This is a genomic window from Isoptericola sp. NPDC019482, from assembly GCF_040632295.1.
Classification (GTDB): Bacteria; Actinomycetota; Actinomycetes; order Actinomycetales; family Cellulomonadaceae; genus Isoptericola.
The window spans coordinates 112,489-153,116 of record NZ_JBEYBQ010000007.1; the positions used below are offsets into that span (position 1 = coordinate 112,489).

38 protein-coding genes and 4 tRNA genes (1 of these 42 running past the window's edge) are annotated in these 40,628 nt (G+C 73.1%); 20 read left to right on the forward strand and 22 right to left on the reverse strand.

What is annotated here, in order from left to right; genetic code table 11:
• From ABZ493_RS07595 to ABZ493_RS07610, 4 genes are all read left to right on the forward strand, one after another.
• Positions 1-438: the 3' portion of a cellulase family glycosylhydrolase gene (locus ABZ493_RS07595; RefSeq protein ID WP_430581569.1), read on the forward strand. Its footprint begins 945 nt before the window's first position; only the last 438 of its 1,383 coding nucleotides appear in the window; the start codon falls outside the window, past its left edge; its stop codon occupies positions 436-438.
• A 110-nt stretch (positions 439-548) separates the two neighbouring features.
• Complete coding sequence (gene mshD, locus ABZ493_RS07600) at positions 549-1,532, forward strand: mycothiol synthase (protein ID WP_430581570.1); 984 nt, start codon at positions 549-551, stop codon at positions 1,530-1,532.
• A 49-nt stretch (positions 1,533-1,581) separates the two neighbouring features.
• A complete protein-coding gene (locus ABZ493_RS07605; protein WP_430581571.1) occupies positions 1,582-3,963 on the forward strand; it encodes an RNA degradosome polyphosphate kinase in 2,382 nt (793 codons plus the stop codon).
• Positions 3,964-4,021: 58 nt separating this feature from the next.
• Positions 4,022-5,017 (forward strand): NUDIX hydrolase, encoded by a 996-nt coding sequence (locus ABZ493_RS07610; protein WP_430581603.1) that lies wholly within the window; start codon positions 4,022-4,024, stop codon positions 5,015-5,017.
• A gap of 16 nt (positions 5,018-5,033) precedes the next feature.
• Here the strand turns inward: ABZ493_RS07610 and ABZ493_RS07615 are convergent, their stop codons facing one another.
• From ABZ493_RS07615 to ABZ493_RS07625, 3 genes are all read right to left on the reverse strand, one after another.
• Entirely contained in the window at positions 5,034-6,038 is a 1,005-nt protein-coding gene (locus ABZ493_RS07615) for an inorganic phosphate transporter (protein ID WP_430581572.1), read from the reverse strand.
• A 2-nt stretch (positions 6,039-6,040) separates the two neighbouring features.
• Entirely contained in the window at positions 6,041-6,661 is a 621-nt protein-coding gene (locus ABZ493_RS07620) for a DUF47 domain-containing protein (protein WP_429736427.1), read from the reverse strand.
• A 281-nt stretch (positions 6,662-6,942) separates the two neighbouring features.
• Positions 6,943-7,542, reverse strand: a complete 600-nt coding sequence (locus tag ABZ493_RS07625) for a hypothetical protein (protein WP_430581604.1) — start codon at positions 7,540-7,542, stop codon at positions 6,943-6,945.
• Between the two features lie 184 nt (positions 7,543-7,726).
• On the opposite strand from ABZ493_RS07625, the gene ABZ493_RS07630 reads away from it, so the two are divergent.
• From ABZ493_RS07630 to ABZ493_RS07645, 4 genes are all read left to right on the forward strand, one after another.
• Positions 7,727-9,163 carry a sugar porter family MFS transporter gene (locus ABZ493_RS07630; protein WP_430581573.1) on the forward strand — a complete coding sequence of 479 codons (1,437 nt, stop codon included), beginning with the start codon at positions 7,727-7,729 and terminating at the stop codon, positions 9,161-9,163.
• Positions 9,164-9,378: 215 nt separating this feature from the next.
• A complete protein-coding gene (locus ABZ493_RS07635; protein ID WP_430581574.1) occupies positions 9,379-9,855 on the forward strand; it encodes a MarR family transcriptional regulator in 477 nt (158 codons plus the stop codon).
• Positions 9,852-11,474, forward strand: a complete 1,623-nt coding sequence (locus ABZ493_RS07640) for an MDR family MFS transporter (protein ID WP_430581575.1) — start codon at positions 9,852-9,854, stop codon at positions 11,472-11,474. The genes ABZ493_RS07635 and ABZ493_RS07640 overlap by 4 nt, the downstream gene beginning before the upstream one ends.
• 112 nt (positions 11,475-11,586) lie before the next feature.
• Positions 11,587-12,072: a MarR family transcriptional regulator gene (locus tag ABZ493_RS07645; protein ID WP_430581576.1), complete on the forward strand. Its 486-nt coding sequence runs from the start codon at positions 11,587-11,589 to the stop codon at positions 12,070-12,072.
• A 79-nt stretch (positions 12,073-12,151) separates the two neighbouring features.
• On the opposite strand, the gene ABZ493_RS07650 is transcribed toward ABZ493_RS07645, so the two are convergent.
• The 3 genes from ABZ493_RS07650 to ABZ493_RS07660 form a co-directional block, all read right to left on the reverse strand.
• Positions 12,152-12,928: a tyrosine-protein phosphatase gene (locus ABZ493_RS07650; RefSeq protein WP_430581577.1), complete on the reverse strand. Its 777-nt coding sequence runs from the start codon at positions 12,926-12,928 to the stop codon at positions 12,152-12,154.
• A 45-nt stretch (positions 12,929-12,973) separates the two neighbouring features.
• Positions 12,974-13,378 carry a peptide-methionine (R)-S-oxide reductase MsrB gene (msrB, locus tag ABZ493_RS07655; RefSeq protein WP_430581578.1) on the reverse strand — a complete coding sequence of 135 codons (405 nt, stop codon included), beginning with the start codon at positions 13,376-13,378 and terminating at the stop codon, positions 12,974-12,976.
• Between the two features lie 130 nt (positions 13,379-13,508).
• Complete coding sequence (locus ABZ493_RS07660) at positions 13,509-14,960, reverse strand: DEAD/DEAH box helicase (RefSeq protein ID WP_430581579.1); 1,452 nt, start codon at positions 14,958-14,960, stop codon at positions 13,509-13,511.
• A gap of 272 nt (positions 14,961-15,232) precedes the next feature.
• Between ABZ493_RS07660 and ABZ493_RS07665 the strand changes: the two genes are divergently transcribed.
• Positions 15,233-15,979, forward strand: coding sequence for a M50 family metallopeptidase (locus ABZ493_RS07665; protein ID WP_430581580.1), 747 nt, complete (start codon positions 15,233-15,235; stop codon positions 15,977-15,979).
• Positions 15,980-16,000: 21 nt separating this feature from the next.
• Here the strand turns inward: ABZ493_RS07665 and ABZ493_RS07670 are convergent, their stop codons facing one another.
• Together ABZ493_RS07670 and ABZ493_RS07675 are read right to left on the reverse strand one after the other, a co-directional pair.
• Positions 16,001-16,816, reverse strand: coding sequence for a DUF1206 domain-containing protein (locus ABZ493_RS07670; RefSeq protein WP_430581581.1), 816 nt, complete (start codon positions 16,814-16,816; stop codon positions 16,001-16,003).
• Positions 16,817-17,014: 198 nt separating this feature from the next.
• Entirely contained in the window at positions 17,015-17,299 is a 285-nt protein-coding gene (locus tag ABZ493_RS07675) for an iron-sulfur cluster biosynthesis family protein (protein WP_429765986.1), read from the reverse strand.
• 272 nt (positions 17,300-17,571) lie between these two features.
• Between ABZ493_RS07675 and ABZ493_RS07680 the strand changes: the two genes are divergently transcribed.
• Positions 17,572-17,644, forward strand: a tRNA-Lys gene (locus ABZ493_RS07680).
• Between the two features lies 1 nt (position 17,645).
• Positions 17,646-18,401 (forward strand): glycerophosphodiester phosphodiesterase family protein, encoded by a 756-nt coding sequence (locus ABZ493_RS07685; protein ID WP_430581582.1) that lies wholly within the window; start codon positions 17,646-17,648, stop codon positions 18,399-18,401.
• A 21-nt stretch (positions 18,402-18,422) separates the two neighbouring features.
• Here the strand turns inward: ABZ493_RS07685 and ABZ493_RS07690 are convergent, their stop codons facing one another.
• Entirely contained in the window at positions 18,423-18,998 is a 576-nt protein-coding gene (locus ABZ493_RS07690; RefSeq protein WP_430581583.1) for an antibiotic biosynthesis monooxygenase, read from the reverse strand.
• 273 nt (positions 18,999-19,271) lie between these two features.
• Between ABZ493_RS07690 and ABZ493_RS07695 the strand changes: the two genes are divergently transcribed.
• Positions 19,272-20,501 carry a M15 family metallopeptidase gene (locus tag ABZ493_RS07695; protein WP_430581584.1) on the forward strand — a complete coding sequence of 410 codons (1,230 nt, stop codon included), beginning with the start codon at positions 19,272-19,274 and terminating at the stop codon, positions 20,499-20,501.
• A 33-nt stretch (positions 20,502-20,534) separates the two neighbouring features.
• On the opposite strand, the gene ABZ493_RS07700 is transcribed toward ABZ493_RS07695, so the two are convergent.
• Entirely contained in the window at positions 20,535-20,897 is a 363-nt protein-coding gene (locus ABZ493_RS07700) for a metallopeptidase family protein (RefSeq protein WP_430581585.1), read from the reverse strand.
• 68 nt (positions 20,898-20,965) lie between these two features.
• On the opposite strand from ABZ493_RS07700, the gene ABZ493_RS07705 reads away from it, so the two are divergent.
• The 5 genes from ABZ493_RS07705 to ABZ493_RS07725 all read left to right on the forward strand — a co-directional run bounded on the left by ABZ493_RS07705 (position 20,966) and on the right by ABZ493_RS07725 (position 22,254).
• Positions 20,966-21,038: transfer RNA gene (locus tag ABZ493_RS07705), tRNA-Glu, on the forward strand.
• A gap of 149 nt (positions 21,039-21,187) precedes the next feature.
• Positions 21,188-21,261, forward strand: a tRNA-Asp gene (locus tag ABZ493_RS07710).
• A gap of 51 nt (positions 21,262-21,312) precedes the next feature.
• A tRNA-Phe gene (locus ABZ493_RS07715) sits at positions 21,313-21,388 on the forward strand.
• 135 nt (positions 21,389-21,523) lie between these two features.
• Entirely contained in the window at positions 21,524-21,940 is a 417-nt protein-coding gene (locus tag ABZ493_RS07720) for a phage holin family protein (RefSeq protein WP_430581586.1), read from the forward strand.
• Positions 21,937-22,254 carry a DUF3618 domain-containing protein gene (locus ABZ493_RS07725; protein WP_430581587.1) on the forward strand — a complete coding sequence of 106 codons (318 nt, stop codon included), beginning with the start codon at positions 21,937-21,939 and terminating at the stop codon, positions 22,252-22,254. Before ABZ493_RS07720 ends, ABZ493_RS07725 begins: the two co-directional genes overlap by 4 nt.
• 41 nt (positions 22,255-22,295) lie before the next feature.
• Here the strand turns inward: ABZ493_RS07725 and ABZ493_RS07730 are convergent, their stop codons facing one another.
• Positions 22,296-22,502: a BldC family transcriptional regulator gene (locus tag ABZ493_RS07730; RefSeq protein ID WP_079575713.1), complete on the reverse strand. Its 207-nt coding sequence runs from the start codon at positions 22,500-22,502 to the stop codon at positions 22,296-22,298.
• Positions 22,503-22,899: 397 nt separating this feature from the next.
• Here ABZ493_RS07730 and ABZ493_RS07735 point away from each other — a divergent pair, with 397 nt between their 5' ends.
• Positions 22,900-23,100 (forward strand): DUF3073 domain-containing protein, encoded by a 201-nt coding sequence (locus ABZ493_RS07735; protein ID WP_430581588.1) that lies wholly within the window; start codon positions 22,900-22,902, stop codon positions 23,098-23,100.
• Positions 23,101-23,232: 132 nt separating this feature from the next.
• Here the strand turns inward: ABZ493_RS07735 and purM are convergent, their stop codons facing one another.
• The 10 genes from purM to ABZ493_RS07785 form a co-directional block, all read right to left on the reverse strand.
• Complete coding sequence (gene purM, locus ABZ493_RS07740) at positions 23,233-24,339, reverse strand: phosphoribosylformylglycinamidine cyclo-ligase (RefSeq protein ID WP_430581589.1); 1,107 nt, start codon at positions 24,337-24,339, stop codon at positions 23,233-23,235.
• Positions 24,340-24,412: 73 nt separating this feature from the next.
• Positions 24,413-25,960: an amidophosphoribosyltransferase gene (gene purF, locus ABZ493_RS07745; protein WP_430581590.1), complete on the reverse strand. Its 1,548-nt coding sequence runs from the start codon at positions 25,958-25,960 to the stop codon at positions 24,413-24,415.
• 48 nt (positions 25,961-26,008) lie between these two features.
• Positions 26,009-26,410: a hypothetical protein gene (locus tag ABZ493_RS07750; protein WP_430581591.1), complete on the reverse strand. Its 402-nt coding sequence runs from the start codon at positions 26,408-26,410 to the stop codon at positions 26,009-26,011.
• A 43-nt stretch (positions 26,411-26,453) separates the two neighbouring features.
• Positions 26,454-29,264 (reverse strand): ExeM/NucH family extracellular endonuclease, encoded by a 2,811-nt coding sequence (locus tag ABZ493_RS07755; RefSeq protein WP_430581592.1) that lies wholly within the window; start codon positions 29,262-29,264, stop codon positions 26,454-26,456.
• 276 nt (positions 29,265-29,540) lie between these two features.
• Complete coding sequence (locus tag ABZ493_RS07760; protein ID WP_430556428.1) at positions 29,541-29,915, reverse strand: sterol carrier family protein; 375 nt, start codon at positions 29,913-29,915, stop codon at positions 29,541-29,543.
• Positions 29,916-30,198: 283 nt separating this feature from the next.
• Complete coding sequence (locus ABZ493_RS07765) at positions 30,199-31,026, reverse strand: ATP-binding cassette domain-containing protein (protein ID WP_430581593.1); 828 nt, start codon at positions 31,024-31,026, stop codon at positions 30,199-30,201.
• Positions 31,023-31,943 carry an ABC transporter ATP-binding protein gene (locus tag ABZ493_RS07770; protein WP_430581594.1) on the reverse strand — a complete coding sequence of 307 codons (921 nt, stop codon included), beginning with the start codon at positions 31,941-31,943 and terminating at the stop codon, positions 31,023-31,025. Before ABZ493_RS07770 ends, ABZ493_RS07765 begins: the two co-directional genes overlap by 4 nt.
• Positions 31,940-32,965, reverse strand: coding sequence for an ABC transporter permease (locus ABZ493_RS07775; protein ID WP_430581595.1), 1,026 nt, complete (start codon positions 32,963-32,965; stop codon positions 31,940-31,942). Before ABZ493_RS07775 ends, ABZ493_RS07770 begins: the two co-directional genes overlap by 4 nt.
• Complete coding sequence (locus ABZ493_RS07780; protein ID WP_430581596.1) at positions 32,958-33,950, reverse strand: ABC transporter permease; 993 nt, start codon at positions 33,948-33,950, stop codon at positions 32,958-32,960. Before ABZ493_RS07780 ends, ABZ493_RS07775 begins: the two co-directional genes overlap by 8 nt.
• Before the next feature lie 130 nt (positions 33,951-34,080).
• The gene (locus ABZ493_RS07785) at positions 34,081-35,829 is read right to left on the reverse strand and encodes an ABC transporter substrate-binding protein (protein ID WP_430581597.1); all 1,749 of its coding nucleotides are present in this window, start codon (positions 35,827-35,829) and stop codon (positions 34,081-34,083) included.
• Between the two features lie 302 nt (positions 35,830-36,131).
• Here ABZ493_RS07785 and ABZ493_RS07790 point away from each other — a divergent pair, with 302 nt between their 5' ends.
• Complete coding sequence (locus ABZ493_RS07790) at positions 36,132-36,569, forward strand: nuclear transport factor 2 family protein (protein WP_430581598.1); 438 nt, start codon at positions 36,132-36,134, stop codon at positions 36,567-36,569.
• A 33-nt stretch (positions 36,570-36,602) separates the two neighbouring features.
• Here ABZ493_RS07790 and ABZ493_RS07795 read toward each other — a convergent pair whose 3' ends face one another.
• Positions 36,603-38,126 carry an RNB domain-containing ribonuclease gene (locus ABZ493_RS07795; protein WP_430581599.1) on the reverse strand — a complete coding sequence of 508 codons (1,524 nt, stop codon included), beginning with the start codon at positions 38,124-38,126 and terminating at the stop codon, positions 36,603-36,605.
• A 168-nt stretch (positions 38,127-38,294) separates the two neighbouring features.
• On the opposite strand from ABZ493_RS07795, the gene ABZ493_RS07800 reads away from it, so the two are divergent.
• Positions 38,295-40,526, forward strand: coding sequence for an NADP-dependent isocitrate dehydrogenase (locus tag ABZ493_RS07800; protein WP_430581600.1), 2,232 nt, complete (start codon positions 38,295-38,297; stop codon positions 40,524-40,526).
• Positions 40,527-40,628 lie beyond the last annotated feature (102 nt).

Genomic DNA, 40,628 nt, shown 5'->3' on the forward strand with positions numbered 1-40,628 from the left:
TGGGGCACCCGGATCATCGACGGGCCGGACGGCCTGCGCGAGACCGCCGTCGAGGCGTCGTGGTTCGGCGGCGGCACCGAGCCGACCGACCCGCCCACGGACCCGCCGACCGACCCGCCGACGGACCCGCCCACCGACGACGCGTGCACCGCCGTGGTGCGGGTGACCAACTCGTGGCCGGGCGGCTGGCAGGGCGAGGTGGCCGTGACCGCCGGCGACGCCGCCGTCGACGGCTGGGGCGTCACGTTCGCCCTGCCCGCCGGCAGCACGATCTCCCAGGTCTGGGGCGGCGAGGCGACGTCGGACGCCGACGGCGTGCACGTGACCCCCGCCGCGTGGAACGGCATCCTCGCCGCGGGCGCCTCCACCACGGCCGGGTTCATCGGGACGGGCAGCGCGCCGTCCGCGGCCCCGACCGCCACCTGCACCGCGGGCTGACCACCCGCCGAGGTAGTCCGGGTCTCCGCGAGGTAGTCCGGGTCTCCGCGAGGTAGTGGTCCAGTCCACTACCTCGCGGAGATTCGGACTACCTCGGCGAGAATGGGGTCGTGCCCACCACGCCCGCCCAGCCCGCCCTGTCCTTCGATCCCCTCGACGCGCCCACCCAGGACGCCGTGCGCGCGCTCGCCGCGGCGGCCACGGCCCAGGACGGCGTCGCCCCGCTCTCGGAGCAGCCGCTGCTGCGCCTGGGCACGGACGCCGACTGGCTGACGCACGTCGTGGCCCGCGGCGACGACGGCGCCGTCGTCGGCTACCTGCAGGTGGACCGCGGGGGCGACGACGCGAGCGCCGAGCTCGTGGTGCACCCGGCCCATCGCCGGCAGGGCGTCGGCTCCGTGCTGCTGCGCACGGCCGAGCGCGACGCGCGCCTGCCCATGTTCTCGGGCGCGCCGGGCCAGCGCGGCAAGCCGTTGCGGGTGTGGGCGCACGGCGACCTGCCCGCGGCGCGGGCGTTCGCCGCGGCCCGGGGCTACGAGGTGGCGCGCGAGCTGCTCGTGCTCGCGCGTCCGCTCGGGCCCGACGACGCGGCCCGCGACGTGCCGGACCTGCCCGGCCTCGCCCTGCGGACCTTCCGGCCCGGGGCCGACGACGAGGCGTGGGTGCGGCTCAACGCGCGCGCGTTCGCCGACCACCCGGAGCAGGGCCGCCTCACCGTGGACGACCTGCGCGACCGGCAGCGCGAGCCCTGGTTCGACGCCGCCGGCTTCTTCCTCGTCGTGCCCGGCGACGACGGCGGCGAGGGAGCGGGAGGCGAGCCGCTCGGCTTCCTGTGGACCAAGGTGGAGCCCGGGCAACCGGACGGCTCCCGGGACGGCGAGATCTACGCGGTCGGCGTCTCCCCCGACGCGCAGGGCCGCGGCCTGGGCCGCGCGCTCACCGCCGTCGGGCTGGGCCACCTGGCGCGCGCGGGCTGCGCCCGCGCGGTGCTCTACGTGGACGGGGACAACGCGGCGGCGCTGGCCACGTATGCGGGCGCGGGCTTCGAGCGCGCCGCCGGGGACGTCCAGTTCGCGCGACCTCAGAGCGCGTAGCGACCGGCGGGCGACCCTCGTCACCCGCCGTTCACCTATCGGTGCCACGATGGGGGGCATGACAGCGTCGCGCCCCCGAACGTCCCGGTCCCGCGACGGACGCGGCCGGTACGCTCCCGCCGCACCGGGAAACGCCGTGGCGGCCGCCGAGGTGACGGACAGCCGCCCGCGCTCCACGGCCGTCACGCCCGCCCGTTCCCTGGACCCGCAGCTCGCGGCCCACATCGCCGAGCACATCGCGGAGGAGCCCGGCTCGCCGGACGGCACGGTCCGCGCCGAGCCCGAGCCCCTGCCCGACGACCGGTTCGCGGAGCGGGAGCTCAGCTGGCTCGCCTTCAACCAGCGGGTGCTGGAGCTCGCGGAGGACCCGAGCCTGCCGCTGCTGGAGCGCACCCGTTTCCTCGCGATCTTCGCGTCCAACCTGGACGAGTTCTTCATGGTGCGGGTGGCGGGCCTGAAGCGGCGCATCGCCACCGGTATCGCGGTCACCGCGGCGTCGGGCATGAGCCCGCGCCAGGTGCTCGAGGCGATCGGCGAGCGCGCGCACGAGCTCATGACCCGGCACGCCGAGGTGTTCCGCTCCGACGTGCAGCCGGCGCTCGACGCCGAGGGCATCACGATCGTGCACTGGGACCAGCTCGAGGCCCGCGAGCAGGAGCGCCTGCACAAGTTCTTCCGCAAGCAGATCTTCCCCGTCCTCACGCCGCTGGCGGTGGACCCCGCGCACCCGTTCCCGTACATCTCGGGGCTGTCGCTCAACCTGGCGGTCGTCGTCGCGAACCCGCTGACCGGCAAGGAGCACTTCGCCCGGGTCAAGGTGCCGCCGCTGCTGCCGCGCTTCATCGCCGTCGACGATCGCGGCCGCCCGTCCGCCCCCACGCCCACGCAGGGCGGCGGCACCCAGACGTCGTTCGTGCCGCTGGAGGAGGTCATCGCGCAGCACCTCGACCACCTGTTCCCGGGCATGGAGGTGCGCGAGAGCCACACCTTCCGCGTCACCCGGAACGAGGACGTGGAGGTCGAGGAGGACGACGCCGAGAACCTGCTGCAGGCGATGGAGAAGGAGCTGCTGCGCCGCCGCTTCGGCCCGCCCGTGCGGCTCGAGCTGGCGCACGGCATCTCCACGCGCATCCGCGAGCTCCTGGTGCGCGAGCTCGGCGTGGCCGAGGAGGAGGTGTACGAGCTGCCGGCGCCGCTCGACCTCACCGGCCTCAACGTCATCGCCGACATCGAGCGCGCGTCGCTGCACTACCCGCCGTTCGTCCCGACGACGCACCGCCAGCTCGCCGAGGTCGAGTCCGCGACGCCGCGCGACGTCTTCGCCGCGATCCGCGAGCGGGACGTCCTGCTGCACCACCCGTACGACTCGTTCTCCACGTCGGTGCAGACGTTCCTCGAGCAGGCCGCCGCCGACCCGGCGGTGCTCGCGATCAAGCAGACGCTCTACCGCACGTCGGGCGACTCCCCCATCGTCGACGCCCTGATCGACGCCGCGGAGGCGGGCAAGCAGGTGCTCGCGCTCGTGGAGATCAAGGCCCGGTTCGACGAGCAGGCCAACATCTCCTGGGCCCGCAAGCTCGAGGAGGCGGGCGTGCACGTCGTCTACGGGATCGTCGGTCTCAAGACGCACGCCAAGCTGTCGCTCGTGGTGCGCCAGGAGGCGGACGGCCTGCGCCGGTACTGCCACGTCGGCACGGGCAACTACCACCCGAAGACGGCCCGCCTGTACACCGACCACGGCCTGCTCACGTGCGACCGCGACGTCGGCCAGGACCTCACGCGCCTGTTCAACCAGCTCTCCGGGTACGCGCCGCAGTCGCGCTTCCACCGACTGCTCGTCGCGCCCCGCGCCGTGCGGACGGGCCTCATCGAGCGCATCGAGCGGGAGGCCGACGCCGCCCGCGCCGGGCACGAGGCATGGGTGCGCATCAAGGTGAACTCCGCCGTGGACGAGGCCACGATCGACGCCCTGTACCGCGCCTCGCAGGCCGGGGTGAAGGTCGACCTCGTGGTCCGCGGCATCTGCGCGCTGCGCCCCGGCGTGCCAGGGCTGAGCGAGAACGTCCGCGTGCGCTCCATCCTCGGGCGGTTCCTGGAGCACTCCCGGATCTACGCGTTCGCGAACTCCGCCGGCCCGGCCATCGGCGAGGGTCCGGAGTCGGGGCCCGAGGTGTACATCGGGTCGGCCGACCTCATGCACCGCAACCTCGACCGGCGTGTCGAGTCGCTCGTGCGGATCTCCGACGAGGGTCAGGTGGCGGAGCTGCTGGAGCTCATCGACGCGTCCATGTCGGACGAGACCGCCACGTGGCACCTGCAGCCGGACGACACCTGGGTGCGCCACGCCGTCGGGCCGGACGGCGCACCGCTCGCCGACCTGCAGGCGCAGCTCGTCGACCGCCACCGCCGCCGTCCCGAGCGCGCTCGGTGAGGGCGCAGTGAGGACGCCGCGGGTGCGTCGCGCGGCGGGGGCGACGGCGTCGCCGCTCGTGGACAGGCTGGGGGCGACGTCGGTCGAGCACGCCCCGGTCATCGAGTCGGCGGGCGGGCTGGTGTGGCGCGAGCGCGACGGGCGGCTGCAAGTGCAGCTCGTCCACCGGCCCCGCTACGACGACTGGTCCTGGCCCAAGGGGAAGCTCGAGCCCGGCGAGTCGCTGAACACGGCCGCCGCGCGCGAGGTGGCGGAGGAGACGGGCAGGCCCGTCGTCCTCGGCGTCCCGCTGCCCGGACTCCAGTACCTCACGCCCGAGGGCCGCGTGAAGCGCGTGCACTACTGGGCGGCCCGGCGCGCCTCGCGCGACGGCGACGCCGCGGCCCTCGCCGCGCGGTTCCCCGTGCAGCCGCCGTCGAAGGACGAGGTCGACAAGAAGACGTGGCTCGACGTCGACGACGCCGCCGCGCGCCTGACCCGTCGCGCCGACCGCGGGCCGCTCGAGGCCCTCGTCGAGGCGCACGGCCAGGGCCGGCTCGCCACGCACGCCGTCGTCATCGTGCGCCACGGCAAGGCGGTGACCCGCCCGGCCTGGCACGGCGCGGAGCACGACCGCCCGCTGACCCCGGTGGGGCACGCCCAGGGCGCGGCCCTCGTGCCGGTCCTCGCGGCCTACGGCGTGACGTCGGTGGTCTCGAGCCGATGGGAGCGGTGCGCGGCGACGATCGAGCCGTACGTGCGGGCCGCGCACGCCCGCCCCGAGCTCAGCGACCAGCTGGGCGAGGCGGAGCACGAGCGCTCGCCGTCCCGCGTCGCCGCGACGGTGCGCGACCTGCTCGAGTCGGGGCGGTCGTCGGTGCTGTGCACGCACCGGCCGGTGCTCCCGACGGTGCTGGACGTGCTCGGCCAGCACTCCCGCCGCGCCGTCGCGAACGTGCTGCCCTCGCGCGACCCGTTCCTCGAGCCGGGCGACCTGCTCGTCGCCCACGTCGCGACCACGGGCAAGGGACCGCGCGTCGTCGCCGTCGAGAAGGTCACGCCCCCGGTCTACTGACCGTCGCGCCCCGTGGTCAGGTGAGCCAGGGGTGCAGGATCCACGTGGTCAGCGCGGCGACGGCCGCGGCGGCGGGGATCGTCAGCACCCACGCGGCGCCGATGTTCTTGGCGACGCCCCAGCGCACCGCCGACAGCCGGCGGGTGGCGCCGACGCCCATGATCGCCGAGGTGATGGTGTGCGTCGTCGAGACGGGCGCGTGCAGGATGAACGCGTTGGCGTAGAGCACCAGCGCCGACACCGACTCGGCGACGAAGCCGCGCGCCGGGTCCAGCTCGATGATGCGGCGGCCGAGAGTGCGCATGATCCGCCAGCCGCCGGAGTAGGTGCCGAGCGAGATCGCGCTCGCGGCGGCCAGCTTGACCCACAACGGGATGCTGCCGTCGGCGGCCGCCCACCCCACGGTCACGAGCGCCATGTAGATGACGCCCATGGTCTTCTGCGCGTCCTGCAGGCCGTGGCCCAGGGCCATGGCGGCCGCCGAGGCGGTCTGCGCGAGCCGGAACCGGCGCGTCACCCGCGAGGGGGCCGCGTTCCGGAAGATCCACAGCACCGCGACCATCACCAGGTAGGCGCCGATGAAGCCGATGAGCGGGGAGAACACCATCGGCAGCACGACCTTGTCGATGATCGACTGCCCGTAGATCGGGAGCCCGGCCGCCAGACCGGCCCCGACGAGCCCGCCGATCAGCGAGTGCGTGGACGACGACGGCAGGCCGAACCACCAGGTGATGAGGTTCCAGGCGATGGCGCCGATCAACGCGCACAGCACCACGACGAGCGCGGTGTGGTTCGAGGCGTCCTGCAGGTCGACGATCGACGTCGCGATGGTCTCGGCGACCTCGGTGCCCAGCAGGGCCCCGACGAAGTTCATCACCGCCGCCATGGCGAGCGCGACCCGCGGGGTCAGCGCCCGCGTCGATACCGAGGTGGCGATGGCGTTGGCCGCGTCGTGGAAGCCGTTGGTGTAGTCGAAGCCGAGCGCGATCGCGACGACGAGGACGACGAGAGCCGCCTCCACCGTCAGGACTCCTTGAGGGCGATGGTCTCGACCATGTTCGCGACACGCTCGAAGGCGTCGGCGCCCTCCTCGAGCATGTCGACGATCTCCTTGAGCTTCATGAGCAGCACCGGGTCGGTGGTGTCGTCGAAGAGCTCGGCGATCAGCTCGCGGTGCAGCTTGTCGCCCTGGTTCTCGAGCCGGTTGATCTCGATCCAGTAGTCGGACAGCTGGTCCATCGAGCGCAGCCGGGGCATGGCCTCGGCGGTGAGCTCGGCGCAGCGCTGCAGCACCTGCACCTGCTCGGAGACCCGCAGGGGGAGCTCGTCGACCTTGTACAGGACGATGAGGTCGCCGGCCTCCTCCATGGCGTCCATGCAGTCGTCGAGCGCGGAGGCCAGGCCGTAGATGTCATCCCGGTCGAACGGGGTGACGAACGTCTGGTTCAGCCGTCGCATGATCGAGTGCGTGGCGTCGTCGGCGACGTGCTCCGCCTCCGAGAGCCGGCGGGCGATCGCGTCCCGCTCCTGCCGTGACGCGCCGAGCAGCTCCGCCAGGAGCGAGGCCCCCGTGACGTTGTGCTGCGCGAGCGTCGCCAGCATGTCGAAATAGGTCGTGTCGCGCGGTGTCAGGCGCAGGCGCACGTGTGGCTCCCGGATCGAGGACGCTGAGACTCTCACAGACTAGAGGTGGCCATCCTGGCGCGCCCAGTTGAACGCGCGCTGAACGATCCACCTCGTGGCTACGGGAAACTCGGGTGAGGTGCGACGCCGGACCGGGAGCGCCTCTCGGCGCGTGGCCGCTCGTAGCGGCTGAAGATGGAGCCCGGGGCTACCGCGGCCCGACGTCGCCCGAACATCGTAAGCCCGAGCGTCGGCCTGCTCCGAACACGCAGGTCAGCGCCGCCTTTCGGGCTCGGAGCGCCTCAGTCGAGGGTGCCCGCCCGCCAGCCCGCGGCGGCCCGCTCCAGCTCCTCGGCGGTACGCACGAGGTCGGCGGCGCCACGGGTCATCCGCGTGGCTCCGTCGGGGTCCGCGACCTCGCGGGCGTCGGCGTCGAACGCGGCGCCGGTGGCGAGGATGCGGCAGAACGACGCGGCCCGCTCCAGCGCCACGGCCAGGTCGCCGGCGTAGACGCCCGACAGGACGTCGTCCGCGAGCGCCCGCAGGTCCTCGGGCGCGGGCGGGCGGGGCACGCCGGCGACCGCCTCGTGCACGGGGGCGGCGTCGACGCCGAGGCCGTAGCGCAGCCCGACGGTGCGCGGGTCGCGGCGGACCCACTCGCGCAGCACGTACAGCCGCCACAGCGCGCCGGGCAGCGAGGCGGGCGCAGCGTCGGACCAGAGGGCGGCCACGACGTCGAGCCCCTCGCGCTCGACGAGGCGCACCAGGCGGTCCACGACCTCCGGGTCCTCCGCGGCCCGCGCCCGGTGCACGACGGCGCGCGCGGTGGTGTGCGCGACCTCGTCGCGCAGCGCGGGGTCGAGGGAGCCCGGGATCTGCTCGGCGGTCTGCGGGTCGAGCATGGCGGGTCGGCGGTGCCGGTGCGGTTCGGGTGCGTCGTTCACCCCTCCAGTCTCACCCCCGGAGGCCCGGGGTCGGGGCCGGGCCGCCCGCCGATCGTGCGTCCGACCTGCTCAGCGCGCCGAGAGGCGCACCCCGACCTAGCATCGAGGGACGCAAGGTCACCCGAGCGGAGCGAGGACGATCATGACCAGCCCAGCACCAGGGTCTGCGGCGCACAGCGCCCACCGGAAGGCCACCGCACTCGCCTTCGCGGCGGCGGTCGGCGGTTTTCTCTTCGGTTTCGACTCGTCGGTCATCAACGGCGCGGTCGACGCGATCGAGGGGCAGTTCGACCTCAACTCCACCGTGACGGGCCTCGTCGTGGCCATCGCCCTGCTCGGGTGCGCGCTGGGCGCGTGGTCGGGCGGCAAGCTCGCCGACCGCTGGGGCCGCACGCACGTGATGGTGCTGGGCGCGGTGCTCTTCTTCGTGTCGTCGATCCTGTCGGCGATCGCGTGGAGCGCCTGGGACCTGGCGATCTGGCGGTTCATGGCCGGCGTCGGCATCGGCATCGCGTCGGTGATCGCCCCCGCGTACATCGCGGAGATCGCCCCGGCCGCGATGCGCGGGCGCCTCGGGTCGCTGCAGCAGCTCGCGATCACCGTCGGTATCTTCGCGGCCCTGCTGTCGGACCAGATCCTCGCGACGGCGGCGGGCAGCGCGGCGAACGAGCTGTGGTTCGGCTGGGAGGCCTGGCGCTGGATGTTCCTCGTCGCCGTCGTCCCGGCGGCGGTGTACGGCATCCTCGCGCTACGGATGCCCGAGTCGCCGCGCTATCTCGTCACCAAGGACCGCGACGACGAGGCCCGCGCGGTCCTGGCGTCCGTGCTGGGGCCCGACGAGCATCCGGACGACCGGATCAACGAGATCCGGCGCTCGATCGCCGTCGACGAGGAGAACGCCGAGCTGGGCAGCCTCAAGGGCGACCGGTTCGGGCTCAAGCCCATCGTGTGGGTCGGCATCGTGATGGCGATCTTCCAGCAGTTCGTCGGGATCAACGTGATCTTCTACTACTCGACGACGCTGTGGCAGGCGGTCGGCTTCGACGAGTCGCAGGCGTTCCTGGTCTCGACGATCACGGCGGTCACGAACGTGGCGGTGACGTTCATCGCCATCGCCCTCATCGACAAGGTGGGGCGGCGGCCGCTGCTGCTCATCGGCTCGGCCGGCATGGCCGTCTCCCTGGGCCTGATGGCGGTGTGCTTCACGCAGGCCACGGGCTCGGGCGACTCGATCAGCCTCCCGGACCCGTGGAGCATCATCGCGCTGGTCAGCGCGAACGCCTTCGTGGTCTTCTTCGGCGCCACGTGGGGCCCGCTGATGTGGGTGCTGCTGGGCGAGATGTTCCCCAACCGGATCCGCGCCGCCGCGCTGGGTGTCGGCGCCGCGGCCAACTGGATCGCGAACTTCGTGATCACGCTGACGTTCCCGCCGATGCTCGACACGTTCGGGCCCGCGATCCCCTACCTCATGTACTGCGTCTTCGCGGTGCTGTCGTTCTTCTTCGTCCTCGGCAAGATCCCGGAGACGAAGGGCGTCGAGCTCGAGGACATGGCGGGCGAGGCGTACAAGCGCGCCTGACGCACGCCCGGACCGCCACACACGACGGCCCGCGACGCTCCGACCGGGGCGTCGCGGGCCGTTCGTCGTGCACCGGGTGAAGTCCTCACCAGGACACTTGCTTGCTGCAAGCACCGGGCGTATGTTTGCACCCTGCAACAACTCGGCCCGCTCGGGCCGCACCGCTCCGGCCGTCCGGCCCCGAGCACCCACCCCCTTTCAGCAAAGGCCCTGCCATGCCCGTTGACCGCGCCGCGGCCCGTGAGCTCGTGGAGACGCTCGAGGAGCTCTCCCGCGCGCAGCGCGAGGCCGCCATGCGCGTGGCGCGCGACCTGGACCTCCCCCGAGCCGGTCTCGGGGCACTGCACCTGCTCACGCGGTGCGGGCGCGTCCAGATCACCGACGTCGCCGCGAAGCTCCGCGTCGACGTCTCCGTCGCGAGCCGCCAGATCAGCGCCCTCGTCGACGCCGGTCTCGTCGAGCGCACGGTGGACGACGACGACCGGCGCGCCCGCTACCTCGCCCTGACGGACGCCGGCCGCGAGTTCGCGGAGGCCTCCTTCGAACGCATCGACGACCTCGTCTCCGAGTCGTTCTCCGACTGGTCGGACGACGATCTCGCCGACGCCATCTCCCGGATCCGCAGCGTCGCGGCCGCCCTCACCACGACCCACGACCGCGCCCCGGCGCAGGAGGAGATCCCCGCACGATGAGTCAGTCCCCCAGCCCGGCGCCCACCGCGCCGGACCTCTCCGCCACGCCGGCCCCGGCGATGACGCGCCGCGAGGTGCTCGAGGCGCTCTCGGGCATCCTCCTCGGCGTCTTCGTCTCGCTGCTGGCCACCACCATCGTCTCGACGTCGCTGCCCCGGATCGTCAGCGACCTCGGCGGCTCCCAGCACTCCTACACCTGGGTCGTCACCGCGATGCTGCTGACGATGACGATCTCGACCCCGCTGTGGGGCAAGCTCGCCGACCTCACCAACCGCAAGGTCCTCATGCAGGTCGCCCTCGCGATCACGGTGGTCTCCGCCGCCGCGGCCGGCCTGTCGCAGAACATCGAGATGCTCATCGGCTTCCGTGCGCTGCAGGGCATCGGCGCGGGCGGCCTCACGGCCCTCGCCACCGTGCTCATGGCCGACATCATCAGCCCCCGCGAGCGCGGCAAGTACATGGGCCTCATGGGCGGCGTCATGGCCGTCGCGCAGATCGGCGGCCCGCTGCTCGGCGGCGTGCTCACCGACTCCATCGGCTGGCGCTGGACGTTCTTCGTCGGCGTCCCGTTCGCCGTCGCCGCGTTCATCGTGCTCCAGAAGACGCTGCACCTGCCCGCCCTCGCCAAGCGCGAGGTGAAGATCGACTACGCGGGCGCCGGCCTCATCGCCGTCGCCGTCGCGCTGCTGCTCCTGTGGGTCACCTTCGCGGGCGACCAGTTCGAGTGGCTGTCGTGGCAGACCGGCGCGATGGTCGGCGGCGCCCTGCTGGCGCTCGTCGTCGTCGGCTTCGTCGAGAAGAACGCCGCCGAGCCGATCATCCCGCTGCACCTGTTCAAGAACCGCACGTTCGTGCTCGCCGTGGTCGCCTCGGCCTCGGTCGGCGTCGCCATGTTCGGCACCGCGGTCTTCCTCAGCCAGTACTTCCAGCTCGCCCGCGGCAAGACGCCGACCGAGTCCGGCCTGCTCACCATCCCGATGGTGGTCGGCACGATGCTCGCGGGCATCGTGCTCGGCCGGATCATCTCCAACACCGGCCGGTACAAGGCGATCATGGTGGGCGGCGCCGTCCTCCTGACCGGTTCGCTGTTCGGCCTGTCGACCATCGAGGTGGACACGAGCTTCGTGCTCATCTCCGTCTTCCTGTTCGGCCTCGGCCTGTCGGTGGGCGCCCTGATGCAGAACCTCGTGCTCGCCACGCAGAACACCCTCGACGTGCACGAGATGGGTGCCGGCACCTCCGGCGTCGCGTTCTTCCGCTCGCTGGGCGGCGCGATCGGTGTGTCCGCGCTCGGTGCCGTGATGGCCGCGCAGATCAAGACGGACCTGTCCACCGGCCTCGCGAAGCTCGGCATCTCCTCCGACGCGATGGGCGCGAGCTCGGGCGCGGTCCCGGACCTGGCCTCGCTCCCCGCCCCCGTGCAGACCGTCGTCGAGGGCGCCTACGCCGACGGCATCACGACGATCTTCCTGTACGCCGTGCCGATGGCCGTCATCTCCCTGATCGCGGTGCTCTTCATGAAGGAGATCCCGCTGGGCCAGCGCTCCGGCATCGAGCAGGTGCTCGACGAGGAGAAGTCGGCCGAGCAGGACCTCGCGCCCGTCGCCGAACGGGCCTGACACCGGCGACGCACCCGGACGGGGCGGATTTCACCCGCTGAGACCCCGTCCGGGTGCAAGTTCGCCTGCCGGGGCACTCCCGTTTGCCCCGGCGAAGCCTCATGATGGGCGCATGCACGACGACGCCGCCCGCCCCCTGCCCGACCCGGCCACCGACCCGTTCGGCGCCCTCGAACGCGAGATCCGGGTCCTGATCCGGCGCGCCCAGTCGTCGGCGGCGCAGACCGCCCGGCGGGTGCACCCCGAGCTCGAGGCGTCGGCGTACCCGATCCTCGCGCACATCGACTCCCACCCCGGGATCCGCGGTTCCGACCTCGCCGCGCACTTCGGCGTGGGGCGCGCCACCGTGTCGCGTCAGCTGAGCCGGCTCGTCGAGCTGGGCCTCGTCCACCGCGAGGTGGACCCGGAGGACACCCGCGGGCAGCGGATCACCCTGACCGCGGACGGCGCCCAGCGGTTCGCCCGGGCGCGTGACCGCCGCATCGCCATGTACAAGGACGCGTTCGGCGACTGGGACGAGGCCGACGTCTCGCAGCTCGCCACGCTGCTGCACCGCTACTCCGAGGACTTCGTGCGCTGGCGCGACACGCGCTCCTGAGCCGCCGTCCGCCTGAGACCGCGCCGGTCGAGCCTGCCGGGACCCGTCCCGGCAGGCTCGACCCGCGTCCGGGCCCGGGTCAGGTGTCGAGCAGGCGAGCCCGCAGCGCGCCCAGCGTCTCGTCGCCCCCGCCGTGCGCCCGGAACCAGCCGGTCGCGCCGCCGTCGTGCTCCGCGAACCGGTCGAGCACCGTCTCGATCGCCCAGCCCGGCGCGGTGACGAGCTCGGGCGGCAGCTTCGCCAGCAGGTGCGCGTCCGGGACCGCGAGGTTCGCGGTGACGGCGGCGCGCGCCAGCACCTCGCGCATGTGCGGGCCGGTCCGCTCGTAGTCCGCGACGATCGCCGCCCGGTCCACACCCAGCAGTGCCAGCACCAGGGCGACCGTGACGCCCGTGCGGTCCTTGCCCGCCGTGCAGTGCACGAGCACCGGAGCGTCGTCGACGGCGATCAGCCGCACCGCCTCCACGAGGTGCCGGGCACCCGCGCCGTCGAGCATCTGCAGGTACAGCTCCCCGAGGCCGGGGACCGGCGCGGGCGCCGTGGCACCCTGCATCGCCGTCCCGTCGAGCAGCGGCAGCGGGATCACCCGGGCCGCGCCGGCCAGCGGGTGCGGCTCGCCGTTCTCGCCCGGGTCGCGCAGGTCGAGCACCGTGCGCGGAGGCCAGGCGACGTCGGCCGGCGGCGTGTCGCCCGAGCGGGGCGCGTCGGAACGCAGCAACGCCCCGGGCACCAGGCCCGGGGCGGCCGTCGCGACGTCGCGCAGGTTGACGAGGTGGTCGGGCACGGACGCCGGCGCGGCGGTCGAGGCCGCGACGGCGTCGGCCACGGAGGGCGCGGAGGACGCTGAGTCGGTCACGCGACCGACCCTATCCGCGCCCCGCGGCCCCGGCCCTGCAAGGGATCAGCCCTCCGCCGCCTCGAACGTCAGGCTGAGCGAGTTCATGCAGAACCGGTCGCCCGTCGGGGTCTGCGGCGCGTCGTCGAAGACGTGCCCCAGGTGCGACCCGCACCGGGCGCAGCGCACCTCGGTGCGCACCATGCCGTGCGACCGGTCCTCGAGCAGCTCGACGGCGTCGCCGGCGAGCGGCGTGTAGAACGACGGCCAGCCGCAGTGCGAGTCGAACTTCGTCTCGCTGCGGAACAGCTCGTTGCCGCACGCGCGACAGCGGTACACGCCGACGCGCTTCTCGTCGAGCAGCTCACCGGTCCAGGGCCGCTCCGTGCCCGCCTGTCGGAGGACGGCGAACTCCTGCGGGTTCAGCTCGACCTTCCACTGCTCGTCGGACTTCGTGACTTCGTACGTCATCTGACACCTCCGTCGTGCTCAACCCGGACCGGCGCGCACCTGTTCCGGCCGGCCATCGTCGTGAGCGCGATTTCGGAGAAAGTTCAGGCGCGAACAGTCCCCGAGACTGCGCTCACACGATCAGGCGTGGTCAGGCTGCGGGCGCCGACCCCGGGCCCCGGCCGCGCCCGCCCCGACGACGCCGGCGACGCGCGGGCGCGGAGCCGTCGGCGCGGACCGCCTGCGGGCCGTGGCCGCCCGACGACGCGGGCTGCCCCTGCGAGCGCTGGCCCTGCTGGCCGCGCTGGGCCTGGCCCTGGCCGGCCGCACGACCGCGCTGGCCGCCGCCCTGCTGGCCGCCGCCCTTGCGGCGCTGCGGCTGCTGAGGCGCCGCCGGGGCGGGCGGGGCCACGTACGGCGCGACCTCGCCGACCAGCGCCGTGACGGTCGCGTCGCCCGGGGCCACGGGCTGCGGGCGCGCGTCGATCTTCGCCTTGCGCGTGAGGTCGCGGACGTCGCCGCGCTGCTCGGGCAGCATCACGGTGACGACGTCGCCGCCCGAGCCCGCGCGGGCCGTGCGGCCCGAGCGGTGCAGGTACGCCTTGTGCTCCGCGGGCGGGTCGACGTGCACGACGAGCTCGACGTCGTCGACGTGGATGCCGCGCGCGGCGATGTCCGTGGCGACGAGCACCTTGACGTCGCCGGAGGAGAACGCCGCGAGATTGCGCTCGCGCGCGCCCTGGCCGAGGTTGCCGTGCAGGTCGACGGCGGGCACGCCCGCGCCGGTGAGCTGCTTGGCGAGCTTCTTCGCCTGGTGCTTGGTGCGCGTGAACAGCACGCGACGGCCGGTGCCGGACGCGAGCGCGTGGACCACGTGCTTCTTCGCGTCGGCGTCGGCCACGGCGAGGATGTGGTGCGTCATCTGCGGCGGCGGGGCCGCGGCCTCGTCCACCGAGTGCGTCACGGGCTTCTTGAGGTAGCGCTTGACCAGCACGTCGACGCCGTTGTCCAGCGTCGCGGAGAACAGCAGGCGCTGGCCCACGGTGGGCGTGCGGTCCATGATCCGCTTCACGCCGGGCAGGAAGCCGAGGTCGGCCATGTGGTCGGCCTCGTCGAGCACGGTGATCTCGACGTCGTCCAGGGTGAGGTGCTTCTGGCCGAGCAGGTCCTCGAGACGGCCGGGGCAGGCGATGAGGACGTCGACTCCGGCGTTCAGCGCCGTGACCTGGCGCGACTGGGCGACCCCGCCGAACACGGTGGTGGTCACGAGGCCGAGGGCCTTCGCGAGCGGCTCCATGGTGGCGTTGATCTGGTTGGCGAGCTCGCGCGTCGGGCACAGCACGAGCGCGCGCGGGCGCCCAGGACGACGGCGCGGGCGGCCGGCGGCTGCAGCCTTCGCCGCCGACGTCGCGAGCCGCGTCACGACCGGCAGCGAGAACGCGAGCGTCTTGCCGGAACCGGTGCGGCCGCGGCCGAGCACGTCGGTGCCGGACAGCGTGTCCGGCAGCGACGCCGTCTGGATGGGGAAGGGGGTGGTGATGCCCTGGTCCGTCAGCTGGCGGACGACAGGGGCGGGCAGGCCGAAGTCGGCGAAGGTAGTCAAGAAAGAGGGCCTCTCGGGCTCGGACGTCTCGGACGTCGGGGTCGGGGTCCGCCGCACGCAATCCGGGGGGATCTCCACGACGCGGGGCGCGCAACGCGCAGCCGCCTGCCTCCATTCTCTCACGACAGGAGCCCGGGTCGACAGGCACGCAGCCGTCCGCCGCCGCTCGGCGCGGCAGTTCGTGCTCGCGGCGGCAGCTCGAACTGCCGCGCCGGACGGAAACTGCCGCGGTGGGCGCGCAGCTGGAAGGGCTCCCAGGGGCACATGGTGGAATGGCCGCCGTGGACGACTTCCTCGCGACCGTCGGCGACGTGCTGACCCAGATCTGGACGGCCGCCACCACCCCCGTGCCGCCGCCGGCGCAGACGGTGGTGCTGGCCGCGGGCCTCGCCGCGCTCGCCGTCGTGCTGGTCACCCCCGTGTGGCGGGTGGCACGGCACGTCGTGACGATCGCGCACGAGGGCGCGCACGCCGTCGCCGCCATGCTCACCGGGCGACGCCTGGACGCCATCCGGCTGCACTCCGACACCTCCGGCCTGACGGTGTCCGCGGGCCGGCCGCGCGGCTTCGGGATGATCGTCACCGCGTTCGCCGGGTACGTCGGCCCCGGTCTGACCGGCCTCGGCGCCGCCTGGCTGCTGCGGCACGGCTACGCGGTGGGGCTGCTGTGGCTGCTCGTTCTGCTGCTGGCCCTCCTGCTGCTGAAGATCCGCAACTGGTTCGGACTGTGGTCGATCCTCGTCTCCGGCGCCGCCCTCGTCGCCGTCTCGTGGTGGCTCGAGCCCGCCGCGCAGGCGACCGTCGCCTACGCGGTGACGTGGTTCCTCCTGATCGGGTCCGTGCGCCCCGTGCTCGAGCTCCAGGCGCAGCGGACCCGGGGCCGGGCGCGGCGGTCCGACGCCGACCAGCTCGCGGCGCTGACCCGCACGACCGGCATCCTGTGGGTCGCGGTCTTCCTGCTCGTCACCGTCGGCTGCCTGCTGCTCGGCGCGACGTGGATCGTGGAGCCGGCGGCCTGACGGCCGGGCCCGACCGGCGCGTCAGAGGCGCGCGTACCGGGCGCGGGCGAACGAGTAGACGCCGTAGGCCGCGATGCCCAGGCCCGTCGCCACGAGCAGCACCGCGCCGAACGGCTGCTCCCTGATCGTGCGCAGCGCGTCGTCCAGGCCGCCCGCCTTCTCGGGGTCGGCCGTGACGGCGGCCGCCACGAAGAGGCCACCGAGCACCCCGAGCGCGATCCCCTTGGCGACGTAGCCGACCTGACCGAGCCGCACGACCGCCTGCCCGACGGCGCCGCCCCCGGTCGCGCGCAGGTCGTCGCGGAACGACTTCCGCCAGCCCTTGACGACGTGGAAGACGCCGACACCGACGATCACGGCGCCGACCACCGCGACGAGCCACCGGCCCGCAGGGGCGCGCATGAGGTCGGCCGTGAGCCCCTCCTCCGAGCCCCCGCCGGACGACCCGGTCGCGACCCGCACCGCGGTGCCCGCGAGCACCCCGTACAGGACGGCCTTCGCCGCGGCCTTGGCCCGGGCGCCGGCCTGCTTCGCGGCGTCCGTCCCCGGCACGCCCGCCACCGCCTCGGTGAGCTGCCACAGGGCCAGGCCCGCGAAGCCCGCCGCCGTCAGCCACAGGAGCACGGCGCCGCCCGGCGCCGAGGCCAGCTCGCGCAGCGCGCCCTGCTGGTCGGCACTTCCCCCCGAGGAGCCGAAGGCCAGGCGCACGGCCAGCCAGCCCAGGAGCAGGTGCAGCACGCCGGACGCGACGTAGCCGGCGCGGGCGAGGGTCTGCAGGGCGGTGCTGTCGTTCGCGCTGCGCGAGGAGCGTCGGACGGCGCGGGCGGGGTCGGGCACGGGTCACCTCCATCGGTGCCGCGGGGGTCGCGGCACCACACCATGGCGCACCCGAGCCCTCATCGCACGCCGGCCCGGCCGACGCCCCCGGACACGACGACGGCCGGGCACGGAACGATCTCCGTGCCCGGCCGTCGGAGGACCGGTCAGGCGGGGACGCGGTGCGCCCTCGGGGCGCGCCGCGTCCCCGCCCGGACGTCACGCCTGCGGCGTGAGCACGAACCCGGGACCCTGCGCGGCAGGGTCGGTGTCGAGGGTCAGGGTGTCGAGGGCCGGAGCGGCCTGCGCCTCGACGAACACGTGCGTGGCTCCCTCCTCGTCGACGACCTGGTCGTCGGGCTGGGGCGCCGGGACGAGCGCGAGCTCGAAGTTGCCGGGCTGGCCGGCGGACTGCGCGATCCGCAGCCCGCCCTCGTCGGGCACCCCCGCCTGCTGGGCGAGGTCCTGGACGGCGGTACGGGCGTTGTCGGTCACGGTGAGCATGGACGCTCCTCTCGTCGGTCCTTGCGAACCCGTCCACCGAAACAGGACCTGGGGCCCGACGCAACGATGAGACGCGATCGGGACGAGATCTCCCGGTGGGTGAGACCCCGCGTGACAGCCGTCCCGTCGCGTCGATAGGTTGCCCTCCGTGACCGGATCGTGATCTTTCGGGCGTCGTTCCGACCGTGTCCCAGGTCACACGCGTACGCGACGCCCGCGGCCCCGCGTACGCTGTCCGCAGCCGGCGACCGACCTCTCGGGCGGACGGCGGCGGGCCTCTAGCTCAACTGGCAGAGCAGCGGACTTTTAATCCGCGGGTTCAGGGTTCGAGCCCCTGGGGGCCCACGTGGATACCCCTTGCCCCGCCGTCGTCGCCCACCGCGGGGCGTCCGCGGACGCACCGCAGAACACGCTGGCCGCGTTCGACCTCGCCGGGCAGGTGGGGGCCGCGATGGTCGAGCTCGACGTCCACCTCAGCGCCGACGGCGTCCCGATGGTGATCCACGACCGGACGGTCGACGCCACGACCGACGGCACCGGCGAGGTGCGCGGCCTCACCCGGGACGAGCTGCAGGCGCTCGACGCCGGCGCATGGTTCGGCCCGGAGTCCGCCGGGCAGCGCATCCCCACGCTGGCGGAGGTGCTGGACGTCGTCGCGCGACACCCCGGCCTCGGCATCCTCTGCGAGTACAAGGGCCGCTGGTCCGCCGAGGACGTCGCCGTGGCGATGCGCGTGCTGGACGACCCGGGGCTCGACGGCCGCCTCGTGGTGCAGGGCTTCGACCCGGCGACGGTCGCGGCCCTGCGCGACGTCGCGCCGCAGGTGCCGCGCTCCCTGCTGGTGGAGCAGCCGCGCGACGACCTGCACGCGCTCCTCGCCGAGCTCGACGCGGCCGCCGTCAGCCCCGGGGTGGCGCTGGTCGCCGCCGATCCGAAGCTCGTCCCGAGCGCGCACGCCGCGGGGCGGCAGGTCTTCGGCTGGACGGCGAACGACGAGCCCACCTGGCAGGCGCTCGTCGACGCGGGCGTGGACGGCATCATCACCGACCGGCCTGCAGCCCTGCGCGACTGGCTCTCCTCCGCGCCACCGGCCAGGGGCTGACCCGCCGGCCTCCGGCGCGCCTCAGCGGCGTGGCGCGTGCAGCCAGCCCGAGAGGCGACCGGTCACCCACGGCAGCACCCAGAACGACATGATCGGCGTGAGCACCAGCGTCGAGACCAGCACCCGCAGCACCACGTGCAGCTCGGCGAAGGGCGGCACGAGCCACCCGACCAGGACGGTGAAGGCGAGGTTCACGGGGAAGAAGCCGAGCCAGATGGCCACCGACTGCTTCCAGCGGGGCGGCGCCGCCAGCAGCGGGGGCCCGGCGGGCTCGTCCTGGCGCACCGGCGGGTCGAACCAGCCCTCGATGCCGGTGCGCTTCTCCACCCGGCGCTCCTCGACGAGGCCCTCCCCGGCGGCGAGCCAGCGCCGGCGCTCCGGCGACTCCTCCCACGCCTCGAGGCGGGCGGCGTCGGCGAACCGGTAGAGCATGATCCAGTCGGCGCCGCCCTCCGAGGCGCGGATCCAGCCCGAGCCGAGGAAGCCGTCCCAACGGTTCGCGAGCCGGACGCCGGACTGCACCCAGGCGGTGACCTCGGGGACGCGGTCGGTGCTGACGGCGCGGTGGATCGCGACGGTCACGGGTGCGGAAGTCATCCGAGCATCCTGAGGCGCGGCCAGGCGTCGCACCCCTCGACCACGGCCCAGCGGGACGACGCGTCCCACGATCCGGGCGCCCCGGCGAGGATCACCGGGATGTCCCGGCCTTCACATCTCGTCCCTACCCCCCGCACGGGATTCGTGTCGTCTGGTCCCCTCGTTGGCCCGGAGCACCCGGTGAAACGGTTGAAGATGGAATGAGCTTCCGACCGGTGCGAGCTCCCGAGAGGTTCGAGCTCCCCGCCTTCCCTACCCCGAGGACTTCCCCACGTGACCGAGCACGCCCCTGCGCCGCTGCCCCGGCGCCGCGACATCCACCACCCGACCCGGCAACGCCGCGCCGACGTCCGCGCCGACGAGTCCGCCAGCCGTCCCACGACGCCGCGCCTCGGGCGCCGCACCGTGCGCGCCGGCGTCCCCGTCGCGCTCACCGTGATGGCGCTGACGACCGGGGTGGTCCTCACCGGCAACTCCACGGCCTCCGGGGAGACGCGGACCGCGGCGTCGACCGACGCGGGCTCGTCCTCGGTGGGCACCATCGAGGCCGGCACGTTCGGCACCGTCTCCCCGACCGCCTCGGCCACGACGGCGATCGTGCGGCCCGCGCTGTCCGGCGCCGCGGGCGCGACGTCGGGCGCCGTCGGCTCGGAGACCGCAGGCACGGCGAAGGGCGACGCCGAGCAGGCCTCGTCGAAGGACACCGCGAAGAGCGCCGCCCCGTCCGGCGACGAGGCGCTCGCCGCCGCCCAGCAGGCTCTCGCCCGCGCGGACCAGGTGACGACCGAGTCGCTCGGCGTGCCGGCCAAGCAGCGCAAGGCCGTCGCGAAGAGCGCCGCGCACCTGCGCGAGGTCGTCTCCGACCGCACCGGCGACGCGGCGGCGTCACGCGCCGGCGAGCGCACCGCGCTCGACGTCCGTGCGCAGGACGCGGCCGACGTCGCCGACGCGACCGAGGACCTCACCGCCCTCGTCGAGAAGACCGACACGAGCACGATCAACATCACGCCCGCTCCCGCGACGCCCGCCGAGGTCCTCGACGCGCAGGCCGCGGCAGCCCGCAAGGCCGCCGACTCCCTCAAGAAGTTCGCGGACGACACCGACGGGTACGAGAACGGCCGCCTCGCGTCCGCGGACCTCGAGGGGCTGTCCTTCGCGTCGGGCGAGTCCCTGCGTCGCGACGCGGCCGAGCAGCTCGAGCGCCTCGACGCCGCCTACCGGGCACGCTTCGGCGAGCACCTGCAGATCCGTGACTCCTACCGCTCCTACGAGTCGCAGGTGTCGGTCAAGGCGAGCCGCGGCTACCTCGCCGCCGTGCCCGGCTACTCGGACCACGGCTGGGGCATCGCCGTCGACATCAACGGCGGCGTCGAGGAGCGGTCGAGCGCCCAGCACCAGTGGCTGGTCGAGAACGCCGCGAAGTTCGGGTGGTACAACCCCGACTGGGCGCAGGCCGACGGGCGCAAGCCGGAGGCCTGGCACTGGGAGTACCGCTCGCTCTGAGCCCTGCCCGGCAGCGGGCGGGTCGGCGGCGGGTCAGGCCCAGCCGAGCTCGTGCAGGCGCTCGTCGTCGATGCCGAAGTGGTGGGCGATCTCGTGCACCACGGTGACGGCGACCTCCTCGACGACGTCGTCACGCGTGTCGCATATGGCGAGGGTGGGATTGCGGTAGACCGTGATCCGGTCGGGCAGCGAGCCCGCGGCCCAGAACTGCCCGCGCTCGGTCAGCGGCACGCCCTCGTACAGCCCGAGGAGCTCGGGGTCGTCGGCGGGGGCGTCGTCCTCCACGAGGACGACGACGTTGTCCATCATCGCCGCCAGGTCGGCCGGCACCTGGTCCAGGCCGTCGCGGACGGCGTCCTCGAACTCCTCGCGCGTCATCTCCACCACGCTTCCCATCCTCGCCCACGGACGGGCACGGACGGGCACGGACCGTCCCCGGCGGCTGGGTATGCTTGCCGGGTCCAGCCCCCATCGTCTAGCGGCCTAGGACCCCGCCCTTTCACGGCGGTAGCACGGGTTCGAATCCCGTTGGGGGTACGTCCGTAGGGATGCCGGCACCGCCGGAAGCCCTGCGAAACGGCGCATCCGCGCTGGTCAGGATCCGATTTCAAGATCCCGGCGAGCATGGGGTACGCTTCTTCTCGGCTCGAAACGAGCTTCCTCGGTGGGAGTCCACTCCTCACCTTGGCCCTGTAGCGCAGTTGGTTAGCGCGCCGCCCTGTCACGGCGGAGGTCGCGGGTTCAAGTCCCGTCAGGGTCGCGCATGATGCGCCCGGTTCGTCGGCAACGGCGCCCGGGCGTTCGTGTCCAAGGCTCTGTAGCTCAGTTGGTAGAGCGTTCGACTGAAAATCGAAAGGTCACCGGATCGACGCCGGTCGGAGCCACCATCGAGACCCCCACGCCCTCGGCGTGGGGGTCTCGTCGTTTTCCGCCAGGAATTGCCTGGACCAGCAGGGACGGGTTGAGTGGGACCGCACGGACGATCACCACACGCAGGACCTCACGCAGGATCGGAGCAGCCGATGACGGACTGGGACGACGGGCGCACGCCGCCCGCCGAGCAGACACCCTCCATGGGGCGGCTCGTGGAGCAGCTGTCGGAACAGACGACGCGGCTCGTGCGCGCGGAGGTGGCGCTCGCCAAGGCCGAGATGACCGAGAAGGCGAAGCGTTCCGGCATCGGGATCGGGCTCGTCGCCGCGGCGCTGGTCATCGTGCTGTATGCGGTGGGGGTGCTCATCTGGGCCGGCATCATCGGCCTCGACGAGGTCTGGCCGCTGTGGCTCTCCGCGCTCGTCGTCGGGGTGGCCATGCTGCTCGTCGCGGGCCTCGCCGTCGCGATCGCCGTGGGCCAGCTCAAGAAGGCGGCCCGCCGGCCCGAGACGATCGACCGGGTCAAGGAGGACGTGGAGACGATCAAGAAGGGGGTGCGCCGGTGACCGAGCCCACGACGCCCGAGAACAAGGCCCCGGTGCCCACCACCCGCGAGCTCGAGGACGAGGTGGCCCGCACCCGCGCAGAGCTCAGCGCGACCCTCGACCAGCTCGCGACGCGCCTGTCGCCGAAGTACCAGGCGAACCAGTTCGCGCGGGCGACGAAGCAGGCGGCCGGCGACGCCGGCGCGTTCGTCACCGGCGGCGGGTTGCCCGCGACCGACCCGCGGCGCAAGCGCAACGCCCAGGTGCTCCTCGGCGCCGCGGCGGCGGGCCTCGCGCTGGTCGTGATCGTCGTCGTGCGCGCGCGGCGCCACTGAGCGCCCCCCGCGCTCGAGCGGCGCCGCGCCTGAGTGCGGCCCTACTTGTCCGGCGTCGCCTCCTCGGAGGCGGCGCCGAGCAGCGCGCGCACCTCCGACTCCTTGTAGCGGCGGTGACCACCGAGCGTGCGGATCGACGAGAGCTTCCCCGCCTTCGCCCAGCGGGTCACGGTCTTCGGGTCGACGCGGAACAGGCTGGCCACCTCGGCAGGCGTCAGCAGAACCTCGGAGTCTCCGTGGAGCGACATCCCCTGCACCTCCTGGTACGGACCGGCCCGGGCGGCGCCCGGTGTGCGGACACGGTCTCGCTCATCCATTGTGTGCAGAAAGCGGGATTGAGGCGACTTGGGAGCCGGATGAAATCGTCCGGATCGTCCTGCATGGCCAGACTCGTACCCGTGCGCCCGATCTGGCACCACCGCGGATCCCTCCCGACCGCTCCGCGCACCGATCGGTCTCGTGACGTGAGACACGATCCGGGCAGGATCACCCGCTCCGACGTCCGTCGATGCGCACGGCACGTGTCGCGGAGTGGAGGGAATGGCGCGCGAGCATGTACCGTTGGGGTCTGAACAGACTACTTACGCACGGGGCCGCCGTCACGGACGGCGCAAGCCCCGCTCCTACGTTGAGGGGGTCTCAGCCATGGGCCGCGGCCGTCAGAAGGCAAAGCAGACTAAGGTCGCTCGCGAGCTGAAGTATTACAGCCCCGAGACGAACTACCACGCGCTCGAGCGGGAGCTCAAGGGCAGCGAGGGCAGTCGAACGGATGTCGCCACGGAGGACCGTTCCTCCCCGGACGACGAGTACGACAACCGATACAACTCCTGGGGCGACGAGCGCTGAGCCCCTGGCGCCGGACCCCGTGACCTACGGGTCCCGACGCCGCGCGCGAAGGGCCGGACGGCAGCAGCCGTCCGGCCCTTCGCCATGCGCGAGGTCGTGCGCGGGGGAGGTCCCGCTCCCCCGCGCGGGACGTCAGCGGTAGTCGCCGGTGAGGCGGACCGCGCCGCCCTGCACACCCTTGGTCCCGGCGACCAGGTCCTCGGCCGGCGCCGCCGGGTCCAGGTCCTCGACCGTGCCCAGCACCCACGCCGGCACCCCGCGCGCCGCGAGCGTCGCCAGGGCCGCGTCGACGCCGTCCGCGCCGACGACCGCCACCATGCCGACGCCGAGGTTCAGGGTGTTCTCCAGGTCGCGCCGCGGCACGGACCCGAGCTCGCGCACGGTGCGGAAGACCGCGGGGACCTCCCACGAGGCGCGGTCCACGGTCGCCACCGTGCCGGCGGGCAGCACGCGCGCGAGGTTCGCCGCGAGGCCGCCTCCCGTCACGTGCGTGACCGCATGCACCTGGGCGGCCGGGTCCTCGGCGAGCGCGAGGACGTCGCGCGCGTACACGCGCGTGGGCTCCAGCAGCTCCTCCCCGAGGGTGCGGCCGAACTCCTCGACGTGGCGGTCCAGCGACCAGCCCGCGTGCTTCACGACGGCGCGCACCAGCGAGTAGCCGTTGGAGTGCAGGCCGCTCGAGCCCATCGCGACGAGCACGTCGCCGGCGCGCACCCGCTCCGGGCCGAGCACCGCGTCCGCCTCGACGATGCCCGTGGCCGCGCCCGCGACGTCGTACTCGTCCGGCGCCAGGAGGCCAGGGTGCTCGGCCGTCTCGCCGCCGACGAGGGCCGTGCCGGCCACCTCGCAGGCCTGCGCGATGCCGCGCACGATGTCGGCCACGCGCTCGGGGACGACCTTGCCGGTGGCGATGTAGTCGGTCATGAACAGCGGCTCGGCGCCGACCACGACGATGTCGTCCACGACCATGCCGACGAGGTCGAAGCCGATCGTGTCGTGCTTGTCGAGCGCCTGCGCGATCGCGACCTTGGTGCCGACGCCGTCGGTCGACGTCGCGAGCAGCGGCTTGCGGTACTCGCGGATCGCCGAGAGGTCGAAGAGCCCCGCGAAGCCGCCCACGCCGCCGAGGACGGCGGGCCCGTGCGTGCGGCGCACGGCGTCCTTCATCAGCTCGACGGCCTTGTCGCCGGCCTCGGTGTCGACGCCGGCCGCGGCGTAGGTCAGGGGTTCGTTCGTCACGTGGGGCTCACCGTTCGTCGGCTGTGTGTCGGTCGGCTGTGTCGGTCGGCTGTCAGGCGGGGTCGGCCGTCGCTCAGGGGTGGTCGAGCGCGGTGCCGCCGCCGGCCCCCACGGAGACCGTGCGGAGCCCGTCCTCGGGGGCGCCGAGCGGCAGCTCGGCCTGCTCCAGCAGGTGCTTGCCGAGCTGGTCGGCGGTGGGGAGCTCGATCGGGTACTTGCCCGTGAAGCAGGCGGCGCACAGCTGGGACGCCGGCTGCTCCGTGGCGGCGATCATGCCCTCGGTGGAGATGTAGCCGAGGGAGTCGGCGCCCAGGGACTGGCCGATCTCGTCCGGGCTGAGGCCGTTGGCGATGAGCTCGGCCCGCGACGCGAAGTCGATGCCGTAGAAGCACGGCCACTTCACCGGCGGGGACGAGATGCGCACGTGCACCTCGGCCGCGCCCGCCTCGCGGAGCATGCGGATCAGGGCCCGCTGCGTGTTGCCGCGCACGATCGAGTCGTCGACGACGACGAGGCGCTTGCCGCGGATCACTTCCTTGAGCGGGTTGAGCTTGAGGCGGATGCCGAGCTGGCGCAGCGTGTCGGACGGCTGGATGAACGTTCGGCCCACGTAGGCGTTCTTGGTGAGGCCCTGCCCGAACGGGATGCCCGACTCCGCGGCGTACCCGACGGCCGCCGGCGTGCCGGACTCCGGCGTCGGGATGACGAGGTCCGCCTCGACCGGGTGCTCCCGGGCGAGCGTGCGGCCCATCTCGACGCGCGCTGCGTGCACCGAGCGGCCGTTGATCGTGTTGTCGGGGCGGGCGAGGTAGACGTACTCGAAGACGCAGCCCGCGCGCTCGGGCTCGGCGAACTTCTCGGAGCGCAGGCCGTCGGCGTCGATCGTGATCAGCTCGCCCGGCTCGACGTCGCGCACGTACGACGCGCCGACGATGTCGAGGGCCGGCGTCTCCGACGCGACCACCCAGCCGCGCTGCAGGCGGCCCAGGACCAGCGGGCGCACGCCCTGCGGGTCACGGGCGGCGTAGAGGGTGCCCTCGTCCATGAAGACGAGGGAGAACGCACCCCGCAGCTTCGGCAGCACCTCGAGCGCGGTCTGCGCGAGCGTGTGGTCGGCGTCGCCCGCGAGCAGGGCCGTGATGAGCGCCGTGTCGGTGGTGTTGCCGCGCGCGAGCTCGCCGCGCCGCTGGGCGCCGTAGCGCTCCGCCACGAGGTTCACGAGCTCGGCAGAGTTGGTGAGGTTGCCGTTGTGCCCGAGGGCGACGGTGCCGCCCGCGGTCGCGCCGAGCGTCGGCTGGGCGTTCTCCCAGGTCACGCCGCCGGTGGTGGAATACCGGCAGTGGCCCACCGCCAGGTGGCCGGTGAGGGCGTCGAGCGCCGTCTCGTCGAAGACCTGGGACACGAGGCCCATGTCCTTGTAGACGAGGATCTGCTCACCGTTGCTGGTGGCGATACCGGCGGACTCCTGTCCGCGGTGCTGCAGGGCGTACAGGCCGAAGTAGGCGAGCTTCGCGACCTCCTCGCCGGGGGCCCAGACCCCGAAGACGCCGCACGCGTCCTGGGGTCCCTTCTCGCCGGGCATGAGGTCATGGTTCAGGCGGCCGTCAGGGCGCAAGGGCATGGTGCGAGTATCCCACAGGGCCCCGGTGCGTCGACCTGCCCGGACGCCTCAGCGGCGGCGCAGGCTCCGCCGGTCGGAGACGACCGCGATCAGTCCGCCGACGCCGAGGCCGACGGCGATGCCGCCGAGGATCATCACCGACACGTAGACGCCGGGCTTCATCAGGCTCTCGGAGGCACCGGACGCGTCGATGAGCCAGGTGGAGAAGATCAGCCCGACGACGGCGCCGACCAGCGCGCCCACCCACAGGAACACCGGGTACTTGGGGGCGCGGCGCACCCGCTCGGGGTCGACCAGCAGCGTCACGTCCTGCGGCTCCTCGACGTCGTCCGTCCGGGTGTCGGAAGTGCCGCCGACGGCGGGTTCGACGGTCTCCGCCGGCGCCTCCGGGGCGTGCGGCGTGGCGCCGTCGGGTGCCGGGGCGTCCTGGTCGGGGGTCGAGCTGTTCACCCCTCGAGCCTAAGCCACCCGCCGGCACCCGACGGCGGCCCAGTCAGGCGGCTCCCAGGTCCTTCCAGGGGCCCCACGGCGTCGAACCGGGCTCGTCGTGCCGGGAGTACCACTGCGCCTGCCAGCGGTGCCCGTCGTGCACGACGACGTCGCCCTTGCCGTACACCCAGGTGTCGGTCCACGCGGGGAAGGTCCCCGCCGGCGTCACGACCGGGGCCCCGACCTCGGCCCACGGCCCGTACGCCGAGGCCCCGGGGCGGTCGCCGCGCGACCACCACAGCGCCTCGAAGAGCCCGCCCTCGAAGGCGACCCGGTCGCCCTTGCCGTACGTGGCCTTCGCGTCCCAGGCGGGGGCCGCCGGCACGAGGTCGAGCCCGACCAGCAGCGGGTCGTGGTCGGACGACCGGAACGGCGTCTCGTCGTACAGGATCGTCGCGTTGTAGTTGTAGCGGCTGTACTCGTTCGCCACCGGCTCGTACGCGTTGATGTTCCAGATGTCGGTGCCCGCCACCCGGTCGATCAGGCCCGACGAGGCGAGGGCGTGGTCGAGGGAGCCGACCGCGCTGTCGAACGCGTACGTGTACTCGCCCGTGGTGGGCCCGAGGTCCGTGTAGGCGGCGTCGGTGAGGACCATGATCGGGTCCTCCTGCTCGTAAGAGTTGAGGTCGCCCACGAGCAGCACGGCGTCGGTCCCGGCGTCCGCGGCGACGTCGTCGGCGAAGGCGACCAGCGCGGTCGCCTGCCGCACACGCGACTCGTTGGAGGCGCCCTGGCCGTCGCCCGTGTCCTCGTCCCCGGGCCACGGGCCCGCCGACCCCTTCGACTTGAAGTGGTTGGTGATCACCACGACGTCGTCGCCCGGGTCGGCGTCGACGCCGCCGGCCGGCTGGAACACCTGCGCCAGCGGCTGGCGCGCGTTGCCGAACGCCTCCGGGTCGTCGCGGATCCGCGAGGTCCCGACGGGCTCGGCGCCCGCGGTGCGGTAGACGAACGCCGTGCGGATGACGTCCTCGCTCGCGGGCAGGTCCGCCGGCGAGGCGACGAACGCCCAGGTGCCCGCGCCGTCGTGCGCGTTGAGCGCGTCGACCAGGTCGGACAGCGCCTGGTCGCGGTCCTTGCCGAACGCGGCGGAGTTCTCGATCTCCTCGAGCCCGACGACGTCGGCACCGAGGGCTGAGATCGCGGCGACGATCTTGGTCTGCTGCCGCTCGAGGTCCTCCGCCTCGGCCGCGCCGCGGGCGTCGCAGCCGCCGCGCACCGTGACCGGGTCGCCCGCGCGGTCCGTGTAGTACGTGCACCCGTCGAGCTGGTCGCCCGTGGTGGTGAAGTAGTTGAGCACGTTGAAGGTGCCCACCTGCAGCGTGCCGCCGACGTCCTGCGGCGACGCCTCGCGCGTGTCCTCGAACGTCGCGGGCTGCACGTCGGCGGCCACGTCGGGCGTGAGCCGGTGCTGCGGCTGCAGGCCCCAGGCGTCGTAGCGGTAGTCGAGGACGACGGGCCGCGTGAACGTGACGGCGGCGCCGACCCGTACGGGGTCGCCGCCCGTGAGCCACGGCAGGGGCTGCCCGGAGCTGGCGGCCGAGCTGTAGTTGGCCGACGAGCCGTCGTCCAGCAGGACGGCGCGCGCGGCGTTGTCCTCGGCCTGCTGCTTGGCCTCGACCGAGCCGGGGCGGCCGGCCGTCGTCGGCTGCAGCAGCGGCGAGTCGCCCGCGGCGAGCCCGATCGTGCCGTAGAAGTTCGTGTCGTAGTTGTCCGTGACCGTGAAGTCGCCCTGCGGGGCGAGCAGCATGCCCTCGAGCGCCTCACGCTCGGCGTCGGTCGCGGGCCAGGTGGTGGCCAGCGGCTCGACGGCGCCGGGCTCGTCCAGCGCGGTCCAGGAGTCGGCGGCGACCTCGGTGAGGCCGAAGTGCTCGGAGACCTCGCCGGTGACCTCGACGTGGTCGCCGATCTCGAGCGCGTCCGCCGCGGCGCGGGAGTACACGAAGACGGCGTCGGAGGCGCCGGGCGTCGCGTCGGCGGCGGGGTCGCCGCCGGTGCCCGCCGTCTGGAGGTACAGGCCGTCGAAGCCGCCCGTGGGGTAGGTGGCGGTCACGACGCCGGTGGTCGTCACGGTCGTCCCGGCCAGCGGCGACGTCGCGCCGGTGCCCTGGATCTCCGCGATGCTCGCGTCCTGCCCCGGACCGGGGTCGGTGCCCGGGTCGGTGCCGCTCGCGGTCGGCGTCGGCGCCCCGACGGCGAAGTCCGCGGCGTTGTCGGCGGTGTGCGCGTGGTCGCGGCGAGCGACCGACGTCGCGTTCGTCGTCGCCGGCGCGGGCCCCGACCCGGCGAAGGCGCTGGCGCTCGCGCCCCAGCCGACGAGGTCGACGACGGCCTCGGCCGCAGCGCAGTCGGCGCCGGCGCACGCCAGGCGGTCGGTCGAGCGCACCAGCGCCACCTTCGCGCCCGTGCCGGACATCGCGATCGTCCCGGTGACGTCGGGCGTCGGCAGCGCGGGCAGCGAGGTGTTGGAGCCCAGCGCCTGCGCGACGAGGAACGACCCGCCCGCGGGAATCTCCCCCGAGAGGTTCGTCTGGGAGCCGTTGGCCCAGGTGCCCGCGGCGGACGCGTACTGCACCGACCAGCCCTGGAGGGACACCGGCTGGTCCGTCGGGTTGTACAGCTCGACGAAGTCCTGGTTGAACGCGGCCCCGCTGTTGCCGCCGCCCCCGTACACCTCGTCGATGACGACGGGGACCTCGGGCGAGACGACGGCCGTCGCAGGGACGGCCAGGGCGACGCCGACGGGCAGGACGAGCGCGGCCGCGGTGGCGGCCGCGAGCGGTGCTCGACGGCGGGAGGGACGGGTGGGGCTCACGGTGGCTCCTTCGCGGCGGACGTGGGTGACGTCACCTCAGCAGACCCGCGTGAACCGGTGTTGAACCCCACGTCACCGGACGTCGTCGTCCGGCCGTCAGGATGCGTGCCTGCTCGGTGCGCCGAACGTAGCGGAACCGGCCGACACCCGCGCGCTCTCCGGCCGCCCCGCGGGCTCCGCTACTACCTCGGCGCCTCATGTACTACCTCGCGAGGATCAGCACTACCTCGCGGGGTTCGGCACTACCTCGCGGGGGTCCGGACTACCTCGCGCGGCTCAGGGGCGCGGACGCGCGGCCTGCAGCGGCAGCAGTGCGGACAGGTCGGCCCGCTCCCCCGACGCGCTCACCCGCCCGGACGCGACGGCGTCGGCCCACGAGAGCCGGCCGGTGGCGAGCGCGAGCCAGGTCTCGACGTCGGTCTCCACCACGTTGGGCGGCGTCCCGCGCGTGTGCCGCGGCCCGGCCACGGCCTGCACGGCCCCGGCGGGCGGCACGCGCACCTCGACCGAGTTCCCGGGCGCGACGTCGGCCAGCTCCTCCAGCGTGAACCGCACCGCCGTCGTCACGACGGGTCGCGAGGTGTCGCCGCCCAGCCACGCGGCCACGGCCGCCCGTCCGGCAGCAGGTTCGGTCCGTCGTCGCGCAGGCACGCCAGCACCTTAAGCCTCGCCACCCACCGTCCGACGGCGTCGTTCCGCGCGCCCCACCGCAAGTGGTCCGGGTCGGTCCGCCGGCTCACCCCGCGTCGGGCAGGACGAGCGCTCGGTGACGAGCGCGCTCGCCACGCACACGGCGAGCCGAAGGACGGGCGAGGGGCGGGAGTTCCTTCGCGCGGACGTATCCCTCCCGAAGTGGAGGGCGCCCTGGCGCCCGTGAACGCGTCCGCGCGAAGGAATGCCCGCCCCTCGCGACCGTGAGCTCAGGAGCGAACCGTCAGGAAGCAGCGAGCTCCGCCCGGACCTCCTCCCGCAGGCGCCCGTGACGTGACGGCTCGGGGGCGGCGGCGAGCAGCGTCTTCGTGTACTCGTGCTGCGGGTTGAGGATGACCTCGTCGGACGGCCCCCGTTCCACGATGTCCCCCCGGAACATCACGATGATCTCGTCGCTGAAGTGCCGCGCCGTGGCGAGGTCGTGGGTGATGTACAGGACGCCGAGGTTCTCCTCGCGCTGCAGCCGGGCGAGCAGGTTGAGCACCCCGAGCCGGATGGAGACGTCGAGCATCGAGACGGGCTCGTCGGCGACGAGGAACCTCGCGCCGGGTGCGAGGGCGCGGGCGATGGCGACCCGCTGCCGCTGGCCGCCGGACATCTCGTGCGGCCGCTTGACCGCGTAGAGCTCGGCCGGTGTGAGGTTGACGCGCTCCAGCAGGTCGTGGACCGCGGGCTCGAGGGCGTCTCCGCTCGCGACACCGTGCAGCTTCAACGGGCGCTCCAGGTGGTGCGCCACCGTGTGGTACGGGTTGAGCGACGCGAACGGGTCCTGGAAGACCATCTGCACCTGGTGGCGGTAGCTCGACAGCGCGCGGCCGCGGCGCCCGATGGGCCTGCCGTCGAGCAGGATCTCGCCGCTCGTCGGGGTCTCGAGCTGGGAGATCATCTTGGCCACGGTCGACTTGCCGGACCCGGACTCGCCGACGAGAGCGAGGGTCCTGCCGGGCTCGAGCGTGAACGACACGTCGTTCACGGCACGCAGGGTGCCGCTGCGCAGCCCGCTGCGGACCTTGAACTCCTTGAGGAGGTTGCGGACCTCGAGGCTGCTCATGACGCCTCCTCCTCGGCGGCGTCACGCGTGACGCCGGTGCGGACGAACGAGCCACGGTCGCCCGTGAGGCTCGGGAACGAGTCCAGGAGCTGCCGCGTGTACGGGTGCTGGGCCCGCGCGTAGATGGACTCCGACGTGTCGAGCTCGACGATCCGGCCGGCGCGCATGACGGCGATCCGGTCGCTGATCTCGAGCAGGAGGGGCAGGTCGTGCGTGATGAACACGACGGCGAAGTTGAACCGCTCGCGCAGCCGCATGATCTCGCGCAGGATGCCGCGCTGGACGACGACGTCGAGCGCGGTGGTCGGTTCGTCCATGATCATGACCTGCGGGTTGAGCGCCATCGCCATGGCGATCATGACGCGCTGGCGCATGCCGCCGGACAGCTCGTGGGCGAAGCTGTCGAGGCGCGTCGGGTCGACCCCCACGAGCTCGAGGAGCTCGGCGGAACGCGCGGCGCGCTCCTTCGTGCCCATCTGCGGCCTGTGGGTGGTGAGGACGTCGCCGAGCTGCTTGCGCACGCTGATCACCGGGTTGAGCGAGTTCATCGCCCCCTGGAACACCATGGACACCTTGTCCCAGCGGAAGGCACGCAGCGCGTCGCCGGTGAGGCTGACGACGTCGATGTCGGTGCCGTTCGCGTCGTGGAACGTCACCTCGCCGGAGCGGAGGATGGCCGGGGGCTTGAGGAGCCGGTTGAGGCCGTAGGCGAGCGTCGTCTTGCCGCACCCCGACTCGCCGGCGAGCCCGAGGATCTCGCCGCGGTGCAGCGTGAGGGAGACGTCGTCCACGGCGCGGACGGGCGGGTCCACCTCGTACTCGATGGACACGTGCCGGGCGGTGAGGACCGGCTCGAGGCGGGCCACGTGGTCGTCGTGCGTCGGCGACGACAGGGGGCCGGTGGTGGTGGCGGTCATGCGTCGACCCTCTCCTTCTCGGCGGCGACGGTCTCCGTCGCGGCTCGGCGGCCGAGCTTGTCCTTGCCCGCCTTGCGCGCCTCGCGGACGCTCTTGGCGGCGGCGGGCGCGAGCCGCAGCTTGGGGTTGACGATCTCGTCGATGGCGAAGTTGACGAGGGAGAGCCCGGTACCGAACAGGGCGATCATCAGGCCCGGGGGAACGAACCACCACCAGGCGCCGCGGGTCAGCGCTCCGCCGCCCTGCGCCTCGTTGAGCATCGTGCCCCAGGTGATCGACCCGTTGGGCCCGAGGCCCAGGTAGGACAGGCCGGCCTCGCCCAGGATGGCGAGCACGATCGCGAAGAGGAACTGGGACGCCAGCAGCGGCAGCAGGTTGGGCAGCACCTCGACCCCGATGATGCGCGGCGTCTTCTCCCCGGCGACACGGGCCGCGGAGACGTAGTCGCGCACCCGCAGCGACCGGGCCTGGGACCGCAGCACGACGGCGGGGCCCGCGAAGGCCGTGACGCCCAGGATGAGCGCGACGACCCACAGGCTGCGCACCTGCAGGTAGCTGGCGACGACGATCATCAGCGGCAGGCCGGGGATGACGAGCATGATGCCGGTGACCAGCGAGAGGAACTCGTCGGTCCAGCCGCGCAGGTACCCGGCGACGACGCCGAAGAGCAGCGCGAGGACGATCGCGACGAGGCCTGCGGTCACGCCGACGACCAGGGAGCCGCGGGCTCCTTCGGCGAGCTGGGCGAGCACGTCGTAGCCGAGGCTGGTCGTGCCGAGCCAGTGGCCGGGCTGCGGCGGCAGCAGCGGGTCGTTGGCGGAGCTGCGGGGGTCCTGCGTGACGAAGGGGCCCACGATCGCGAACAGCACGATCCCGCCGATGAGGATGAGCCCGGCGAGGAGCTTGCCCGACATGGAGGGCAGCATCTGTCGCACGCCGGACCTCTTGCCCGGCGGCGTGGGAGCGGTGGCCGGCGTGGTGTCCGGCGTGGTGGCGGGTGCGGTGGTCTCGGTGTCAGTCATTGTGGCGCGTCCTCGGGTCCAGGAAGCCGTAGATGAGGTCCATGAGGAACAGCGCCGCCAGGACCGCGAGCGTGATGACGAGGAAGACGCCCTGCATCAGCGCGTAGTCGTTGTTGCGCACCGCCGTGATCATGAGCTTGCCCACGCCCGGGTACGTGAAGACCTGCTCCATGACGAGGGAGCCGGCCACGACGAACCCGAGGGAGACGCCGAACCCGGCGAGGGACGGCAGCGCGGCGTTGCGCATCGCGTAGGTGGTGAACACGCGGCGCGGGCGCAGGCCCTTGGCCTCGGCGGTCGTGACGTAGTCCTCCGACAGCGTGGAGACCATCATGTTGCGCATCCCGAGCAGCCAGCCGCCGACCGACGAGATGACGATCGTGACGGCCGGGAGGAACGCGTGGTAGAGTACCGAGCCGACGAAGGCCCAGCTCCACTCCGGTCCGTTGAAGTGGAAGACGTCGTACGCGCCGATGATGGGGAACCACTGGAGGCTCACGGCGAACACGAAGATGAGCACGAGGGCCACCCAGAAGTAGGGCAGCGACTGCAGCATGGTGGTGCTCGGCACGAGGCTGTCCACCCAGGTGCCGCGCTTCCAGCCGGCGAGCGCGCCCAGCCCGATCCCGAGGACGAACGAGATGACCGTCGCCGTGCCGACGAGGCCGAGGGTCCACGGGATCGCGTCGCCGATGAGCTCGGTCACCGGCGTCGGGAAGTTCGTCACCGAGACGCCCAGGTTCCCGGTGAGGACGTTCTTCCAGTACGTGACGTACTGCTCCCACAGGGACTGGTCCTCGGCCGCACCGAGGAGGAGCCGGATGCTGTTCTCGGTACCCGCCGGGATGCCTCCGGCGCGCTGCAGCTTCGCCATGAGGATCGAGAACGGGTCGCCCGGCAGCATGCGCGGGATGAAGAAGTTCAGCGAGATCGCGGCCCACAGGGTCACCGCGTAGAAGGCGATCCGCCTGGCGTAGAACTTCATGGGGTCGGGCCGCCCTTCGGTGTCGCGGGCATGCGGCTCCTCCTCGCTCGGTGCGTCACTGCGTCGTGGTGCGGGTCGTGCGGGTGACCGGCGGGCTGAGGAGCCCGCCGGTCACCGGGCCGGGAGCGCGCTACTGGGCGCCGCCGAGCTTGCCGAGGATGACGCCCGAGGACGGGCCCTGCCACGACGGCGGGAACATGTACATGTCGTCCTCCGTGGGCCAGCCGGCGAACTTCGTCGTGTTGAAGAACGTCTGCGTGCCGTTCACGACGATCGGGATGTACGGCAGGTCCTCGACGATGTGCTCCTGGACGGTGGCGTAGGCCTCCTTCTTGGCGGCCTCGTCGTTCGTGTGGGACGCGGCCTCGACGGCGGCGTTCACCTCGTCGTCGTCGTAGCGGGAGATGTTCCACTCGCCCGGCTCGAGCGCGGTGCCGACCTTCTGGGTGTAGTCGCCGGTGAACCACTCGCGGTAGATCTGGAACGGGTCGGCCAGCGAGGTGCCGACGACGCCGCCCATGATCAGCTCGAACTCGCCGGAGACGCGCGCGTCGGCGAACTCGTTCCAGGAGATCGTGGAGGCGGTGACCTTGAGCCCCGCGGCCTTGGCCTGCTCCTCGATGAGCTTGGCGGCGTTGTTGAAGTCCGACCAGCCGTCGACGGAGGTCAGCGTCAGGTCGATCGGCTTGCCGTCCTTGCCGTAGAAGCCGTCGGCGTCCTTGGTGTAGCCGGCCTCCTCGAGGATCTTCCCGGCGGCCGCGACGTCGGCGCTCTGCGGCGACTCCTTCGGCATGCCGTCCGCGATCCACTTGTCGTCGCGGCCGAGCAGGGCGAACGTCGGCGAGATCGGCTTGGCGAGCCCGACGAACGCCTTCTCGGTGATCGCGGAGCGGTCGATGGCGGCGTCGAGCGCCTGGCGGACGGCGACGTCCGTCTGGGCGCCCTCGCAACCCAGGTCGGTGTTGGAGCACGTGTACAGCACGACGGGGTCGACGGGCGTGTTGACGTACCCGAAGCCGCCGGTCGAGGTGATCCGCTCGGGATCCGGCACGAACATCGTGGTCCAGTCGATCTGCCCGGTGGTGAGCAGGTCCTCCGCGGACTGGTTGGCGTCGATGCCGACGTAGCGCAGGGAGGCGACCTTCGGCGCCCCGCCCCAGTAGTCCGGGTTGGCCTTCGCGGTGTACGCGGCGTTGGACGCCGTGTCGAGCATGTACGGCCCGGTGCCGACCGGGGACTCCGCGTTGTCCCACGCCACGAGCCCGGTGAGCGCGTTGCCCTCGGCGTCCTCGCCGGCGTCCTTCTCGTGCTCGGAGAACACGTGCTTCGGCACGATGTACGTGCTGCCGAGGATCGCGAACTCGTTCGCGAACGCCGGCTCGTCGAAGGAGAACACCACGGTGGACTCGTCCTGCGCGACCGCGTCCTTGAGGTAGACGGGCTTGGCGGTGTCGTTCGTGAACGAGTACACGACGTCGTCCGCGGTGAACGGCTGGCCGTCGTTCCACTGCACCCCGCTGCGGAGCTTCACCGTGAGCTCGGTGCCGTCCTCGTTCCACTCGAACGACTCGGCGAGCATCGGCGTGGGGTCCACGTCCTGGAGCTTGTTGTACGCGAACAGCGACTCGTAGATGCCGCCGTTGGCGAGGTGCAGCACGCCCACCGCGTAGGGGTTGAAGTTGGGCGTGATCGGGGTCTGGGAGCCCGCCCAGATCACGAGCTCCTGGTCGGTGGCCTGCCCCTCGGCCGCGGGGGCGCTGGTGCCGTCGCCACCGTCGTCGCCCTCGGCCGAACCGGAGCACCCGGCGGCCAGGAGGGTCACGGTGGTCAGGGCGGCGGCGGCTGCGAGCCACCGTCCGCGGATCTTCCCTCGGATCATCGTTGGTCCTTCCAGTCGGCAGCGCACCCTCACGCCGCGATCGCTCACGCTTAGGGAAGGGACCTTAACGAATAGTCGCAGGGGCGGCGCTAGACCTTGAATCGTTATAAGGCAGGAGTGTTATCAAAACGTCACCTGGGGCTCCTGCGAGCCGGGCTGCGCGAGGACGGAGCCGGCCGCGGCAGGGCGCACCGTCACGTCTGCGCGCCCGCCGTCGTCGGTCGGGGTGAGGCCAGAACCTCGCCTCGACCGAGCCCCCTGCCCCCTGGCCCCTGACCCCCGACCCCGACCGAGGAGCGACCATGACCGCGACCCACGACCACGAGCACGCGATCCGGCAGCTGCTGGGGTCGCTCGTCGGCGCCCTGCGCGCCAAGGACCTCGACGCGGTGCGCGAGATCTACGCACCCGACGTCGTCTCGTTCGACGTCGAGCCCCCGCTGCGGCACGTCGGGATCGATGCCAAGCTGCGGAACTGGGTGCAGGTGTTCGACGCCTTCGCGACCGTCGACTACGAGCTGCGCGACCTCGCCCTGACCGTCGACGAGCACGTCGCCTTCGGGCACGCCCTCGGCCGGCTCGGCGGCACCCTCGCCGACGGCACGCCCGTGCCCGGGACGTGGGTCCGCGGGACGTTCGGCCTGCGTCGCGACGGTGAGCGCTGGCTGGTCGCGCACGACCAGGTGTCCGTCCCCGTGGACGTGCGCACCGGAGCCGCGGCCGTCGACCTCGAGCCCTGACCCGGGGAGAGCCAGGCCCGCCCGGCAGCCTCGTCAGCCCAGCGTGAAGAGCACCCGCCGGTCGGGCACCGACGCCTCGGCCAACGTCGCGCGGACCCGCTCGCCCAGCGGCAGCCCGACGCCCTCGATGCGTGCCCGCACGGCCGGCGCCTCGAGCATGATCTCCCCGCGCTGCGGGCCGTCCGCCGTGCCGTCCTCGCCGTCGCCGCGCACGTCGACGACGACGCCGCCGAAGGCCTGCCCCTCGCGTCCGGCGAGCAGCGCCGCCTCGACGACGTCCACACAGCCGCGCTCGAACGCGCCCGCCGTGCGCGAGGCCGCCTCCATCGTCTCGGGCAGGGTGGGGAGCGCCTCGGTCACCCAGGCGGGCGGCTCCTTGCCCGCCGCGTGCGCGAGGCACACCTCGGTCGCGTACCGGTCGGCGAGCCGGCGCAGCGGCGCCGTCACGTGGGCGTACTCGGCCGCGATCGCCGCGTGCCGCGCGTCCGCCGGCAGCGCGACCGGCGGTCCGCCGTCGGGCCCGGGCACGCCGAACGCCAGGTAGCCCGCGCCGCGGAAGAGCGACGTCGCCTCGGCGAGGAAGGCCGCGTGGGCGGGACGACGGGACTCCAGCGTCGGGACGAGCTGGGCGTACGAGACCTCGTCGGGCCAGTCGATGCCCAGCGCACCGGCCGTGCGGCGCAGGCGCGCCACGTCCCGGTCGTCCGCCGGGGGCAGGGTGCGCAGCAGGCCCACGCCCGCCTCGCGCATCATGGCCGCCGCGGCGATGCCCGTGAGGAGCGAGATCTGCGCGTTCCAGCCCTCGACCGGGAGGTTACGGCGCAGCTCGAGCGCGAACGACCCGTCCGCCCCGGGCACGATCTCCTGCTCGGGGACCTCGAGCGACACCCCGCCGCGGTCGCGCTCGCGCTCCTGGCGCAGGCGCCCGACGTCCGCCAGCAGGGAGAGGGAGTCCGACGCCGTCCCGGCGTCGAGCTGCCCCTGGACCTCGCCGTAGGTGAGGCGGGCGCGCGACCGCACGGTCGCGCGGGTCACCGAGCTGCTGGTGATCTCGCCGTCCGCGTCCAGCCCGATCGTCCACAGGACGGCGGGCCGGTCCTCGTCGGGCAGCAGGCTCGCGGCGCCCTCGGACAGGACGGGCGGGTGCAGCGGGGTGCGCACGTCCGGCCCGTAGACGGTCGTGCCGCGCCGGTGCGTCTCGGCGTCGAGCGGACCGCCCGGCCGCACGAACGCGGCGACGTCGGCGATGGCGTACCGGACGATGTAGCCGCGGCCCGACGACGCGACGTGCACCGCCTGGTCGAGGTCCATCGAGCCGGGCGGGTCGATGGTCACGAACTCGACGTCGCGGCGGTCCTGGCGGCCCTGCTCGGCACGGCCCTTGCCCTTGCCCTTGCCGCCGAGGGCGGACCCGCCGTCCGAGGCGGACCGCTCCGCCTCCTCGCGGACCTCGGCGGGGAACATGGCGGGCAGGCCGACCTCGGCGCGGAGCGCGGCGAGGGCGTCGGCGACCTCGGCCGGGCCCGCCTGGGCGAGATGGAGCTGACGCGTCGGCACGGCTCGACGGTAACGGCGCACGACCCGGGACGCGCGGCGAGGGCCCGGACCGTGAGGCACGGCACGTGAGTGCGTGCCGCACGTTTTCGACAGGCTCCGCCGCGGCCAGATATCTTGATGTCAAACAATCTCTCGTCCACCACTGCCCTGCCTAGGGAGCAACGCCGCATGACCACCGAGTCCCGGCCCGAGGCCGCCACGATCATCTACACGCACACCGACGAGGCGCCGCTGCTCGCGACGTACTCGTTCCTCCCGATCGTCGAGGCGTACGCCGCGCAGGCCGGGGTCACGCTCGAGACGCGCGACATCTCCCTCGCCGGCCGCATCCTGGCCCAGTTCCCGGAGCGGCTCACCGACGACCAGCGCATCGGCGACGCGCTCGCCGAGCTGGGCGAGCTGGCCACCACCCCCGCCGCCAACATCATCAAGCTGCCGAACATCTCGGCCTCCGTGCCGCAGCTCAAGGCCGCCGTCGCCGAGCTGCAGGCCCAGGGCTACGACGTCCCGAGCTACCCCGAGGACCCGCAGACCGACGCCGAGAAGGACGTGCGCGCCCGGTACGACAAGGTCAAGGGCTCGGCCGTGAACCCGGTGCTGCGCGAGGGCAACTCGGACCGCCGCGCCCCCGCCTCGGTGAAGAACTACGCCAAGGCGCACCCGCACCGCATGGGCGCCTGGTCGGCCGACTCGAGGACGAACGTCGCGACGATGGGCTCCGGCGACTTCTTCTCCCACGAGAAGTCCGTCGTCGTCCCCGCCGACGACACCCTGACGATCCGCCTCGTCACCCCGGCCGGCACGACCGTCCTCAAGGACGGCCTCAAGGTCGAGGCCGGCGAGGTCGTCGACGCGACGTTCATGTCCGTCGCCGCGCTGAACACCTTCCTCGCCGAGCAGGTCGCCCGCGCCAAGGCGGAGGGCGTGCTGTTCTCCGCGCACCTCAAGGCCACGATGATGAAGGTCTCCGACCCGATCATCTTCGGCCACGTCGTGAAGGCGTTCTTCCCCGCCCTGTTCGAGAAGTACGGCGACGAGCTCAAGGCCGCGGGCATCTCCCCCAACGACGGCCTCGGCTACCTGCTGTCCACGGTCGACACGCTGCCCCACGGCGCCGAGATCCGCGCCGCCGTCGAGCAGGGCCTGGCCGACGGCCCGGCGCTCGCGATGGTCGACTCCGACCGCGGCATCACGAACCTGCACGTGCCGTCCGACGTCATCATCGACGCGTCCATGCCCGCGATGATCCGCGGCGGCGGCCACATGTGGGGCCCGGACGGCAAGGAGCACGACACCCTCGCCGTCATCCCCGACTCGTCGTACGCCGGCGTCTACCAGACCGTCATCGACGACTGCCGCGCGAACGGCGCCCTCGACCCGGCCACCATGGGCTCCGTGCCCAACGTGGGCCTCATGGCCAAGAAGGCCGAGGAGTACGGCTCGCACGACAAGACGTTCGAGATCTCCGCCGACGGCACCGTCGAGGTCGTGAACGCGGCCGGCGACGTGCTGCTGAGCCACGACGTCCAGGCCGGCGACATCTGGCGCGCCTGCACCACCAAGGACGTCGCGATCCGCGACTGGGTCAAGCTCGCCGTCAACCGCGCCCGCGCCACCGGCTCCCCCGCCGTGTTCTGGCTCGACGCGCAGCGCGGCCACGACGCGCAGCTCATCGCCAAGGTCGAGGAGTACCTGGGCGACCACGACACCGACGGCCTCGACATCCACGTGATGGCGCCGGCCGAGGCGACGGCGTTCTCGCTCGCGCGCATCCGCCAGGGCCTGGACACCATCTCGGTGACCGGCAACGTGCTGCGCGACTACAACACCGACCTGTTCCCCATCCTCGAGCTGGGGACGTCGGCCAAGATGCTGTCGGTCGTGCCGCTCATGAACGGCGGCGGCCTCTTCGAGACCGGCGCCGGCGGCTCCGCCCCGAAGCACGTGCAGCAGCTGCTCGCGGAGAACTACCTGCGCTGGGACTCCCTCGGCGAGTTCTTCGCGCTGGCCGCGTCGTTCGAGCACCTCGCCACGGTCACCGGCAACGCGCGCGCCCAGGTGCTCGCGGACACCCTCGACCGCGCCACGGGCACGTTCCTCGACCAGGACAAGTCCCCGACGCGCCGCGTCGGCGGCATCGACAACCGCGGCTCGCACTTCTACCTCGCCCTCTACTGGGCGCAGGAGCTCGCCGCGCAGTCCGACGACGCCGCCCTGGCGGCCGCGTTCGGCCCGCTCGCCGCGTCGCTCGCCGAGCAGGAGCAGACGATCGTCGCCGAGCTCGTCGGCGTGCAGGGCTCGCCGGCCGACGTCGGCGGCTACTACCGCCCCGACGCCGCCAAGGCCGCCGCGGTGATGCGCCCGTCCGCCACCTTCAACACGGCGCTCGAGGCCCTCTGACGCCGAGATAGAGAAGGCGAACCCGCGAGATAGAGAAGCCCGGAGGGGCCGCACCGGCTGCGGCCCGTCCGGGCTTCTCTATCTCGCGGGTTCGCCTTCTCT

What these genes read in the sequence shown, in the direction of transcription:
- ABZ493_RS07605 (WP_430581571.1), top strand. Translation starts at nt 1,582, where the DNA reads ATGGGGGGCATGACAGCGTCGCGCCCCCGAACGTCCCGGTCCCGCGAC.
- ABZ493_RS07625 (WP_430581604.1), bottom strand. Translation starts at nt 7,542, where the DNA reads ATGCTCGACCCGCAGACCGCCGAGCAGATCCCGGGCTCCCTCGACCCC.
- ABZ493_RS07630 (WP_430581573.1), top strand. Translation starts at nt 7,727, where the DNA reads ATGACCAGCCCAGCACCAGGGTCTGCGGCGCACAGCGCCCACCGGAAG.
- ABZ493_RS07635 (WP_430581574.1), top strand. Translation starts at nt 9,379, where the DNA reads ATGCCCGTTGACCGCGCCGCGGCCCGTGAGCTCGTGGAGACGCTCGAG.
- ABZ493_RS07640 (WP_430581575.1), top strand. Translation starts at nt 9,852, where the DNA reads ATGAGTCAGTCCCCCAGCCCGGCGCCCACCGCGCCGGACCTCTCCGCC.
- ABZ493_RS07645 (WP_430581576.1), top strand. Translation starts at nt 11,587, where the DNA reads ATGCACGACGACGCCGCCCGCCCCCTGCCCGACCCGGCCACCGACCCG.
- msrB (WP_430581578.1), bottom strand. Translation starts at nt 13,378, where the DNA reads ATGACGTACGAAGTCACGAAGTCCGACGAGCAGTGGAAGGTCGAGCTG.
- ABZ493_RS07665 (WP_430581580.1), top strand. Translation starts at nt 15,233, where the DNA reads ATGGCCGCCGTGGACGACTTCCTCGCGACCGTCGGCGACGTGCTGACC.
- ABZ493_RS07675 (WP_429765986.1), bottom strand. Translation starts at nt 17,299, where the DNA reads ATGCTCACCGTGACCGACAACGCCCGTACCGCCGTCCAGGACCTCGCC.
- ABZ493_RS07690 (WP_430581583.1), bottom strand. Translation starts at nt 18,998, where the DNA reads ATGACTTCCGCACCCGTGACCGTCGCGATCCACCGCGCCGTCAGCACC.
- ABZ493_RS07700 (WP_430581585.1), bottom strand. Translation starts at nt 20,897, where the DNA reads ATGGGAAGCGTGGTGGAGATGACGCGCGAGGAGTTCGAGGACGCCGTC.
- ABZ493_RS07720 (WP_430581586.1), top strand. Translation starts at nt 21,524, where the DNA reads ATGACGGACTGGGACGACGGGCGCACGCCGCCCGCCGAGCAGACACCC.
- ABZ493_RS07730 (WP_079575713.1), bottom strand. Translation starts at nt 22,502, where the DNA reads ATGTCGCTCCACGGAGACTCCGAGGTTCTGCTGACGCCTGCCGAGGTG.
- ABZ493_RS07735 (WP_430581588.1), top strand. Translation starts at nt 22,900, where the DNA reads ATGGGCCGCGGCCGTCAGAAGGCAAAGCAGACTAAGGTCGCTCGCGAG.
- purF (WP_430581590.1), bottom strand. Translation starts at nt 25,960, where the DNA reads ATGCCCTTGCGCCCTGACGGCCGCCTGAACCATGACCTCATGCCCGGC.
- ABZ493_RS07765 (WP_430581593.1), bottom strand. Translation starts at nt 31,026, where the DNA reads ATGAGCAGCCTCGAGGTCCGCAACCTCCTCAAGGAGTTCAAGGTCCGC.
- ABZ493_RS07770 (WP_430581594.1), bottom strand. Translation starts at nt 31,943, where the DNA reads ATGACCGCCACCACCACCGGCCCCCTGTCGTCGCCGACGCACGACGAC.
- ABZ493_RS07775 (WP_430581595.1), bottom strand. Translation starts at nt 32,965, where the DNA reads ATGACTGACACCGAGACCACCGCACCCGCCACCACGCCGGACACCACG.
- ABZ493_RS07780 (WP_430581596.1), bottom strand. Translation starts at nt 33,950, where the DNA reads ATGAAGTTCTACGCCAGGCGGATCGCCTTCTACGCGGTGACCCTGTGG.
- ABZ493_RS07785 (WP_430581597.1), bottom strand. Translation starts at nt 35,829, where the DNA reads ATGATCCGAGGGAAGATCCGCGGACGGTGGCTCGCAGCCGCCGCCGCC.
- ABZ493_RS07790 (WP_430581598.1), top strand. Translation starts at nt 36,132, where the DNA reads ATGACCGCGACCCACGACCACGAGCACGCGATCCGGCAGCTGCTGGGG.
- ABZ493_RS07800 (WP_430581600.1), top strand. Translation starts at nt 38,295, where the DNA reads ATGACCACCGAGTCCCGGCCCGAGGCCGCCACGATCATCTACACGCAC.